At 69.0% G+C, this 57,224-nt stretch carries 48 protein-coding genes and 5 pseudogenes (1 of these 53 cut by a window edge); 30 read left to right on the top strand and 23 right to left on the bottom strand.

The window, feature by feature from the left end; genetic code table 11:
- Positions 1–92 precede the first annotated feature (92 nt).
- Positions 93–536, top strand: coding sequence for a hypothetical protein (locus tag OH809_RS37545; RefSeq protein ID WP_406416788.1), 444 nt, complete (start codon positions 93–95; stop codon positions 534–536).
- Between the two features lie 382 nt (positions 537–918).
- A complete protein-coding gene (locus tag OH809_RS37540; RefSeq protein ID WP_406516107.1) occupies positions 919–1,251 on the top strand; it encodes a hypothetical protein in 333 nt (110 codons plus the stop codon).
- A gap of 162 nt (positions 1,252–1,413) precedes the next feature.
- Here OH809_RS37540 and OH809_RS37535 read toward each other — a convergent pair whose 3' ends face one another.
- The 5 genes from OH809_RS37535 to OH809_RS37515 all read right to left on the bottom strand — a co-directional run bounded on the left by OH809_RS37535 (position 1,414) and on the right by OH809_RS37515 (position 5,843).
- Entirely contained in the window at positions 1,414–2,313 is a 900-nt protein-coding gene (locus OH809_RS37535; protein ID WP_406416789.1) for a serine/threonine-protein kinase, read from the bottom strand.
- Positions 2,310–4,172, bottom strand: a complete 1,863-nt coding sequence (locus OH809_RS37530; RefSeq protein WP_406416790.1) for an ABC transporter ATP-binding protein — start codon at positions 4,170–4,172, stop codon at positions 2,310–2,312. Before OH809_RS37530 ends, OH809_RS37535 begins: the two co-directional genes overlap by 4 nt.
- 68 nt (positions 4,173–4,240) lie before the next feature.
- On the bottom strand, positions 4,241–4,390 hold the full coding sequence (locus OH809_RS37525; protein ID WP_406416792.1) for a hypothetical protein: 150 nt from the start codon (positions 4,388–4,390) through the stop codon (positions 4,241–4,243).
- 972 nt (positions 4,391–5,362) lie between these two features.
- The gene (locus OH809_RS37520; RefSeq protein ID WP_406416794.1) at positions 5,363–5,608 is read right to left on the bottom strand and encodes a hypothetical protein; all 246 of its coding nucleotides are present in this window, start codon (positions 5,606–5,608) and stop codon (positions 5,363–5,365) included.
- Positions 5,592–5,843, bottom strand: a complete 252-nt coding sequence (locus OH809_RS37515; RefSeq protein ID WP_406416795.1) for a DUF6400 family protein — start codon at positions 5,841–5,843, stop codon at positions 5,592–5,594. Before OH809_RS37515 ends, OH809_RS37520 begins: the two co-directional genes overlap by 17 nt.
- A 246-nt stretch (positions 5,844–6,089) precedes the next feature.
- Here OH809_RS37515 and OH809_RS37510 point away from each other — a divergent pair.
- Positions 6,090–6,413 (top strand): annotated as a pseudogene (locus OH809_RS37510) (IS1380 family transposase); the annotation flags it as partial.
- A 48-nt stretch (positions 6,414–6,461) separates the two neighbouring features.
- Here OH809_RS37510 and OH809_RS37505 read toward each other — a convergent pair.
- The 7 genes from OH809_RS37505 to OH809_RS37475 form a co-directional block, all read right to left on the bottom strand.
- Entirely contained in the window at positions 6,462–9,095 is a 2,634-nt protein-coding gene (locus OH809_RS37505) for a SpoIIE family protein phosphatase (RefSeq protein ID WP_406424757.1), read from the bottom strand.
- A 313-nt stretch (positions 9,096–9,408) separates the two neighbouring features.
- Positions 9,409–9,852, bottom strand: a complete 444-nt coding sequence (locus tag OH809_RS37500) for a hypothetical protein (protein WP_406416797.1) — start codon at positions 9,850–9,852, stop codon at positions 9,409–9,411.
- 33 nt (positions 9,853–9,885) lie between these two features.
- Positions 9,886–12,288, bottom strand: a complete 2,403-nt coding sequence (locus tag OH809_RS37495) for an Ig domain-containing protein (protein WP_406416799.1) — start codon at positions 12,286–12,288, stop codon at positions 9,886–9,888.
- A 321-nt stretch (positions 12,289–12,609) separates the two neighbouring features.
- Positions 12,610–13,908 (bottom strand): Gfo/Idh/MocA family protein, encoded by a 1,299-nt coding sequence (locus OH809_RS37490; RefSeq protein WP_406416800.1) that lies wholly within the window; start codon positions 13,906–13,908, stop codon positions 12,610–12,612.
- 93 nt (positions 13,909–14,001) lie between these two features.
- On the bottom strand, positions 14,002–14,832 hold the full coding sequence (locus OH809_RS37485; protein WP_406416801.1) for a carbohydrate ABC transporter permease: 831 nt from the start codon (positions 14,830–14,832) through the stop codon (positions 14,002–14,004).
- Positions 14,829–15,782: a carbohydrate ABC transporter permease gene (locus OH809_RS37480; RefSeq protein WP_406416803.1), complete on the bottom strand. Its 954-nt coding sequence runs from the start codon at positions 15,780–15,782 to the stop codon at positions 14,829–14,831. Before OH809_RS37480 ends, OH809_RS37485 begins: the two co-directional genes overlap by 4 nt.
- 66 nt (positions 15,783–15,848) lie before the next feature.
- Positions 15,849–17,147 carry an ABC transporter substrate-binding protein gene (locus OH809_RS37475; protein WP_406416804.1) on the bottom strand — a complete coding sequence of 433 codons (1,299 nt, stop codon included), beginning with the start codon at positions 17,145–17,147 and terminating at the stop codon, positions 15,849–15,851.
- Between the two features lie 146 nt (positions 17,148–17,293).
- Between OH809_RS37475 and OH809_RS37470 the strand changes: the two genes are divergently transcribed.
- On the top strand, positions 17,294–18,457 hold the full coding sequence (locus tag OH809_RS37470; RefSeq protein ID WP_406416806.1) for an ROK family transcriptional regulator: 1,164 nt from the start codon (positions 17,294–17,296) through the stop codon (positions 18,455–18,457).
- 116 nt (positions 18,458–18,573) lie between these two features.
- Complete coding sequence (locus tag OH809_RS37465; protein WP_406416807.1) at positions 18,574–18,969, top strand: molybdopterin-binding protein; 396 nt, start codon at positions 18,574–18,576, stop codon at positions 18,967–18,969.
- 382 nt (positions 18,970–19,351) lie between these two features.
- Here the strand turns inward: OH809_RS37465 and OH809_RS37460 are convergent, their stop codons facing one another.
- Positions 19,352–19,822, bottom strand: coding sequence for a molybdopterin-dependent oxidoreductase (locus OH809_RS37460; RefSeq protein ID WP_406416808.1), 471 nt, complete (start codon positions 19,820–19,822; stop codon positions 19,352–19,354).
- Positions 19,823–20,073: 251 nt separating this feature from the next.
- On the opposite strand from OH809_RS37460, the gene OH809_RS37455 reads away from it, so the two are divergent.
- From OH809_RS37455 to sbnA, 9 genes are all read left to right on the top strand, one after another.
- Positions 20,074–20,343 (top strand): molybdopterin-binding protein, encoded by a 270-nt coding sequence (locus OH809_RS37455; protein ID WP_406416809.1) that lies wholly within the window; start codon positions 20,074–20,076, stop codon positions 20,341–20,343.
- A gap of 47 nt (positions 20,344–20,390) precedes the next feature.
- Complete coding sequence (modA, locus tag OH809_RS37450) at positions 20,391–21,218, top strand: molybdate ABC transporter substrate-binding protein (protein ID WP_406416811.1); 828 nt, start codon at positions 20,391–20,393, stop codon at positions 21,216–21,218.
- Positions 21,215–22,093 carry a molybdate ABC transporter permease subunit gene (gene modB, locus OH809_RS37445; RefSeq protein WP_406416813.1) on the top strand — a complete coding sequence of 293 codons (879 nt, stop codon included), beginning with the start codon at positions 21,215–21,217 and terminating at the stop codon, positions 22,091–22,093. Before modA ends, modB begins: the two co-directional genes overlap by 4 nt.
- Before the next feature lie 109 nt (positions 22,094–22,202).
- Positions 22,203–23,294, top strand: coding sequence for an ABC transporter ATP-binding protein (locus OH809_RS37440; protein ID WP_406416814.1), 1,092 nt, complete (start codon positions 22,203–22,205; stop codon positions 23,292–23,294).
- A gap of 410 nt (positions 23,295–23,704) precedes the next feature.
- Positions 23,705–26,239 carry a Pls/PosA family non-ribosomal peptide synthetase gene (locus tag OH809_RS37435; RefSeq protein WP_406416816.1) on the top strand — a complete coding sequence of 845 codons (2,535 nt, stop codon included), beginning with the start codon at positions 23,705–23,707 and terminating at the stop codon, positions 26,237–26,239.
- Positions 26,240–26,299: 60 nt separating this feature from the next.
- Positions 26,300–29,572 carry a non-ribosomal peptide synthetase gene (locus OH809_RS37430; protein WP_406516106.1) on the top strand — a complete coding sequence of 1,091 codons (3,273 nt, stop codon included), beginning with the start codon at positions 26,300–26,302 and terminating at the stop codon, positions 29,570–29,572.
- A gap of 23 nt (positions 29,573–29,595) precedes the next feature.
- Positions 29,596–30,600, top strand: a complete 1,005-nt coding sequence (locus tag OH809_RS37425) for a TauD/TfdA family dioxygenase (protein WP_406416818.1) — start codon at positions 29,596–29,598, stop codon at positions 30,598–30,600.
- Positions 30,597–31,667, top strand: a complete 1,071-nt coding sequence (sbnB, locus tag OH809_RS37420; protein WP_406516105.1) for a 2,3-diaminopropionate biosynthesis protein SbnB — start codon at positions 30,597–30,599, stop codon at positions 31,665–31,667. Before OH809_RS37425 ends, sbnB begins: the two co-directional genes overlap by 4 nt.
- Positions 31,668–31,880: 213 nt before the next feature.
- Positions 31,881–32,957 (top strand): 2,3-diaminopropionate biosynthesis protein SbnA, encoded by a 1,077-nt coding sequence (gene sbnA / locus OH809_RS37415; protein ID WP_406416821.1) that lies wholly within the window; start codon positions 31,881–31,883, stop codon positions 32,955–32,957.
- Between the two features lie 426 nt (positions 32,958–33,383).
- On the opposite strand, the pseudogene OH809_RS37410 reads toward sbnA, so the two are convergent.
- From OH809_RS37410 to OH809_RS37400, 3 genes and pseudogenes are all read right to left on the bottom strand, one after another.
- A pseudogene (locus tag OH809_RS37410) lies at positions 33,384–33,675 on the bottom strand (integrase core domain-containing protein); the annotation flags it as partial.
- A 24-nt stretch (positions 33,676–33,699) separates the two neighbouring features.
- A complete protein-coding gene (locus tag OH809_RS37405; protein ID WP_406416823.1) occupies positions 33,700–33,945 on the bottom strand; it encodes a DUF664 domain-containing protein in 246 nt (81 codons plus the stop codon).
- 12 nt (positions 33,946–33,957) lie between these two features.
- Positions 33,958–34,131, bottom strand: a pseudogene (locus OH809_RS37400) (TetR/AcrR family transcriptional regulator); the annotation flags it as partial.
- A gap of 122 nt (positions 34,132–34,253) precedes the next feature.
- Here OH809_RS37400 and OH809_RS37395 point away from each other — a divergent pair.
- From OH809_RS37395 to OH809_RS37380, 4 genes and pseudogenes are all read left to right on the top strand, one after another.
- Positions 34,254–34,799, top strand: coding sequence for a hypothetical protein (locus OH809_RS37395; protein ID WP_406416824.1), 546 nt, complete (start codon positions 34,254–34,256; stop codon positions 34,797–34,799).
- Positions 34,800–34,858: 59 nt separating this feature from the next.
- Positions 34,859–36,496, top strand: coding sequence for an amidohydrolase (locus OH809_RS37390; protein WP_406416826.1), 1,638 nt, complete (start codon positions 34,859–34,861; stop codon positions 36,494–36,496).
- Between the two features lie 140 nt (positions 36,497–36,636).
- Positions 36,637–38,064: an amidase gene (locus OH809_RS37385; RefSeq protein WP_406416828.1), complete on the top strand. Its 1,428-nt coding sequence runs from the start codon at positions 36,637–36,639 to the stop codon at positions 38,062–38,064.
- Positions 38,065–38,127: 63 nt separating this feature from the next.
- Positions 38,128–38,346, top strand: a pseudogene (locus OH809_RS37380) (RICIN domain-containing protein); the annotation flags it as partial.
- 176 nt (positions 38,347–38,522) lie between these two features.
- Here OH809_RS37380 and OH809_RS37375 read toward each other — a convergent pair.
- The gene (locus OH809_RS37375) at positions 38,523–39,281 is read right to left on the bottom strand and encodes a GntR family transcriptional regulator (RefSeq protein ID WP_406416830.1); all 759 of its coding nucleotides are present in this window, start codon (positions 39,279–39,281) and stop codon (positions 38,523–38,525) included.
- Positions 39,282–39,577: 296 nt separating this feature from the next.
- Here OH809_RS37375 and OH809_RS37370 point away from each other — a divergent pair, with 296 nt between their 5' ends.
- The 11 genes and pseudogenes from OH809_RS37370 (at position 39,578) to OH809_RS37320 (ending at position 49,787) form a co-directional block, all read left to right on the top strand.
- On the top strand, positions 39,578–40,666 hold the full coding sequence (locus tag OH809_RS37370; protein ID WP_406416832.1) for a sugar ABC transporter substrate-binding protein: 1,089 nt from the start codon (positions 39,578–39,580) through the stop codon (positions 40,664–40,666).
- Positions 40,667–40,704: 38 nt separating this feature from the next.
- On the top strand, positions 40,705–41,793 hold the full coding sequence (locus tag OH809_RS37365; RefSeq protein WP_406416834.1) for a mandelate racemase/muconate lactonizing enzyme family protein: 1,089 nt from the start codon (positions 40,705–40,707) through the stop codon (positions 41,791–41,793).
- Positions 41,790–42,866: an ABC transporter permease gene (locus OH809_RS37360; RefSeq protein ID WP_406416836.1), complete on the top strand. Its 1,077-nt coding sequence runs from the start codon at positions 41,790–41,792 to the stop codon at positions 42,864–42,866. The genes OH809_RS37365 and OH809_RS37360 overlap by 4 nt, the downstream gene beginning before the upstream one ends.
- Positions 42,863–43,915 (top strand): ABC transporter permease, encoded by a 1,053-nt coding sequence (locus OH809_RS37355; protein ID WP_406416838.1) that lies wholly within the window; start codon positions 42,863–42,865, stop codon positions 43,913–43,915. The genes OH809_RS37360 and OH809_RS37355 overlap by 4 nt, the downstream gene beginning before the upstream one ends.
- Positions 43,912–45,456, top strand: a complete 1,545-nt coding sequence (locus OH809_RS37350) for a sugar ABC transporter ATP-binding protein (protein ID WP_406516104.1) — start codon at positions 43,912–43,914, stop codon at positions 45,454–45,456. The genes OH809_RS37355 and OH809_RS37350 overlap by 4 nt, the downstream gene beginning before the upstream one ends.
- The gene (locus OH809_RS37345) at positions 45,453–45,776 is read left to right on the top strand and encodes an L-rhamnose mutarotase (RefSeq protein ID WP_406416841.1); all 324 of its coding nucleotides are present in this window, start codon (positions 45,453–45,455) and stop codon (positions 45,774–45,776) included. Before OH809_RS37350 ends, OH809_RS37345 begins: the two co-directional genes overlap by 4 nt.
- 82 nt (positions 45,777–45,858) lie before the next feature.
- Complete coding sequence (locus tag OH809_RS37340) at positions 45,859–46,710, top strand: fumarylacetoacetate hydrolase family protein (protein WP_406416842.1); 852 nt, start codon at positions 45,859–45,861, stop codon at positions 46,708–46,710.
- A gap of 2 nt (positions 46,711–46,712) precedes the next feature.
- Positions 46,713–47,042, top strand: a pseudogene (locus tag OH809_RS37335) (fuconate dehydratase); the annotation flags it as partial.
- Positions 47,043–47,149: 107 nt separating this feature from the next.
- Positions 47,150–47,905, top strand: coding sequence for an SDR family NAD(P)-dependent oxidoreductase (locus OH809_RS37330; protein WP_406416844.1), 756 nt, complete (start codon positions 47,150–47,152; stop codon positions 47,903–47,905).
- The gene (locus tag OH809_RS37325; protein ID WP_406416846.1) at positions 47,905–48,930 is read left to right on the top strand and encodes an aldo/keto reductase; all 1,026 of its coding nucleotides are present in this window, start codon (positions 47,905–47,907) and stop codon (positions 48,928–48,930) included. Before OH809_RS37330 ends, OH809_RS37325 begins: the two co-directional genes overlap by 1 nt.
- Positions 48,927–49,787 carry an amidohydrolase family protein gene (locus OH809_RS37320; RefSeq protein WP_406416848.1) on the top strand — a complete coding sequence of 287 codons (861 nt, stop codon included), beginning with the start codon at positions 48,927–48,929 and terminating at the stop codon, positions 49,785–49,787. The genes OH809_RS37325 and OH809_RS37320 overlap by 4 nt, the downstream gene beginning before the upstream one ends.
- Before the next feature lie 21 nt (positions 49,788–49,808).
- Here the strand turns inward: OH809_RS37320 and OH809_RS37315 are convergent, their stop codons facing one another.
- The 4 genes from OH809_RS37315 to OH809_RS37300 all read right to left on the bottom strand — a co-directional run bounded on the left by OH809_RS37315 (position 49,809) and on the right by OH809_RS37300 (position 53,364).
- Positions 49,809–50,525 (bottom strand): GntR family transcriptional regulator, encoded by a 717-nt coding sequence (locus OH809_RS37315; protein WP_406416849.1) that lies wholly within the window; start codon positions 50,523–50,525, stop codon positions 49,809–49,811.
- 338 nt (positions 50,526–50,863) lie between these two features.
- Positions 50,864–51,625, bottom strand: coding sequence for a DUF2690 domain-containing protein (locus OH809_RS37310; protein WP_406416850.1), 762 nt, complete (start codon positions 51,623–51,625; stop codon positions 50,864–50,866).
- Positions 51,626–51,814: 189 nt separating this feature from the next.
- A complete protein-coding gene (locus OH809_RS37305) occupies positions 51,815–52,843 on the bottom strand; it encodes a teichoic acid biosynthesis protein C (protein ID WP_406416852.1) in 1,029 nt (342 codons plus the stop codon).
- Between the two features lie 68 nt (positions 52,844–52,911).
- Positions 52,912–53,364 (bottom strand): SH3 domain-containing protein, encoded by a 453-nt coding sequence (locus OH809_RS37300; protein ID WP_406416854.1) that lies wholly within the window; start codon positions 53,362–53,364, stop codon positions 52,912–52,914.
- Positions 53,365–54,075: 711 nt separating this feature from the next.
- Between OH809_RS37300 and OH809_RS37295 the strand changes: the two genes are divergently transcribed.
- A complete protein-coding gene (locus OH809_RS37295; RefSeq protein WP_406416856.1) occupies positions 54,076–55,458 on the top strand; it encodes an MFS transporter in 1,383 nt (460 codons plus the stop codon).
- Positions 55,459–55,520: 62 nt separating this feature from the next.
- On the opposite strand, the gene OH809_RS37290 is transcribed toward OH809_RS37295, so the two are convergent.
- Both OH809_RS37290 and lnt read right to left on the bottom strand, forming a co-directional pair.
- The gene (locus OH809_RS37290; RefSeq protein ID WP_327247960.1) at positions 55,521–56,000 is read right to left on the bottom strand and encodes an NUDIX domain-containing protein; all 480 of its coding nucleotides are present in this window, start codon (positions 55,998–56,000) and stop codon (positions 55,521–55,523) included.
- Positions 56,001–56,030: 30 nt separating this feature from the next.
- A protein-coding gene (gene lnt / locus OH809_RS37285; RefSeq protein ID WP_406416858.1) for an apolipoprotein N-acyltransferase crosses the window boundary here: on the bottom strand, positions 56,031–57,224 show its 3' portion. 402 nt of this gene lie beyond the right edge of the window; 1,194 of the gene's 1,596 nt are visible here — the last part of the coding sequence; its start codon lies off the right edge, out of view; the stop codon is at positions 56,031–56,033.

The following is a 57,224-nucleotide window of genomic DNA, read 5'->3' as shown; positions in this document are numbered from 1 at the left end:
GGCGGGCACCGGAAACGCCCCGGCGTGGCCCCGGTCCGCAGCCCCTGCCAGAAGCACGGCGGCGTCGGCCGCCTCGAACCCCTGGAGTCGTGATGACGTCTCGCACGACCCACCTCGCGCTGCGCGGGACCGCAGCGTCCTGCGCCCTGGCCAACGCGGTGATCCATCTCTCGCTGGTCCCCTCCCACCTGACGGAGATGCCCTACATCGGCATCCTGTTCCTGGTCGGCAGCCTGGTGATGCTCGGCGTCGCCGCAGGGCTCGTCCTTCAGAGGCAACCGCTCGGCGTATGGCTGATCGGGGCAACTGCCAGCATCGGCATGATCATCGGATTCCTGCTGTCCCGCACCGTCGGGTTGCCGGACTATCGCGAAGCCGGCTGGGAGCCGCCGTACGGCGTCCTGTCCCTGGTGGTGGAAGGCATCTTCGTTCTCACCTTTCTGGCCTGGCTCAAGGAGGGCGGCGCCGGGCGGCTTGCGGATCTGCGGCCCCGCGAAGCTCCCCGCATGAAGGCTCCGTCGGCGCGGTTGCCGTAAACGGGGACACAGCCCCGTTTCGTCACCTCCGCCCCCTTCACAGACTCCGCTCGCGCACGTGAAGATGTGCACATTTCTTCCGCTTTGCGAAGTTGTTACCTGTGCGGGTGGTGCGTCCCTGAACGCGGTCGTAGCGTCGATACCGGAACAACCGCTGAGAAGGGGCCGGCAGCACCGTCCGGCGTCTGCTCCGGATTCGCAGTTCGCGCCCCGGGGCTGACCAGGCGTACAGGTAAGGCCAGATGGGCTCGGAGAGAGACGGCTGGGAGCGGACATGCAGAGACACAAGCTGAAGGCAGCGGTATTGATCTGTGCCGCGGCATCGCTCGCAACAGCGGTCGCGCCGGCATCCGCTTCCACAGGGACACGGTCACCCGCCGACGTGGTGATCGTCGACTGCTTCTCGCATCCTCAAGTACGCCCGAACGAGTTCTTGATCGCCTGCGGGGATGGCAACAGCATCCTCACCGCACTCCGGTGGTCGGATTGGAAACCGAATTTCGCCGCGGGCCGCGGGCTCAACGTAGTGAACGACTGCCGGCCGTTCTGCGCCGCCGGCACGTTCCACTCCTACCCCGTGACCGTCAGACTCGACCGCTCGGAGCCGCTGAAGAAGCATCCTCACCAACGGCACTACACCCAACTCCACCTCGTCTTCACCGACAGCAGGCCGTCGGAGATGCCGAGAGTGGTGACATACCGTCTCTGGACCTGACGGTTCTTCCATCCTTTGGCCGACCATTACTCGGCCGTGGACGTGGCGGCGGCCACTGCATGACCTGCCCGCTCATCCGCGAACCCGTCGACTTCTGACGTCCCGGTTTCCTGCCTCGCACATCGCCCGCCCGGCGATCGCCGTAAGGGGCTGTCTGCCGTGTCAGTCGCCCCCCGGCGGAGCAATGTGGCGTCGCTGCCGAGGCAGAGTCGCATCAAGGACGGCGGCGAGTTCGGGAATCGTGGGCCTGGCAGCAGGATCGTGCCGGAGGCAGCTGTCGATGGCCATGGCGAGGCCACGCGGGAGGCGTCGGCGGGACCGGATGGGCGGAACAGGTTCCTCGAGCTGCGGATACCAGTCGTCCTCGCCGCCCGTGTCGTCGCCGTCGTCGGTCCCGTCCGTGGTGACGCCGACATCGAACGGCACGTCGCCTACGGCGACTTCGTACAACGCTATGCCGATGCCCCAGACATCGGCCGCGGCCGACAGCGGCCCGCCACGCGCTTGTTCGGGAGCCATGTAGCAGAAGGTACCGACGCCCGGAGGGGCGCTCCCGGGCGGTCGTGCGACGCTCAGGTCGAGCACTTTGGCGTGCCCGCAGTCGACCACGACGTTGGACGGCTTGAGGTCCAGGTGCAGCAGGCCGTGACCGTGGAGGTAGTGCATCGCGGAACACAGGTGCACGCCGAGGAGGGCCACGTCCGCGGCGGCCGGCCGCCGGCGCAGGCGGGCGATGAGGTGGGCCAGCGTTTCGCCTGTCAGCGTTTCCAGCACGACGAGCGGCTGGGGCGACTCGAAGGTCTCGTAAGCGCGGACCAGGTGCGGATGGGTGAATGTCCGGAGCCAACGGCCCTCTCGCAGCAGCCGGTCACGCAGCTGCTCCTCGTGGCGGTGGTCGGGGCGCAAGACCTTCACGACGCATCGGCAGTCCCGCTCCTCGCTCCAGGCGTCGTAGAGGTCGAGCCAGCCGGTCCGGGCCAGGTGCGCCAGGACCTCGTACCCCGGCGCGGGGATCGTTCCGGGCGCGAGGGGCGGGCCCGGTCGGACTGTCGCACGTCTCATGAGAGAACCTTCCGAGCGGGTGGGGAGTCGGAGAGGGCCTGGCCGGTCACTCCGTTCAGCCGGTGAAGCCGGGCGTAGGCCCCTTCGCGCAGGAGCAGTTCTTCGTGCGTGCCGCGCTCGACGACCCGGCCATGGTCCAACACCACGGTGGAGGTGGCGTCGCGGGTGGTGATCAGATTGTGGGAGATGACGATGGTGGTCCGCCCGGCCATGAGCCGGCGCAGCGGTTCCATGATCCGGCGGCCCGACCGGGTGTCCAGGCCGGTGGTCGGTTCGTCCAGGATCAGTACGGGCGCGTCCCTGATCATCGCGCGGGCGATCGCGAGGCGCTGGGCCTGCCCGCCGGACAACGTGCGGCCGCGCTGGCCCACTACGGTGTCGTAGCCCTCGGGAAGCAGCTGGATGAAGTCATGGGCGTCGGCGGCGCGCGCCGCCGCGACAATGTCCGCCTCTGCCGCGTCCGGGCGGCCGTAGGCAATGTTCTCCCGTACGGTGCCGTGGAACACGAGCGTCTCCTGCAGTACCACCGCGACGTTCTCGCGCAACTCGGACAACTGCAGGTCCCTGAGGTCGGTGCCGTCGAGGAGGATCGACCCCTGATCCGGATCGTAGAAGCGCAGTTGCAGCTTCCCGACCGTGGATTTTCCCGCACCGCTCGCACCGACCAGCGCCAGCGTCGTGCCGGGCGTCACCTGGAACGACACGTCGGACAGCGCCCACCGGGACGTACCCGGATAGCGGAAGGAGACGCCACGGAATTCGACGTCGCCCCGGGCCCGCCCGATCCTCCGGGCGTCGGCGGCTTCGACGACCTGGGGGCACTGGTCGAGCAACTCGATGATCCGCTCGGCGGAGGCGGACGCCGCGTAGAACGTGTTGGTGAGGTGGGACAGGTCGCGGATCGGACTGTAGAGGCTGCTCAGCAGCGCGAGGAAGACCAGCAGCCCGCCCAGCGTGAACTGCCCCTGGGCCAGCTTCCACGTGCCCAGGCCCATGACGGCAAGCGCGCCGGCCAGTTCGATGACCTCGACGATCGGGCTGTAGACAGCACGGATGCGCGCCGAGGCCATCGCCGCGCGGAACTTGCCCACGCTCTCGCGTGCGAACCGGTGTTCCTCGGTCTCCTGCCGGTTGTACGCCTGCACCAGCGCGATGTTGCCGAGCGACTCCTCGGCGATCGCGCTGATCGAACCGCTGCGCCGCCGCCGCTCCCGCGATGCGGCCTTGATCAGCCGGGAGAAGCGGCGGGCCGCGCACCAGAAAAGCGGCACGATGACGAGCGCGAGAATGGTCAGATCCCACCGCAGGTAGAACAGCAGCCCCAGGAAGACACCCAGCCGGATCACGTAATAGAGGCCGTCCGCCACCCCCGAGAGGAGGAACGTCTCGACCGCGTCGACATCACCCGTGATACGCGACAGCACGTCCCCCAGCCGCCGCCGTTCGAAGAACCCGAGCGAGAGGCCCTGGACGTGCCGGAACACATCCGACCGGAGGGCCAGCAGGAAACGCTCGCTGACCCAGGTGGACGTCACATCGTCGGCGAACCCCAGAGCGCCGGAGCCGATGATGAGCCCTGTGTATGCCAGGGCGATCCAGAGGAAGGGACGCAGATCGCGCGGAACGAGAACGTCGTCCACCACGATCTTGAAGAGCCAGATCTCGGCCGCGTCGACGACGGGTCCGATCATGCTGAAGACGAGTATCGGAATGAGGAAGCGCCGGCCACCGCGTGTGTAGGGCCAGAAGCGCCGGAACGCGTCACGCGGGGCGACCGGCGGCGCGGCGGCGACGACCGCGTCGGGATCATCGGCCACCGACAGCAGCCGCCGCAGAACATGAAGCGAGACACGCCTCATAGACGCGTTCCTCAAGATCGTCGGCTGAGCGGTCCAGAAGCCCTGGCCCGCTCAGTCGTCCTGTGCAGTCACCAGTGGTGACCGTGCTGGGAGTGACGACGGTGGCGACGCTGACCCCTTCCGTGCTCGTCGAATCCGTGGTCGCCGAAGTGCCTCGACGTCATGTCCCTCTCGTCGTGACGGTGTTTCGCGGGGATGAGGAAACTGAAGATCGCCATGAGCTTTCCTCCTGAAGAGGCTTCCAGACGGGATACGCTCCAGAGCCCTCGCGGGATTGCCTTGGTTCGAGAAATTTTCCTGCCCGAATCCGCCTCGCCCGGGCACCGGCTGCCGTCGAGGGAGGGGGACTCCTCCCTCCCAATCTGCCGCACGCGGCTGAGATGCTGTCGGGGGCGCATCCGGTCCCGCGGCCGCGGCCATACGCGCGCAGGGAGAACTCACTACGGAGACCTCGACGGGCTCGTCCACAAGGCCTACCACCAAGCCATCGATCGCTACAGTCAGCAGCGCAAACAGGCTGCGGACCGCTTCTCCGACGCTCGCGACCGGCTACGGGCCTGCATCAACAACGGAGTCGCCAGCGGCCCCGACGAAGCGCCGGCCCGGCTGATGTTGCGTACGGGCCCCGCTGACTACGCGACGCGAAGGCAGCCGCGCTCCACAGCACACTGACGGAGCGCCAGATCGCTGTCTGCACCGCGATCCTGGCTCTGGGGCAGGTCCAGGGCCACTTCGCCCTCCCGGACCTGCCGCGCATGCTCGCTGCCGGTTTCGTCGCGAGGGAGCACGCCTCCCGGATGGAGGTGCTCGCCGGCCGCCGCACCCACGCCGAGGTGATCGCCGCCCTGCGTGCTACGCCCGCGCCATCACCGGCCACGACCTGGCAGACAGCCCCTGACGCGTCCGGGCCGGTGGTCGACCGCATCGAGGAGACCGACGAGGCCGTCCGCAACCGTCTCGGCGACGTTCCGGTCACCCTGCCCGGCCCCTCGCTGAACCGGCTCTGCCGCAGGTCGCCCGTTCGCCGCAGCGGGCGGCGATCGGGTGCTCTCCTCAGACGACCGGCTCGCCGATGCCCAGCATGTTCCCCTCGCTGTCACGGAACCGGAGCCAGGCACCGCGTCGCCCCGTGCGCCCTACGGCTCATCGTCGTGGGATGTGGACCGGGCGCCCTTGCCCTCCGTCGTCGGTCAGAAGCCGGGGGCGCTGTCGTCGCCGCAGGTGATGCCAAGCCGCGTGTTCACTGACCACATGTGCGTGCACTGCGGACACTGAAGGTGAACGACCGGCCCCTTGGTGGATATCAAATAGCGCCAGTGATCAGCGCAGTTACGGCGGTCGGCGCAGGTCCCACAATGGCGGGCGTCGTCACAGACGGGGCAGGCCATCCAGGCGCGGCGGGCGACGTCCGCCTGTGGGTCAATGGGCAGCTTCACGGCCCGGCCCCCTTCCTGGCAGGACACCGGCCGCCACCAGCAGGTCGTAGGTGCGCTGCTGCTCGGCGTCCAGGCCCGAGTAGAGGAGTGCGTACGCCTCGTCCTCGCCTTGGAGAACGGTGACCGGGTCCCAGTCGGGCCCGAGTGCGGCCACGACCTCGGCCCGTCGCCGGGCTTCCTCGAAGGTCAGATCGATCGTGAAGGGTATGAGATCGGCGGAATCTTCCTTGTTCATGGCGAAACTTCCGATGCGCTGGTGGAATCCCACATGTACCAGGCGACCACAGCAACGGGGAAGGGTGACCTAAGTTGCCCTGGGGTGACGCAGCGCCCGGCCCATCGGCGAGGAATCCTCGGATCAGCTGACAGGGGTGGGGCGTTGCCGGCGCCAGAGCCCCGACGGCAGACACGGTCCACGTACGGCACTGTGACGTACTTCACGGCCTGCCTCACGGAATGGCCGGGTCCGCCGGGGTGCTCCCTTCGCCAGGGGGCACAGGTCGCCGAACTGACCGGCCTGGTCGATCTTCCCGGCTACCCGGACGGCACCCGCTTGATCGTGCGCCGCGAACGCCCTCATCCCGGCGCCCAGCTCTCCCTCTTCGACCAGGACGAAGGCATGCGCCACCAGATGTTCCTCACCGACACCGGCTACGAGGGCGGCGGACCCATCCAGTATCCGGAGGTCCGGCACCGCGGACACGCCACCGTCGAGGACCACATCCACTGCGGCAAGGACACCGGCCTCGGCCGCTTCCCCTCCCGCCACTTCCCGGTGAACGCGGCCTGGCTGGAGCTGTCCCTCCCCCGGACCCGGGCGCTGCCCCCGATCGACGGAGGTGACCGCCCGCGGTCACAGTGTTGGCTCGCCCCACTGATCCAGCAGGATGTCGCCCATGGCGTCACCGGGCCCGGCTGCGGCGTCGTCCAGGGACTGTTCGGTCCAGATGACCTTGCCGCGGGCGGTGTACCGGGTGCCCCAGCGCCGTGCGAAATGGGCGACAAGGAACAGTCCTCGGCCGCCCTCGTCGGTGGTGGCCGCGCGGCGCAGGTGCGGGGAGGTGCTGCTGCCGTCGGAGACTTCGCAGATCAGGCTGTCACGGTCGTACAGCAGGCGGAGCCGGATGGGTTCGGTGCCGTAGCGGATGGCGTTGGTGACCAGTTCGCTGAGTATGAGCTCGGCGGTGAAGGCGACCTGATCCAGCCCCCAGGACTCCAGCTGGCGGGCGCAGGCAGCGCGGAGAGGGGCGACGGCAGCGGGTTCGGAGGGCACGTCCCAGTCGGCGACCCGGTCCGGGTCCAGCAGCCGGGTGCGGGCCACCAGCAGGGCGATGTCGTCGCTGGGGCGGGCGGGCAGCAGGGCGTCAAGTACCGCCTGACAGGCCTGCTCCGGGGTCTGGTCGGGGTGAGCCAGAGCCTGTCTCAGGAGTTCGAGGCCGGTGTCGATGTCGCGGTCGCGGTTTCCGATGAGCCCGTCGGTGTACAGGGCCAGCCGGGAGCCCTCGGGCAGGTTCAGTTCGGCGGTCTCGATCGGCAGGCCGGCGCCCAGGCCAAGGGGCGGGGAGACGGGCACGTCGGGGAAGGTGACGGTGCCGTCGGGGTGCACAAGGGCAGGTCCGGGATGGCCGGCCCGGGCGATGCTGCAACGGCCGGAGACCGGGTCGTAGATCGCAAACAGGCAGGTGGCACCGGTGATGCCTTCGCTCTCACTCTCGGCGGCCTCGTTCTGGTCGATGTGGGCGACCAACTCGTCCAGGTGGCCCAGGAGTTCGTCAGGGGACAGATCAAGGGCACAGAAATTGTGGACGACGGTGCGCAGGCGGCCCATGGTGACAGCCGCATGCAGGCCGTGCCCGACGACATCGCCGACGACCAGGCCGACGCGGGCGCCGGGCAGCGGGATGACGTCGAACCAGTCCCCGCCCACCCCGGCCTGAGCGGGCAGGTAGCGGTGAGCCACGTCCAGGGCCGACTGCTCGGGCAGGCTGTGGGGCAGCAGGCTGCGCTGCAGGGTGACCGCCATGGAGTGCTCGCGGGTGTAGCGGCGGGCGTTGTCGATCGCGACCGCCGCACGGGCGGCCAACTCCTCGGCGAAGGACAGATCCTCCTCCGCGAAGGGCTCCTTCTCCGAGCGCCAGAAGTCGACCATCCCCAGCACCACGTCGCGGGCCTGCAACGGTACGGTGATCAGCGAGTGGATACCGAAGTCCAGGACGCGCTGCTGCCGCTCGGGGTCCAGCGCCTGCCAGTCCGGCGCCATGCTCAGATCGGGCTCCAATACGGCATGACCGCTCTGCAGCCCCTGCGCCTGCGGCATCGTCGGCAGGAACGTGATCATCTCACCCGCCGGGTACAGCGGGTGGTCGTCCCGGACGCCGCGCACGGCGGTACGGTGCATGGTCAGGCTTGCGCCGTCCGGTTCTTCACCCCGTCGAACCGCATCCAGCAACTCGACGGTGACGAAGTCGGCGAACCCGGGAACCGCGACCTCAGCCAGCTCCTCGGCGGTACGCACCACATCCAGCGTGGTACCGATCCGCACCCCGGCGTCGTAGAGCAGTTGCAGGCGTTCCCGCGCCACCTCGGCCCGGCCCGCCACCGCGCGTAGCTCAGTGGTGTCCCGCAGTGTCGCCACGCCACCGGTCGGCCCCCCGTGCGGGGCGGTCGGCCGCAGGTTGACCGCCAGCAGCCTCTCACCCGCCAGGATCACCTCGTCGGTGACCGCTCGGCCCGAAGCCAGCAGTGTGGCAGTATGCGGGGCCAGGCCGAGGTCGGTGACCCGCCGGCCACGCACGTCCTCGGGTAGATCCAGCAGTCGGCACGCCTCGTCGTTGGCCAGCAGCAACCGCCCCTCGCCACTGATGACGAGCACCCCTTCCCGAACCGAGTGCAGGACCGCGTCGTGGTGCTCGTACATCCGCGTCATCTCGGCCGGATCCAGACCGTGCGTCTGTCGCCGCAGTCGCCGGCTCACCAACGCTGACCCGCCCATGACCAGTACCAGCCCGCCGGCGGCGGAACCGAACAGCAGGGGCAGCTGTTCCGCCACGTGCTCGTTCACGCTCTTGACCGCGATACCGACGGACACCAGCCCGACGACCTTACCGTCGGTGTCGAAGACGGGGACCATCGTGTACACCGCGCGGCCGATCCCGGGCGTGTTGTAGGTACCCTGGTGCACCTTGCCGTGGAGCGCTTCGGCGTAGGAGCCGACGACGCGCTTGCCGATCAGGTTCGGGTCGGGGTGGGTCCAACGGACGCCCGCCGGACTGAAGGCGATGATGTAGTTGAGTTTGGCCAGCTTCCGGACTTCCTCGGCGCGCGGCTGAAGTAGGGCACTGGGGTCGGCGGATTTCATGGCTTTCAGCGTCCCCGGGGCGTGCGCGAAGGCTTCGGCGCCGACGAGCGAGCGTTCACGGGCCGTCTGCAGGCTCGCACTCCGGGCCTGTAGTACGAGGGCCGCCACAGCAGCGACGACGAGCAGCATGACGACCGTTACCTGCAGGATGAAGACTTGGCCCGCGACGCTGTGCACGCTCAGCACAGAGGGTAGGCGTGCCGACGGCCGATGCGGGGCCTCGTGGCCGTCCTTGGGCCGGGCCGGCTGCCCGATTCCTGGACGCCGGGCCTCACGCCGACTCCGCGTACGCCACCTGGTGAAAAGACGGGAAGACGGTACGGAGGATCGCCAAACCTTCGACATATCCATACTTTCTAGTATGGGTGCGATTTTTCTGAGGTGAATCTCGGATCAGGCGGTCAGTCTGAATTCGGCCTGGTCGGGGCTGGTGTAGAGCCGTTCATGCTCGCGTGCGGTGTGGTAGGCGCAGTAGGTGTCGCCGTCCGCGGCGGCCCTGGGCTGCGGTTTTCTCGGCCTTGCGGCGGGTGGCTTCGCGCAGGGCCTCGGGCCGCATGACGATGCCCTTGCCGTCGGCCTGGATGACCAACGGCATGTCGCGGGTGCAGGGAACGAGGATGCGGGAGCGGTAGAACGCGTCGATGTCGGTGGCAGCCGTGACGAAAAGCCGGGCGAGCTGTCGTTTGCCCAGCACGTCGCCGCAGCGGCGGCGGATTGCCCCAAGGGCCTGGCCGTAGGAGCCGCGGACGGCCTCGGCGACCGCCAGGCGCCGCAGACCCAGCGAGTGACGCCCGGCCGCACGTCCGATGGACGGCTGATTCCGCGGGTGGCGGTGCAGAACATCGCGAGGGCGTCCAACTCCGGTCTTGGCGACCGGCCCGGACACCCTCGCGATGTCATCTGCGTGTGAAGGACGGTGTCAGGGGCGTACGGTGATCTTGTACTGTGCCTTGGCGGCGGGGAGACCGTCCGTGCTGTAGGCCGTGATGGTGAAGTCGGCCTTCGTGGCGTGAGCCGGTGTCCCGACGATGCCCCCTGTGTCCGGGTTCAGCCGGAGGCCGTCGGGCAGGGCTCCGGCGGTCACCTTGTACCGGATGGTGGCCGGAGTGTTGGTGGTCACCTTCCCTTCGTAGAGGCGGTTTACGGTTGCCGACGGCAGCGTGTCGGTGCTGAGCCGGGGTGTCGGTGCCGCGACCTTCTCGGGCTCGCCAGTCGGGTTCCCGCTGGAGTCGAGTTCCTGCAGCGACCACTCCTGGCCGGGCTCGACAACGGTGAGGTGCCAGTTGGTGGACTGGTCACGGAAACGGGCCTTCTGTGCCTCGCTGAAGGCTCCGATGTTGCGCGCCGTCTCCCACTGCTTGATGGTGTCGAGCAGCAGTTTGGCGTGGTCGCCACCGGCGGTGAGGCTGGCCGTCGATGACTGGAATCCGGCGCCGGCGTTCAGGCCCGCGCCCCGCGCCAGCTTGTTCTCGAGGCTCAGCTGGGTGTCCGAGCCGTGCAGGCTGATCCAGCCCAGCATGCCCGGGAGGAAGTTGGCCCGGTAGTAGGCGTTGTTGACGAAGACCTGGTTCATGCTGGTGAAACCCACTTCGCCCCAACTCGACCTGGTGAGCGCGTCCCAGGTGTTGGAGGTCATCCGGCTGGTCTCGGTGATGAAGCCGTCCTTCGCCTCGGTCTTCTTGTAGGTGTCATTCACCAACTTGGCCATGCCGTACGCGCCCCAGCCGGAGTCCGAAGCCGACTCCAGGCCGTCGTAGGAGTTGGACATGATCCCCGTGGTGTTCCAGATGGTGGAAAAGCGGTCGGAGATCTCGTTGATGATGCCGAGTCCGCCGAGCGCACCACCGTATTGGTTCTGCGGCACGCGGGCGACGGTGTCGCCGCTCGCGTGGGCGGCCGCGACAGTTCCCCAGCCGCCCCGATCCACGCCGGTGACCTGGCATTCGTTCCCGACCTGGCTCGACGCCGCGTAGATCACGATCTCGCTGCCGATCAGCAGGGATCTGCCATGCAGCCCCGAGGCCAGCGGCGCGCAGCTGGACAGATAGAGGGTGGTGTCACCCGCGGCCATAGGCCGGGTCAACGTCGCGCTCTGGCCGAGCGCGAGATCCGGGCTCCACTTCGGCTTGACGTAGGCGTCGTTCAGGCTGATGAAGTCCGAGATGGTGTGCACTCCGAGCCGGACGCCGTTGGCCTTGGCGATGTCCACCGCTGTCGCGGCACCGGCGTCGCTGCCGCCCAGGCTGGAGTCGAACTGGTAGTGCCCTGTCGTCTGCCAGGGCCCGACCGCATTGGGCAGGGAGTAGATGTAGCCGATCCCTGCCCCCTTCGCGAAGCCGGCCGCCGCCGGGATGTTGCTGGTCTTGAGGTCTCCGAGGACGAGGAAGGACTGCGAGCTCGCCTGGGCCGTCTTCTGCCATTGCCCGTTCTGTGTCGGGTACGGCAGGTGCTCTCCGGTCGCGATGTTCGACAGCACGGTCGGAGCCATCTCGGGTGAGGCGCCGAACAGCGCGATCTTGGATCCGGTGATCTGTCCACTGCGGCCGGACAGCGGGCCGACCGGGAACCGGTAGCCGTCGATGTGCTGCCGCGCTCGTTCCTTCGTGTAGTCGAAGGTGAAGGCCCGCAGCACCGAACCCCATGGCGTCTTGCCCGCGGCGCTCCACTCCTCGATCCCGTGGGGGAGGGCCACCTGCAGATCATCGGGATTGTCCGCGACATCCTTCTCCCAGCCGAAGTCCTGGTACTCCTGCGGCCAGGCGCCTTCGGTCCGATCGGTCAGCGGCCTCAGCCCGATGGCGAACTGGTTGTCGCGGACCACGCCGACCGCTTGACCGATGGTCTGGTTGATGGATGTGGGCAGCGGGCCCCACAGCAGCGTCTGCACATCCGCTCCGGCGGGGCCTTCGACCTCCACCGCTTCGAGTGTGCTGTAGCCGGCCCGGTTCTCCGCTTTCACTACGACACTGAATCCGGCCTCCTTGTTGGTGAAGGTCAGGAGACTGCCGGAGCGGGTGACCTTGGTCGGGCGTTCCTGCCGGCCGTTGATGACAAGACTGACCAGTGAGGCGGACTTCCCCGGTGCCAGGTAGTCGGTTCCGGTCCGGGAGTCCTTGAGGCTGATCACGGTGCCGGTGGAGTCCAGGCCGATGACCAGGTACCCGGCCGAGAGCTGTATCGCGGCCTTGGTGTGGGCCGCCGTCCCGTGGAACGTCGTTTCAGCACCGTTCGCGGCGTCCGCCGGCGCGGTCGTCGCCATGCCGATGCTCAGCGTCAGAGCGCCGGCCCCGACGGCCACGCTCCATGTGTGTGCGTGTCTCATGATCTGCTCCTGATTCGCCATTCGCCTGTGCGTGTCCGGGACATTCGTCCGCCGAGGACGTGGGATGCGAAAGTCTCTTGGCGGAAAACGTGCGTTGACTCGGTTGCGTAGTGTGCGAGTTCGTCGATGACGCGGTGCAGCATGGGGACGAGGGCCGAAGGCATGGGCGTTGCCCGGGACACCATGGCCGCCTCGTTACCTGGTGGCTGGGGGGGACCACGCGCGCGTGTGAATGTCGTGGTGCTCACGGCGTAGTGCTCGCCGCCCGCGGCTGACCGTCGGGTCGCCATACGTTTTCTCCTGGCGATGCAGTGGTGCGGATCAGAGCTGTACAACCCGTCCGGTGCGCCGCGCGCGTTCGGCGGCGAAGACGATGCGGTGGCTGTCCAGGCTGGCTTCGATCCCGGAGACGATGAGTTCTGGCCGGCCGCCGTGCAATGCGTCGATGAAGTCGTTGAACAGGGCTTCGTCGCCGCCGGCGTGGCCTTCGGCGGCCGAGGAACCGTCTCGGGAGGTGTCGATGACGGTGGTGCGTTCGGTGAGGAAGTCATAGACCTCGATATGGCGGCCGTCGCCGGTCAGCTGGCCGCGAGTGCCGAAGATCTTGGTGCGGCGGTTCTCCAGCGGCGTGAACGCGGTCAGGGTGAAGGAGGCGGTGGTGCCGCCGTCGAACTCCAGGGACACCACCTGGTGGTCGACGACGTCGTTGTCGCTGCGGTACACGCAGCGCCCGTAGGGGCCCTCGGCCAGCGCGGCGGCCACCTTCTCTTCGGTCAGCTCACCCTCGCTCATGATCTTCGTGAAGTACTGCTTGGTTCCCCCGTTGCGCAGTCCGTCCAGATAAAGGCGCTTGGCCGAGTAGGCGCACGTGGGTTCCACCGGGCAGGTGAGGCAGCGGTCGGTGGAGCCTTCGGGTGCCGATTCGGGGCGGAAGTGGGACAGGGAGCCGAAGGAGGAGACCTGCTTCACCGGTCGGCCGACGATGTACGTCATCCAGTCGATGTCGTGGCAGGACTTGGACATCAGCAGGAACGTCGATGTGTCCTCGCGCCGCCAGCTGCCGCGGACGAAGGAGTGCGCGAAGTGGTAGTAACCGACGGGCTCCAGATGCTCCATCGAGACGATGTCCCCGAGCACGCCCTCGGAGAGCAGCTTCTTGAGGGCGACGGTATAGGGGGTGTAGCGCATGACATGGGAGACGGCCAGTGCCGTGCCGTTGCGGCGTGCGGCCTCGGCGATCTGCTCGCAGTCGTCCTCGGTGGTGGCCATGGGCTTTTCCAGCAGTAGCTGGTAGCCGAGGTCGGCCAGCGCTACGGCGGCGTCCTTGTGCTCGGCATCCTGGAACGCGACGATCGCGACATCGGCCAGGCGCGGCCGGTGCAGCAGGGCGCGCCAGTCGTCGAAGCACAGATCAGCCTCGATGCCGTGCCTGGCGGCGATGGCGGCGCGGATGTGCTCCGCGGGCTCGGCGACCGCGACGATCTTCGCCTCGCCCGGGCGCCTGGCCGCTAGTTCGGCGTAAGCGGCGCCACGTGCGCCGGCGCCGAGCACGGCGATGGTCAGCGGCCGGCCGAGTGGCGCGGCCAGGTCACCGCTGACGAAGTCAGTGAGCTCGATCATGAGTGGATACTCCAAAGCGGTGGGGGGCACGGCAGAAGTGGGCCCCCGCGGCACTGATGTGGGAGAGGACGGTCGGCGGCGGGCGAATCGGACTCAGCCCTTGATGGCGCCACCGGTCAGGCCCTTGACGAAGTGGCGCTGGAACGCCAGGTAGAAGATCAGGACGGGCAGGCTGGCCAGGAACATCAGGGCGAAGACGGCGCCGAAGTCGGACTGGTGCTCGCCGATGGCCCGGTAGATGCCGACGGTGACGGTGGTGCCGTTGGCCGGCCCCAGGATGATCAGCGGATTAAGAAAGTCGTTCCAGATCCATACGCCCAGGAAGATCAGCACGGAGGCCGAAGCGGGGCGCAGCAGTGGGAAGACGACTTGCCAGAAGATGCGGAAGCGTCCAGCGCCATCCAGGGCCGCGGCCTCCTCCAGCTCCAGGGGGATGGTCTTGACGAAGCCCATGAAGACGAAGACGCCGAACGGCACGTAGTAACCGACGTTGACCAGGACCATGCCGGGCACGGTGGTCATCAGACCGAGCGAGTGCAGTACCTCAGTGACCGGTTCCAGGATGACCGCCGGTGGGATCATCAGCCCGCACAGCAGGACTGCGAGTGCGGCCTTGGCCCATCCGCTGGTGGAACGCGCCAGGTAGTGGCCGAGCATCGCCGAGACGATGGTGAGGATGGTGATGGAAATCGCGGTGACTTCCACGCTGTTGATCAGTCCGTACCAGAACAGGTGGTCGGGGCGGGAGAGTACCTGGCGTATGGAGTGCAGGGTCGGGGGGATGGGCAGGCTCGCCGGATGCGGGGTGATGTCGGCGCCGGGTTTGAAGGCATTGGTCAGTACCAGGTAGAGCGGCAGGGCGAAGGTGGCCGTGACCAGCAGCGCGGCCAGCGGCCGGAACGAGGAGCTCCTGTCGGTGTTCACAGCGACACCTCCCGCCGCTGCAGGACGCGCAGCACGATGGTGGACAGGACGGCGATGATCAGCAGCATCAGGGCGGCCATCGCGGCGCCGTAGCCGATGTGGTTCCCGGTGAACGTGGTCTGCACGACCTCGAAGGCAACTGTCGAGGTGGTGCCGTTGCCAGGCCCGCCGTTGGTGAGCACCTGGATCTGGTCGTAGGCCTTGAAGCCGGTGATCAGCAGCATGACGGTGTTGATCGTCAGCGCCGGGGCGAGCATCGGCCAGGTGACGTTTCGGAAGCGGGCCAGGCGGCCGGCGCCGTCGATGGCGGCGGCTTCGTGCAGTTCTGCCGGTACACCCTGCAAGCCGGCGAGATAGACCACCACGCAGAACCCGAGCATCTGCCAGGTCATGATGAACGCCACGGAGTACAGGGCGATCTCGGGATCCGACAGCCAGCCCGGCGGGTGGTGCACGCCGGCGGAGCGCAGCATGGAGTTCAGCAGTCCGTCATCGGTGAGGATCGCCTGCCAGATGACCGACACGACCACCGACGACAGGACGACCGGGGTGAAGAAGACCGAGCGCAGCGCGTTGTACAGTCGGCCGCGCTTGTCCAGGAGCAGGGCGATGAGCAGTCCGCCGGCGTTCGCGGCGATGGTGACGATAGCGGTGATGACGAGGGTGTTCTTCAGCGCTCCGGTGAAGTCGGCGTCGCTGAACAGCCGCGTGTAGTTCTGCAGTCCGACCCACTTGGTCGGCGGGTTCGCCGGGTTGCGGTTGGTCAGGCTGGTTCCGATCGTCATCCCGATGGGCACCAGCACGAAGGCCAGGTAGACGGCCAGGCCCGGGGCGCCGAACGTCAGAAAGTGCAGGGACTTGGGCAGCCGTGAGGCGCGGCGGCGGTGACCCGGCGCCGCTCCCCGGCCCGCGGCCCCGCGGACCGGGGAGCGTGCAAGTGTCGTAGACATGGTTTTCGTCTCTTCCGTGGGCTGGCCGATGGCGGGTGTTCTGCCAGGGCTCGTGGACGGCGAAAGCTACTGGGTGGCCTTGGCCCACTGGTCGTCGAGGAACTTGCCGAGGCCGGCGGCGGACTTCTTGCCGTTGATCAGATCGGCGACACCGGCAGCGGCCTTGTTCGGCAGTCCGGCCGGCATGGAACCGTCGCCGGTCTCGATCGAGAAGGCGTCGACGATCGCCTTCTGCTGGACCGCTTCCCGGTACAGCTTCTCCGTCGCCGTGTAGACCGGGCCCATGTCAGCCGGCGGGGTGTAGTCCTTCAGTGCGATGATCGAGCCGTCGGTTTTCGCCGAGGTGTCAAGGGACTGCTTGTCCAGCATGAAGGCCAACGCCCACTTCTTGGCCAGCTCCACGTTTGCAGCATGCGAGGACACGCTCATGCCACCGCCGGTGTAGGCCGGCACAACCAGCGACCCGTCGTCGGAGGGCCAGGGGAACACACCGACGGGGAAGGACGTCGGCTTGGCGTCCGCCGAGGCGGCGAACCACGAGCCCATCGGGTACATCGCGCCCTTGTTGTCGCGGAACGCCTGCTCGCTGTCGGCGTAGGAGCGGGACAGGCCGGCGGTGTCGATGTAGCCGTCCTTTGCCAGTCGGGACACCTTCTGCGCCGCCTTGGCGAACACCGGGTCGGTGAACTTGACCTTGGCCGCTGCCTTCTGCGCCAGCCAGTCCGGCGTCTGCCGGTAGACGTCGGTGCCCACCGTGGCGATCAGCGGATACATGTCCGCCCAGGTGTCCTGCCCACCGCCGCCGACGATCAGCGGATTGATGTGTTTGGCCTTGAGTTTCGCGCAGTCGTCGAGCAGCTCCTGGTAGGTCTTCGGCGGCGCGGCGATCCCGGCGTCGGCGAAGTCCTTCTTGTTGTAGTACACGAACGGCGTGGGCTGCGTGTTGTACGGCAGCTGGTAGATCTTGCCGTTGATCGGGTTCGAGTGCGGTGAGACGAAGTCGGAGAGCTCCTGATCCGTCCACGGCGCCAGCTGCCCGGCCTGGGCGAAGCCGTTGGGCGACACTCCGATCATGATGTCCGGCAGCTGGCCGGACGCGGCGAGCTGCTTGGCGTAGGCGACCCGGTCCACGGTGGGGGCCACCAGTTTCTTGATCTTGACGCCCGGGACCTTCGCCGAGGCGCGGGCGATCGCGTCGTCCCAGTACTTCGCGGTCAGGTTCGGCGTCTCGAACGTCAGGAACGTCAGCGTCGCGCTCCCACCGCCGGAGTCCTTGGCCGATCCTCCGCTCGCGCCCGCAGCACAGCCCGTCAGTGTCAGCATCGCCGCCGCGCCTATGCCCGCGAGGGTCATCAGCTTGCGCATCTTGCCGCTCCTTTCCCCATGACAGTCGATTTGAATAGATAGCAAGATTTGTTTAATATTTGCGACGGGAGGATTCAAAGCCGCCCACGACGGGGTTGTCAAGGGTTCCGGACGGTAGTCTTCCGGTGGACATGGGAGGAGCCAGGATGCGCATACGGGGCGGTGACCCGTCCACGCTGCGGCGGATCAACCTGGCGGCGATGCTGCGCGCGCTCTACGAGGACGGCTCCCAGACGGTCACCGAGATCGCCACCGCCACCAGACTGTCCCGGCCGACCTGCGAGGAAGGCGTCAACGACCTTCTGGTGCAGGGCAGGATCGCCGAAGCCCCGCCGTCGGACCCGGCCAACCGCGCACCCGGCCGTCCCGCCAAACGCTATGCGTTCAACGCCGCCGCCGGCCGCGTACTGGGCGTGGACATCGGTGCCCACAAGGCCCTGGCGATGACGGCGGACCTGGCGGGACATGTCACCTCGGAACATCGCGTCCAGCTCGACCCCGATCTGGCCCCGCCGGATCGCCTGGCAGCCATCCGCCAGGCAGTCCTGGCGTGTCTGGCCGCCGACCCAACACCCGGGGAACCGGGTCTGCTCGCAGTCGTCGCGGGCTCCCCCGGCGTCATCGACGCCGAGGGAAGGGTCCTGCTGTGCAACGTCATGCCCGGCTGGACAGGCGTCCACCTGTCTGCCGAGCTCGCCCGCATGCTGGAAGACGTCGGAGTGAAGACCGACGGCCCGGTACGCGTCGAGAACGACATGAGCATGGCTGCCCTCGCCGAGCAGTGGCAGGGCGTCGCCAAAGGCATCGCGGCGGTCGTCTACATCCACGCCGGCCACCGGCTCGGCGCCGGTGTGCTCATCGACGGCAAGCCCTACCGGGGCCATCACGGCGCCGCCGGCGAGATCGGTACGCTCAAGCTCCTGGACTGGGAGAGCTCCTACCGCCGCCTGATGGACTACTCCCCCACCAGCACCGCGGGCGACGTCACCATGCGCATCTTCACCGACGCCGGCGACGGCATTCACGCCGCGGCCGAACTCGTCGACCGCTTCGCCTTCGACCTGGCGACCGGCGTAGCGGCCATGTCCATGACCATCGACCCTGCCCTGGTCGTCGTCGGCGGCGGTATCTCCCGCGCCGACGAGGCCATCACCGCCCCCGTACGGCGCCACCTGGCAGACCTGTGCCTGTTCCCGCCTCGCGTCGAAGCCTCGGCGCTCGGCGAGGAGTCCGTCGCCCTCGGCGCCGTACGCGCCGCACTCCTCCACGTCGAACAGCGGCTGTTCAACCCCTCGTCCACGGCCCGCTGAGCCGACGGCCCCGCCGGGGCCGGACACCGCAGCCCACTCAAGCGGTGCGGCGTATGCCAACGCCATCACGGGCAAGAGCTTGCATATGCTAGGAATATGTATCTATCTTGGCGTGTATGCAATCCTACACAATCGGGCAGGCGGCCCGTCTGTTGGGCGTGAGCCCGGATACCGCGCGGCGTTGGGCGGATGCCGGCCGGGTGGCCACGCATCGCGACAAGAGCGGACGCCGGCTCATCGACGGCAGGGATCTGGCCGCCTTCTCGATCGAGGTCGCCAGGACGGGTGGTGGCGAGGAGGACGTCTCATACACCTCTGTCCGCAACTCGTTTCCGGGCATCGTCACCGCCGTCAAGCTCGGCGACGTCGCGGCCCAGGTGGAGATCCAGGCCGGGCCGCACCGGCTGGTCTCGCTGCTGACCCGGGAGGCCGTGGAGGAGCTGGGCCTGGAGGTCGGCGTGGAAGCCACCGCCCGCGTGAAGTCGACCAGCGTGCACATCGACCGCACCTGAGCGGACACGCACGGGCGGCGGCCGTGGGTCGCGCCTTCACCGAGGAGTGCGCCCCCACACCGGTCGATGCCCCGCCGTCGTCGTACGGCACGGAGAGCACAATGGCCATGTCGCGTCTCCTCAACTCCGTTGCAGGGCACGGTGGTCCGGACCGACGCCAGGGCGTAACGGGCCTCGGCCAACGCTCCGTTCAGATCCGGCGCACGGCCTTCGCGAACGCCCTGCGGGACGCCACCGGCGTGCGCTTCACGGAGCTTGGGCCGACCCGCGACCGGGCGTGGCCGGCCCTGGATGCGGCGGGCGCGGCGGCTGTGCATCAGCCGAGGACGAGCAGCCCCTCATAGAACTGCCGGAGCCCCCCACCGGGTTCGTCTCGCCGGTGTCACGTCCACGCCGTGTACCCGCCGTCCACGCGTATCGCGCTGATGCCGCTGATGTGCCGGGCGCCGCAGCGGTCCTGCGGCAGCACGAGCTGGGGGCCGGCCCCGTCGAGCGGGGTGTCGTCGATGGCGGCCGCAAGCAGGACGGACGCACGGCCGAAGTCGGGGTCGATCTCCGCCCAGGACAGGACGGCGTGGTGGCCGTCCGCGCCCATCACGGCGATCAGGAAGCGCAGGCGGTCCTTGCGCCGGGTGGGGTCGAAGGCGGGGCCGGCGTCGGACAGGACATCGTGCAGCAGCGGTCCTGCGAAGCGATGGTGCTGGATTCCGCTGGTGGCGCACTCAAAGCTCACCTGCACCCGGTGCTGGGGCCAGGCGAGCAGGTCGGGCACCCTCAGCCGGGCAGGCCGCGCGAGGTCGCCGGTCAGGGCGACCTCGGCCACCGGATCGGCGGCCGGAAGGGAATGACTCACGGTTACCACCTCCCGGATGTCGATACCCGGGCAGCAGTCCCGTATAAACGCACATGCCCACTATCACCGATAGACAGTCCAGCTCATGCGATGCCACAGAAGACTTCCACCTCGTATCTGCGGCAGTATGATCTGCACATGCACACCTACCGGATCGGGGAAGCAGCCGCCTTGATGTCAGCGCCGACACGCTGCGGCGCAGGGTCGATGGCGGGACACTGCAGGCCGAGCGTGACCAGCTGGGCCGGCGGATGATCCCCGGGCCGGAACCGGCTTCCTTCGCCCGGGAGTTGCATTGCGCCGAGCGGACGAACAACGGATCCTCGGCGCGCAACCACCTCGCCGGGTTCGTCACCGACGTGATCCTCGGAGATGTGTCGGCGCGGGTGGAGATCCAGGCCGGGCCGTTCCGGGCGGTGTCCATCATCAGCCGGGACTCGGCTGATGAACTGACGCCGGAACCCGGTGTTCCGGCGCTTGCCGTGATCAAGTCGACCAAATTGGTCGTCGAGAGACCGTAGAAGAGTCCGACGGACTCTTCAGGAAGAAACCAGAGGGAGCAGACCCCGTGACGACCCGTTCCGTACGCCGGACCCGCCGGACCCTGCAGGTGGCCGGCGCAGGCGCCGCTGCGCTGCTGGCACTGAGCGCCTGCTCCTCGTCCGACAACTCCTCGGCCAAGCCGGACTCCTCGGCGTCCACGGGCTCGTCGAAGAAGCTCTCCGGCACGCTGACCGTCTTCGCCGCCGCCTCGCTCAAGGAGAGCTTCACGACCCTGGGCAAGGGGTTCGAGAAGGCCCACCCGGGCACGAAGGTCACCTTCAACTTCGGTGGCAGCGACACCCTCGCCGCCAGCATCACCGGTGGCGCCCCGGCCGACGTCTTCGCCGCCGCCAGCCCGAAGACGATGGCGATCGTCACCGACGCGAAGGACGCGGTCGGCACGCCGTCCACCTTCGTGCGCAACCAGCTGGAGATCGCAACCCTGCCGGGCAACCCCGACAAGGTCTCCTCCCTCAAGGACCTCACCAAGTCCGGCCTGAAGGTCGTGCTGTGCGACAAGACGGTGCCGTGCGGGGCGGCCGCACAGAAGGCGTTGGAGGCCGGCAAGCTCAAGCTCACCCCGGTCTCGTACGAGCAGGACGTCAAAAGCGCCCTGACCAAGGTGGGGCTGAAGGAGGCCGACGCCGCCGTGGTCTACAAGACCGATGTGAAGGCAGCGGGTGACAGGGTGGAAGGCGTGGAGTTCCCCGAGTCCGCCGAGGCCATCAACGACTACCCGATCACGCTGCTCAAGGAAGCGCCCAACGCCGACGCGGCGAAGGCGTTCATCGCGCTGGTGCAGTCCGCCGAGGGCCAGAAGGTCCTGACGGCGGCCGGGTTCCTCAAGCCGTGACCGAGCTGGACAAGTCCGGCGCCGCGGACGAGCTCCTCACGGGTGGCGACGCCCGCGGGGGCCGGCCGCGGCGCCGGCGCGTCCGCGCGGACGCCCGGGGCAGGGTGCCTCTGCCTCTTCTGCTGCCCGCCCTCGTCGGCCTGGCGTTTCTGTTGCTGCCACTGATCGCCCTTCTCGTACGGGCTCCCTGGCGCAGCCTGCCGGACCAGCTGGCCAGCACGGAGGTGTGGCAAGCTCTTCAGCTGTCCCTGGTGTGCGCGACCGCGGCAACCGCGGTGAGCCTGGTGCTGGGCGTGCCGCTGGCCTGGCTTCTCGCGCGCACGGACTTCCCGGGGCGGGGTTTCGTACGGGCCCTGGTGACGCTGCCGCTCGTCCTGCCGCCGGTGGTGGGTGGTGTGGCACTGCTGCTGGCGCTGGGGCGCAACGGTGTCGTGGGGCAGTGGCTGGACTCGGCCTTCGGGATCACGCTGCCGTTCACGACGGCGGGGGTGGTGGTCGCGGAGGCATTCGTGGCGATGCCGTTTCTCGTCATCAGCGTGGAGGGCACGCTACGGGCGGCCGATCCCCGGTACGAGGAGGCTGCCACCACGCTGGGCGCCTCCCGCTTCACCGCGTTCCGCCGGGTCACCCTGCCGCTGATCGCGCCGGGCATCGCAGCGGGTTCCGTGCTGGCGTGGGCCCGCGCGCTCGGCGAGTTCGGCGCGACAATCACCTTCGCGGGCAACTTTCCCGGCCGTACGCAGACCATGCCGCTGGCCGTCTACCTCGCCCTCCAGAACGACCCGGCCGCCGCCATCGCGCTGAGCCTGGCCCTGCTCGCCGTGTCGATCGCGGTCCTGGCCGGACTGCGTGACCGTTGGATGACGGCCTCATGACCCGAACCGCCCGGGAGCCACTCGCAGTCCGCCCCGGATCGCCGAGGCGCCGGACCGCCGGCGCTTCCGTTCCTGTTCCCCCACCGCGCAACCGCTGGACGAACCCCTCATGACGGACATCGACGACGCCACGGGCAGCCTCCCCACCACGGCCGCATCCGCCGCGGGTCTGGACGCCCATCTGGTCGTCAACCGCGGCCCTTTCCACCTCGACGTGGCGCTGACGGCCGCGCCCGGCGACGTCGTGGCGCTCCTCGGGCCCAACGGCGCGGGCAAGACCACCGCCCTGCGCGCGCTCGCAGGTCTCACCCCGCTCACCGGCGGTCATCTGCGCCTCGACGGCGTCGCGCTGGACCGTACGCCGCCCGAGTCCCGTCCGGTCGGCGTCGTCTTCCAGGACTACCTGCTCTTCCCGCACCTCTCCGCCCTCGACAACATCGCGTTCGGACCCCGCTGCCAGGGCGCGTCCAAGGCCGAGGCTCGCGCGCAGGCCGCCGAGTGGCTGGACCGCATGGGCCTCGCCGACCACGCCGGCGCCAAACCTCGCCGACTCTCCGGCGGGCAGGCCCAGCGCGTCGCCCTCGCCCGCGCCCTGGCCACCCACCCCCGGCTGCTGCTGCTCGACGAACCGCTGGCCGCGCTCGACGCCCGCACCCGCCTTGATGTACGCGCCCAACTCCGCCGCCACCTCGCCGACTTCGAGGCGGCCGCCGTGCTGGTCACGCACGATCCGCTGGACGCCATGGTGCTGGCCGACCGGCTGGTCGTCATCGAGCACGGCCGGGTCGTCCAGGAGGGCACCCCTTCCGACATCGCCCGCCATCCGCGTACCGACTACATCGCCCAACTGGTCGGCCTGAACCTCTACAAGGGGCTGGCCGAGGGGCACACCGTACGGCTCGAATCCGGCCCGGCGATCACCACCACCGAGGATCTCACCGGCCCCGCCTTCGTCGCGTTCCCGCCCGGCGCGGTCACCCTCCACCGCGACCGGCCCACCGGCTCCAGCGCCCGCAACCTGTGGCACTGCGAGGTCACCGGACTCGAAACGCACGGCGACCAGATCCGCGCGGACCTCACCGGCGAGCTCCCCCTCGCCGCCGACCTGACCACGGTCGCCGCAGCCGAACTCGACCTCCATCCGGGAGCCCCGGTCTGGGCCACGGTCAAGGCCGCACAGACGCACGCATACCCAGCCTGACGCAGCGCTCGCGGATCTCGACACGCGCCACCGGCGCAGCCCCCCTCCTGGATCAGACCCACGCCACTCGTATGCAGTAGGGCGAGACCCGTGTGCAGCTCATCGCCGTCCCATGGGCGGGATCGCGGATGAGGAATGAATTCGGGCAGCGAGTGCGCCGCTCCCCCGACGCCAGGCCTCCGGTAGCGAGCACCCCTCGGGCGCCGCCGAGAGCCACAGCCGCGCCAACGTGATCGAGTCCGAGTGGCAGCCCGACGGTGAACAGCAGAGACTGGGCAACGGTTTAGGAACTGGACAACAGATCCCGACCTCAGAATTCCGGATTACTCGCTCCGGCCATCGAAAAGCGCGAGTATCAGGGCGCCGACCATCATGGCCGATGGCGCTCGACTGTTCCTCAAGGAGCTCGTATGGAGGAGAAATCCATCGACGTCTTGGCGCCCGGGCCGGATGAATCTGCGATCGACAAGCGCAGGTACACCGGCCCGAGGACCGGCATCGAAAGAGACCTCGCAGAGGTGCTGGCTGACGTCATGGGCGTCGAGCGGGTGCCGGTCGACAGCCACTTCTTCGATGACCTCGGCGCCAACTCGTTGGTGATGGCCCAATTCTGCGCACGGGTCAGGAAGCGGACGGACCTCCCCTCAGCATCGATGAAGGATATCTACCGGCACCCCACGATCGGAAGTCTGGCGACGGGGCTTGCGGACGCCGCGCCCACCCCTGTCGAGTCGTCGGTCCCGGTGTCGACCGAGGTGGTGCCGCCGGCCGGCACGGTGCGGTACGCCCTCTGCGGAACGCTGCAGTTCCTGCTTTTCCTGGGATATTCCTTCCTCGCCGGACTCGTTGCCGACCGAGGCTATGCATGGGTCTCCGCCGGCTCGGATGCGATCGGCATCTATCTGCGATCGTTCGTCTTCGGCGGCATCGGATTCGTTGCTCTGTGCACCTTCCCGATCGTGGCCAAATGGCTCCTCATCGGCCGGTGGAAATCGCGCGAGTTCCCGGTCTGGGGTCTGACGTATCTGCGCTTCTGGACCATCAAGGTGCTGATACACGCCAACCCGATGATTTTCTTCGTCGGCAATCCGCTGTACGTGCTTTACCTGCGAGCCCTGGGCGCACGGATCGGCAAGGGGGTCACGATTCTCTCCCGCAACGTTCCGGTCTGCACCGACCTGCTCACGATCGGCGCCGGCACCGTGGTCCGCAAAGACTCGTTCCTCCTCTGCTACCGGGCACATGCCGGCCGTATCCAGACCGGCCCGGTCACCCTTGGCCGGGCCGTGTTCATCGGCGAGAAGACCGTGCTCGACATCGACACGTCGATGGGCGACGGAGCGCAACTCGGCCACACGTCCACGCTGTACAGCGGCCAGGTGGTCCCTGACGGCCAGCGCTGGCACGGATCACCGGCACAGCCCACCGAGCATGACTACCTGAGGATCGGGCCGGCCAAGTGCGGCACGCTGCGTCGGGCCGGCTTCGGTCTCATCACCGTGCTTCAGCTGTTCTTCCTCTACGTGCCGCTGACTGTCGGGGGCGCGTACATGCTGGTGACGCTGGTTCCGGCGCTGCACAACCGGCTGGGCCCGGGTGCTGTGGGATTCACCTCGCCGGATCTCTACATCGACGCGCTGATCCTTTCCTTCGTGCTGTTCTTCGGCTTCGTCGTCGTGGGCCTGGCTGTCCTGTTCACCGTTCCGCACCTGCTGAACCTGGCAGTCAAGCCGGACAAGGTCTATCCGCTGTACGGGTTTCATTACTCGATGCACCGGGCGATCGGGCGCATGACCAACATCAAGTTCTTCGCATGGCTGTTCGGTGACAGCTCCTACATCGTCCACTATCTGCGGGGCCTCGGATACGACTTGTCCCGGGTCGAGCAGACCGGGTCGAACTTCGGCACGGAGGTGCAACACGAGTCCCCGTTTCTGTGCTCTGTCGGCAGCGGAACGATGGTCGCTGACGGGCTCTCCATCATCAATGCCGACTTCTCGAGCACGTCCTTCCGGGTGTCCCGGGCCTCGATCGGTCCACGCAACTTCCTCGGGAACAACATCGCCTATCCCTCAGGGGCCAGGACGGGCGAGAACTGTCTCCTCGCGACGAAGGTGATGATTCCGCTCGACGGCGAGGTACGCGAGGGGGTGGGCCTGCTCGGCTCACCATGCTTCGAGATTCCCCGGTCGGTCGAGCGCGACTCCCGGTTCGACCATCTCCGGACCGGCGACGAGTTGCGCCGCAGCCTCGCCGCAAAGAACCGCTACAACATCCGCTCGATGGTCTTCTTCCTGCTCGTGCGGTGGCTGCACTTCTTCGTGCTCACGATGCTCGCCCTGGCGAACGTCGATCTGTACGACTCCTACGGGCATGTGCTGCTCGCTGCGTTCCTGGTGTTCAGCCTTGGGTTCACCGCTGTCTACTTCGTACTGGTGGAGCGCGGCATCGCGGCATTCCGCGCGCTCCGACCGCAGTTGTGTTCCATCTACGACCCGTACTTCTGGTGGCACGAGCGCCTCTGGAAGGTGCCTGACGCGTACCTCAACGTCTTCAACGGCACCCCTTTCAAGAACGTGATCTGGCGGATGCTGGGGGTTCGGCTCGGCAGCAGGGTCTTCGATGACGGCTGCTATTTGACGGAGCGGACGCTCACCACCATCGGAAGCGACTGCACGCTCAATGCGGGAAGCAAGATCCAGTGCCACTCTCAGGAGGACGGCACCTTCAAGTCCGATCGCAGCACCATCGGCGCCGGCTGCACCATCGGTGTGGGAGCACACGTCCACTACGGCGTGACAATGGGCGACGGCGCTGTGCTCGCCCCGGATTCCTTTCTCATGAAAGGCGAGGAAGTCCCGCAGCACGCACGCTGGGGAGGAAATCCCGCCACGGAGACGCGAGATGCCCCTGATCAGCCCGAGGCACTGGCGCGGAAGGCGTAGTGCCGCCCTTGTCGGCACCGAACAGCATGGTGGCGACGGTGAATGGAGAGGGACGACCAGATGGGAATGCAAGTGCAGGCCGACCGGGAATTCTGGCGCGCGGTGCTCGTCGCCGGTGGATTCACCGCAATACCGCGGTGGACGCTCAATCCGGTGACGGGCGTCGGCGAACACGAGGCGACGATCCCGGACGACGTCGTGGCAGCGTTGGGCCGGTTGGCCAAGGACCTGGCGGTGCCGCTCGACTCGGTGCTGCTGGCCGCGCACGCCAAGGTGCTCGACGCGCTGTCCGGCGAGCACGAGGTCGCGACCGGCTACGTCACGGTGGAGGGCGGCCGTCCGCTGCCCTGCCGGCTCACGACCGAACCCGACTCGTGGCGGACGCTGCTGCTGGACGCCCATCGAGTCGCGTCGGATTTGCTGGTGCACAAGAACTTTCCGGTCGATGAGCTCAGGAGCGAACTGGGCCTGGCCGAGCCGTCGATCGAGACCGTGTTCGATCCGCACGGCTCGGGCGGCGAACTCGCCGGTGACACCCTGCTGTGGGTGGGATTTTCGCAACGCGATGGTCGGCTCGTGCTGCGGCTGCGGTACCGGACCGACGCGGTCGACGCGGACTACGCCGTCAGGATCGCCGGATACCACCTCACCGCCCTCGCGCTGATCGCTGCCGATCCGGATGCCGAGCACGGGCGGCAGAGCCTGCTCTCCACCGAGGAACTCCGCTTCCAGCTCGAGGGGCTCGCCGGTCCGCGCCGGAAGCTCCCGGACCGCCGGTTCCACGAGTTGTTCGAGCAGCGGGTGGCGGCACACCCGGACGCCGTCGCGGCGGTGCACGGTGAGCGGCAGCTGACGTATCGGGAACTCAACGCGCGTGCCAACCGGTTGGGACGGGCCCTGCTGGCGCGGGGGCTTCGCCCCGAGGGCGTCGTCGCGGTGGTGACCGAGCGCAACCTGGACTGGATGGCCGCCGTGCTCGCGGTCTTCAAGTCCGGCGGCGTGTATCTGCCCATCGAGCCGCATTTCCCGGCCGATCGCCTCGCAACCATGCTCTCCCGTGCGGCATGCGGGCTCGTGCTGACCGAACCCGGCAGCACTTCCACGCTCGACCAGGCCCTCGACTCGCTGTCCGGGGTCCAGAAGCTCTTCGTCGGCGCAGCCTACGAGGAGGACCATGCCGACGACGATCTGGGCCTCCGCGTCGCACCGGACCAGCTCGCCTACATCTACTTCACCTCGGGGTCCACCGGGGAGCCCAAGGGCGCGATGTGCGAGCACGCGGGCATGCTCAACCACCTCTACGCCAAGATCGACGACCTGGAGATCGGCGAGGGACAGGTGGTCGCCCAGACCGCACCCCAGTGCTTCGACATCTCGCTGTGGCAACTGGTGTCCGGGCTCCTGGTCGGGGGGCGGACCCTGCTGGTGGAGCAGGAGGTGATCCTGGACGTCCGGCGGTTCGTCGACAAGATCATTGACGGCCGGGTCGCCGTCCTCCAGGTCGTACCCTCCTACCTGGACGTCGTCGTGTCGTGTCTGAAGCAGCACCCCCGCGAGCTGCCGGACCTGCGGTGCGTGTCGGTCACCGGCGAGGCGCTGAAGAAGGAGCTCACGCAGCGCTGGTTCGCCGCCCAGCCCGGGATCAGGCTGGTCAACGCCTACGGGCTGACCGAGACCTCGGACGACACCAACCACGAGGTCATGGACCGCGTGCCCGACGGGGACCGGGTCCTGCTGGGTCCCGCGGTCAACAACGTGCACGTCTATGTCGTCGACGAGCACCTGACCCCGGTGCCGCTCGGCGCCCCCGGTCTGATCGTCTTCTCCGGCGTCTGCGTCGGCCGCGGATACGTCAACGACCCCGAGCGCACCCGGCAGGCCTACCTCGCCGATCCGCACCGTGAGGGCGCCCGGCTCTACCGGGGCGGCGACTACGGCCGCTGGCAGCCCGAGGGCAAGCTGGAGTTCCTCGGCCGCCGGGACAACCAGGTAAAGATTCGTGGCTTCCGGATCGAGATCGGCGAGATCGAGAACACCTTGTTGCGGGTGCCCGGTGTGCGCGACGGTGCGGTCGTGGTCACCGAGCGGGCCGACCAGAGCAAGCACCTGGTGGCCTTCTACTCCGGCCGGCGGGCACTCGAGGAAGACGTCCTGCTGGACCGGCTCGGTGAGTCATTGCCCGAATACATGGTCCCGTCGGCCTTCCACTGGCGAGAGAGTCTGCCGCTGACGGCCAACAGCAAGATCGACAGGAAGACTTTGGAGACGCTCGCCGGAGAACTCGGCCTCGTCCAGGACGACTACCGCGCGCCGAATACGCCGACCGAACGGCAGCTGGCGGCCGCATGGGCGAAGGTGCTCGGCATCCCGCAGAACCGGATCGGACGGCGGGACCACTTCTTCGACCGGGGCGGCACGTCGCTGTCGGCAGTGAAGCTGGCGATCACCCTGGACCGTGCGGTGTCCCTCAAGGACGTCACCCGTCACCCGATCCTTGCCGATCTGGCCGGGCTGGTCGATGGCAGGTCCGAGCTGCGCTCCGGGCGCTCCGGGCGCTCCGGGCTGCTTCAGTCACTGTCGGAATCGGACGGTACGCAGGGCGCTGCCCTGGTGTGCTTCCCCTACGCCGGCGGCAACGCGGTGAACTTCCAGCCGATGGCCGGGGCGCTGCCGGGCGGCGGGCCGGCGGTCTACGCCGTCGAGCTGCCCGGTCACGACGTGGCCGCCGGGAGCGGGCCGTTCGCCCCGATGGCACAGGTGGTCGAGCAGGTCGTCGTCGAGATCATCCGGCGTGGCCTGACCAGGGTCCTGCTCTGGGGCCACTCCTCGGGCGCCGCGTTGGCCGTGGAGACGGCCAGAAAGCTGCAGGAGCGCGGGGTGGACGTCCAGCGGGTGTTCCTCGGCGCGCAGCTGCTCGGCAACGCCGCCCACCGGCGCGCCGGCATCACCGAGCTGACCGGGCGCAGCGACGCCGAGATCACCGGCATGCTGAGCGCGGACGGCGGGTACCCCGAACTCGGTGAGCTGGATGCGCAGTACGCCGAGCACATCGGTGCCGCCTACCGGCACGACTGTGTGTCCGCACACCGCTATTTCGCCGACGCCCTGGACAGCCCGCCGGCGCTGAAGCTGTCCGCGCCGGTCACCGTGGTCGTTGCCGCCGACGACCCGAGCACGGCGGAGTATCCGCGCCGGTACCCCGACTGGCAGCTCCTGGCCGAGCAGGTCGACCTGCACGAACTCGCCGACGGCGGCCACTACTTCCTGCGTACCCGTCCTACCGAGGCGGCACAGGCCGTGCTGCGCGCCGCCGAACTGTTCGCTTCTTCCTGACCGGCAACTGAAAGGAAACCGAGATGTCTTCCATATCCACGGCGTCGCCGGTCGACGTCGAACTCGAACCCGGCAAACCTCCTCTCCTCCGGGCCGAGGCCACCGGCTCCGCGCCGAGCTGGGCGGCCGAGCACCGGGACGCGCTGCGCGCTGTCGTCGCCGAGCACGGTTCGGTCCTGGTCCGCGGCCTCGGGCTGCGCGACGCGGACGGTACCGGCGCCGTCTTCTCGAGACTGGCCACCGGTCTGATGACCGAGAAGGAGGTCTTCGCACCCCGACGGACCTACTCCGACGGCGTGTACTCCTCATCGAAGTGGCCGCCGAACCAGCCGATGTGCATGCACCACGAACTGAGCTACACGCTTGAGTTCCCCGGCCTGATGATGTTCGCCTGTATCAGCGCGCCCACCGACGGCGGGGCAACCGCGGTGGCCGACTCACCGACCGTGCTCGACGCGCTGCCCGCCGAATTGACCGAGCGGTTCGAGCGGGAGGGCTGGCTGCTCACCCGCAGCTACAACGACGAGATCGGGGCGTCCGTCGCCGAGGCGTTCGGCACCGCGGACCGTGGCGCCGTCGAGAGCTACTGCCGTGCCAACGCGATCATGTTCGAGTGGCAGCCCGACGGCGGACTGCGCACCAGACAGCGCCGCAGCGCCGTGGTGCGTCACCCGGTCACCGGCCGACGCTGCTGGTTCAACCAGATCGCGTTCCTCAACGAGTGGACGATGGCCCCCGAGGTGCGCGAGTACCTGGTGGACGTCTACGGCGCCGACGGGCTGCCGTTCAATACCCGCTTCGGCAACGGCGACCCGATCGGCGAGGACGTCGTTCAGTTGCTCAACAGCGTCTACGAGGCCAACACGGCACGCGAGCCGTGGCAGGCCGGCGACCTGATGCTCGTCGACAACGTCCGCACCGCGCACAGCAGGGAGCCCTTCGAAGGACCGCGCGAAGTGCTCGTCGCCATGGCCGACCCGGTGCGTCTGGCCGACTGCTCGCCGACCGTCGAGGTGACCGCAGGATGACCACCATCGGTTCCACCGCCAAGAAGTCCGCAATGTCCGCTCCGGTCACCGTGCCACCGTTCGCCGTGATCTCCGGTGCCCAGGTCCAGCGCGCACTGCACGGGCGCGAGAAGCAGATCGTGGAGTTGGTCGAGGCCACCTACCGGGTGCACGGCGCCGGTGATTCGGTGAACCCGCCGTCGTACTTCCTGCGCTTCCCCGACCGCCCGTCCTCCCGGATCATCGCGCTGCCCGCCTCGATCGGCGGCGAGGTGCGGGTGGACGGCCTGAAGTGGATCTCCAGCTTTCCGGAGAACGTGACGGCCGGCATCCCGAGGGCCTCGGCCGTGCTGATCCTCAACGACCATGACACCGGCTACCCGTTCGCGTGTCTGGAAAGCTCGATCATCAGCGCCACCAGGACGGCCGCCTCGGCGGCGTCGGCGGCCGACTGGCTCAGCCGCGACCGGCCGCGACCGACGCGTGTCGGGTTCTTCGGGGTGGGCCTGATCGCCCGTTACATCCACACCTTCCTGGCCGGCACCGGCTGGTCGTTCGACGAGATCGGTGTGCACGACCTGTCCGCCGACAGCGCGGCAGGCTTCCGGTGCTACCTGGAGCAGTCGGGGACCACCGGCCGGATCACCGTGCACGACAGCGCCGAGCAGTTGATCCGACACAGCGACCTGGTGGTCTTCGCCACCGTCGCCGGCCAGCCGCATGTCAGCGATCTGTCATGTTTCGCACACAATCCGCTGGTGCTGCACGTGTCGCTGCGCGACCTCGCGCCGGAAATCCTGCTCGCCTCGGCCAACATCGTCGATGACATCGAGCACTGCCTGAAGGCCGACACCTCGCCGCATCTGGCCGAGCAGCTCACGGGCAACCGGGAGTTCCTGCACGGCACGTTGGACGACGTGATGGCCGGGCGCGTGGCGGTGCCGACGGACCGACCGGTGGTGTTCTCGCCCTTCGGCCTCGGGGTGCTCGACCTCGCGGTGGGCAAGGACGTCTACGACGAAGTGGTCCGCCGCGGAGAGTTGCGCGTCGTCGATGACTTCTTCCACGAACTGAGCCGGTACGGATGAGCCGGCCCAGATCCCAGGCAGCTTGTCCAGGAATCATCCCAGGAGAGATCGCCGGTCAAGTCGCCGCAGGTCAGGGCGTACGAGACAGCGACCGCTGACGCAGGGCCCCGTCCGGCCCGGTTGGACACTGGCTCCCGCCCGCAAGGGCGAGAAGCCCGCCCACGGCCGGATGGACGTTCCGAGAGTGCTCTGCTCCAGACAGAGGAGATCATCGTGCCCGTCGTATCCGTTCCCTACGCCTACAACGAAGAGGAGCTCTATGTCGACCTTCGGTCGATCTTCGGGCACTCGCTCTTCCTGAAGTGTGAGGGCTTCAACTTCGCCGGCTCGATCAAGTTGAAGGCCGCGACCGAGATGGTGGAGTCCGCTGAGCGGGACGGAATCCTGACGCCTGAATCGATCCTGGTCGAGTCCTCGTCCGGGAACCTCGGCGTGGCGCTGAGCATGATCGCGGCGAGCAAGGGCTACCGGTTCCTGTGTGTGACGGACTCCCGCGGCAACCTGACGACCAGGATGATGATGGAGGCGTTGGGCAGCCAGGTGCACATGATCGCCGGACAGGAGGCCAACGGCGGCTTTCTCGGCGCGCGGCTCGAGTACGTCCGTGCGCTGTGCGCCTCCGACGACCGGTACGTGTGGCTCAGTCAGTACACCAATCCGAGCAACTGGAAGGCGCACTACCGCAGGACAGCACCGGAGATCGCCCGCCAGTTCCCGCAGCTGGACGTGCTGTTCGTCGGGGCCGGCACCACCGGGACCCTCATGGGCTGCGCGCGCTACTTCCGGGAGTGGCACCGGCCGGTGCGGATCATCGCAGTGGACAGCGTCGGCTCGGTGTCCTTCGGCGGTTCGCCGGGCCGCCGGATGATTCCCGGCCTCGGGATGAGCATGCGCCCGCCGCTGCTCGACGAGTCCTATGTGGATGAGGTGATACGTGTCGAGGAGGCGGACACCGTCCGTACCTGCCATCGTCTGGCCAGGCGCGGATTCCTGTTCGGCGGCTCCACCGGCACGGTGGTCGGCGGAGCAACGGACTGGCTGGCCCGCCATGACGCGCGCGATCTCACCGCGGTGGCCGTCGGCCCGGACCTCGGCGAGCGGTACCTCGACACCATTTACCAGACCAACTGGCTGCAGGATCTGTACGGCGAGGACGTGCTCGACTCCGACAAGGTGGCCGCCGGTGCCTGGGCAGCCTCCCCCGCGCGACCGACACGGTGGAGCCCGGCGTCTGGACCTGCAGACCCGCGACCTCAAGGGCAACCAGCACCATCAGCTCCAGGATCATGAGGCCCAGGTGAACTTGGTCATGACGTTGGTGACAGTCGGCTGATCGGGGGCCGGCCGCCGAACGAATGGACGACTGAGAAGACAAAACAGCAGGTCCGGAGGGGTCGGCCCGGCACCCGCGGGGATGGTCTCAACAGGAGGAGGGCCTGAGCTCCCTCGCCGTCCGGGTCAGGGACGACCGGGGGCGGGTGGTCGCCGCGGTCGATGTGGCGCTCCACGCGGGCGAGCATCCCGGCGAGGATCGCAGGCGACCTGACGCTCGTGGACCGGTGACTTCTCCCCACCCCTTCCCTTCCCGCAGTGACATTGTGCGGCTCCGCCGTGCAGGGGGCTCCGCCCCACCCATCGGACCGCCCTGCCGGTGGTGTCCTCAAGCGCCGGACGGGCTGTCGGCTGAGGTGACCCCCGGAACGTGGACATAGGGGTTTACGCCGCCAGTGAGTGTTTAGCCTTTGCGTGCTGCTGTTCGAACTCCATCAGGGACAAATAGGCCAGTGCACGGTGACGTCGTCGCGCGTTGTAGTACGTGAGCCATCGGAAGATCTCCAGACGGGCCTGAGCCATCGTGGAGATAAGTCTTCTTGTGCACAGCTTCTCGTTTCAGCCCCTGCCACAGGCTCTCAGCCAAGGCGTTGGCGTAACTGGAGCCGACCCGGCCCATGCTCCGCCGGATCCCGTGCTTGCCGCAGACCTGCGCGAAAGCCGCCGAGGTGTACTGCTCAACCTGCGGTGCGTCGGGCGATCAGCCCTGCGGGTGGTCGCCGGTCCGCCCGTCCACGAGTTCGCGCACGATGTCCATGTGCCCGACGTGGCGCGCGGTTTCCTCGATCATGTGAATGAGCGTCCAGCGCAGCGAGAGGGATTCGCCGTGCCACGCGGTGCCGACGCTGTCGATCTCCAACTCGTCGATCACCTTGTCGGAGGCGGCACGGGCCCGGCCGTAGAACGCGACGATGTCCTCGGTCGTCTCCGCGGGCGTCGGGCGCAAGGTACCCCGCTACAGCGCGCTCGGATCGGAGCCCAGCGCGGCGCCGAGCCGCCGGACGGTGAGCGCCTCCGCCCCGTGCCGGCCGATCAGCCGCAGGACGGTCTCCACGATGATCTGCTCGGACAGCACGATGCCCTGCTCGGTGGGCCGTCTCCGCCACCGTGGCGGCTCCGGCACCACTCTCAGCCATGCCACGGGATCTTACGACAACATCATTGACCTATAAACGGCTCGCGGGTTTCATGACCTGCCACCGGCCCCGGCGGGCCGCGTCCTTCCTCGAGCAAGGCGGTGATCCGTTGGCAGCAATGACCAGGGACTCGGGCAGAAGATCCCAAGCCCCCGTCCAGGCCTCTCCGGCCACGATGCAGAAGTCGCTCGGCGTCCGGGGCGGTGTGGCGATCGCCGCCTCGAGCACCGCGGCCACCTCAAGCATCGGCATCGGGCTCGGCCTGATGGCCGGCATGGTCGGTCTGCATCTGCCCGCACTCATGCTGCTGGCCTTCCTGCCCATCCTGGGCATCGCGGGCGGGTACGGGCGGCTCAGCCGCGTCGAGCCCAACGCCGCCGTGCGCTTCCGGCATCTCCTGCGCAGCTCGCCGCTGGAGGCCCTGCGGGCGGTCGTCGGCCCGCTGCTGGGCGCAGTCACCCTGCTTGCCGTGGGCGGCTATCTGGCCTGGGTGTTCTACGACTCCGCCGACCACTTCGAGCTCTCCGCGGACAACGGCTGGTTCACCCTGCTCATCCCGGCCCTGATGCTCGCCTCCGGGCTGGCGGTGGCGGCCTGGGCCCGCTGGGTCCGCAAAGCCCCGTACTTCTCCCGCCGATTCGGCACCAGCCCGTACTCCGACTGACCTCCTGTCCCTTGTACCCAGCGGGCCCCCGGCCCGCCGACCCACTGGAGCATCTCCCCATGCGCAAGGCCGACCTGGTCTTCACTCACGGCCCCGTCCACACCGGCGACCCCGCCCGCACCCGGGCGACCAGCCTCGCCGTCACCGCGGACCGGATCACGGCCGTCGGTCACGACGAGGTGCGGGAGCTGATCGGCCCCGGCACCGAAGTCGTCGACCTCCGCGGCAAGTTGCTCATACCCGGCTTCCAGGACGCACACATCCATGCCGTCTTCGGCGGCGTGGAACTCGCCGAGTGCGACCTCAGCGGCACTGTGGGAGTCGACGACTACCTGGCGCGTGTCCGCACCTTCGCCGATGCCCACCCCGAGCGGACCTGGATCACCGGCAGCGGCTGGTCCATGGAGAGTTTCGAAGGGGGGCTGCCCACCCGGCAGCTGCTGGACTCGGTGGTCCCCGACCGCCCGGTGTATCTGGTCAACCGTGACCACCACGGGGCCTGGGTCAACACCCGCGCGCTCGAACTGGCCGGGCTCACCAAGGAGTCCGCGGACCCGGCCGACGGCCGGATCGAGCGGGAGGCGGACGGCACGCCGAGCGGCGTGCTCCAGGAGGGGGCGACCAAACCGGTCGCGCGCCTGCTTCCCCCGAGCACCGCCGCCGACCGGCTCGCCGGCCTGCTGCGGGCGCAGAGCCTCCTGCACTCGCTGGGCATCACCGGCTGGCAGGACGCCCTGCTCGGCGTCTTCAACGGCCAGCCCGATCCCGCCGACGCATATCAGACCGCGGCCCGCGAGGGCACGCTGACGGCCAGGGTCACCGGCGCGCTGTGGTGGGAACGCGACCGCGGCGCCGAGCAGATCCCCGAGCTGGCCGCCCGCCGCAAGGAGCTGACCCACGGCAGGTTCCGGGCCGACCGGGTCAAGATCATGCAGGACGGCATCGCGGAGAACTTCACCGCCGCGATGACCAGCCCCTATCTGGACTCCTGCGGCTGCGCAACCGCCAACGCCGGCCTGAGCTTCGTCGACCCGGTGGCGCTGCGCTCCCACGTCACGGAACTGGATGCCCTCGGCTTCCATGTGCACTTCCACGCCCTCGGCGACCGTGCGGTGCGCGAGGCGCTGGACGCCGTCGGGGCCGCCCGTACCGCCAACGGCCGCCGGGCCACCCGGCACCACCTCGCCCACCTCCAGGTCGTCCACCCCGACGACCTGACGCGGTTCGCCGAGGTCGGCGCGATCGCCAACATCCAGCCACTGTGGGCCGCGCACGAACCGCAGATGGACGAGCTGACCATCCCCTTCCTGGGGCCGGAACGCGCCGCCTGGCAGTATCCGTTCGGCGCCCTGCTGCGGGCCGGCGCCACGCTCGCGGCGGGCAGCGACTGGCCCGTCAGCAGCCCCGACCCGATCGCCGGAATCCATGTCGCCGTCAACCGCATGGAGCCCGACGCCACCGACGGCCGGGTCTTCCTGCCGGAGCAGCGCCTCGACCTCGCCACCGCCCTCGCCGCCTACACGGCTGGTTCGGCCCACGTCAACGGCGTGGACGAGGCCGGCAGCCTGCAGGCCGGACTCCTCGCCGACCTGGTCGTGCTGGACCGCGACATCTTCACGGCCCCGCCGGAGGAGATCGCCGAGGCCAAGGTCGTACGGACGTACGTCGCAGGAGCGCTGGTCCACTCCGCGGAGTGAGAGCACAAGGCCCAGGCGCTGCCGCTGCCCGCTGCCCGTTCGGGGCGGGCAGCGGCAGCGCCCGGCCGTCACAGGCCCTGACAGGCGGGCCCGCCGTGCTCGCCCGACCTTCCGGATCACCACGAACGAAGGAGTCCCTCATGACCGACCTCACCGACCTCGCCTATCTGCCGGCCACCGAAGCACTGCGCCGGTTCCGCGACCGCTCGCTGTCCCCCGTCGAGCTGATGACCGCGGTCATCGCGCGCGCCGAGGCCGTCGAGCCGAAGGTCAACGCCCTGGCCGAGCACACCTTCGACGAGGCACTCGCCGCCGCCCGCGAGGCCGAGGCACGCTACGCGGGCAAGGGTGAGCCGCCCCGCCCGCTGGAGGGGCTGGCCGTCGCGACGAAGGAGGAGCAGCCCATCGCCGGCCGCCGCGCCACGGACGGCTCCCTGGCATACGAGAACGAGATCGCCGACGAGACCCACCCGGTCGTCGAGCGCATCCTCGCGGCAGGCGGCATCGTGCACGCACGGACCACGACGCCCGAGTTCAGCTGTGCGGCGGTCACCCAGTCGCGACTGTGGGGCGTCACCCGCAACCCGTGGAACCTTCAGTTCTCGCCCGGCGGCTCCTCGGGCGGCGCCGGCGCCGCGCTCGCGGCGGGCGAGACCACCCTCGCGACCGGCTCCGACATCGGCGGCTCGATCCGCATACCCGCCTCGTCCACGGGTACGGTCGGCTTCAAGCCGCCGTACGGGCGCGTACCGGCGATGGCGCCGTTCAACCTCGACACGTACTGCCACGACGGCCCGTTGGCCCGCACCGTCGCCGACTGCGCCCTGCTGGAGAACGTCATCGCCGGGCCGCACCCGCTCGACAGCGTCTCCGTGAAGCCCAAGCTGGTCCTGCCGGACCGCTTCGAGGGCGCCGAGGGCCTTCGCGTCGCCCTGTCGTTCACCCTCGGGGACTGGCAGGTCGACCCCGAGGTCGAGGCCAATACGCGCGCGGTCGCCGAGGCACTGCGCGCCGCCGGAGCGATCGTCGAGGAGGTCGAGGTCACGATCACGCGTGCGGACGTCATGAAGGCCGCGATGATCCACTTCGGCACGATCTTCGGCCCGTACATCGCGTCGGTCGCCGCCGAGCACGGCGACAAGCTGACGCGGTACGCGCTGGCCTTCGCCGAGCGGGCCGGCCGCGCCGCCCGCGAGCCGGGCAGCTTCCTTCAGGGCCTGACCATCGAGGGTGCGGTGCAGGCGGAGATCGGCGCGCTCCTCGAACGGTACGACGTGCTGCTCTGCCCCACCCTCGGCATCCCGGCCTACGCGGCGGACGACGACTACACGTCGACGAAGGTCGTCATCAACGGCGTCGAGCTGGACGACTATCTGGAGGCCTCGCTCACCACGGTGTTCAATATCGCCAGCCGCTGCCCCGTGCTGAGCGTGCCGTCCGGATTCGCCTCGACCGGCGTCCCGACGGGAGTGCAGATCGTCGGGCGTACGTACGACGACACCACGGTCTTCCGCGCCGCGTCGGCGATCGAGGCCGTCCGTCCCTGGAACCGCATTCCGGCCCTGTGACCCCGGCGCGGGTGCGCGTGCGCCCAGAAGTTGCCGCAGTTGACCTGCCAGGTGGGCAGGCCCATGCGGCGCCGGACGGCCGCGAAACGATCACGGTCGTCCGGGGAGACGCGCACCGCGAAGGGGTCTGTCGGAGTGCTTCGACGCCTTCACCGACCACTGCATCGCGCAGCTGACGACGGCGCCAAGCTGATCCAGTGGCCCCCCACCCACGCCGCCAACCAGCGGTGGCGCGTGACGGACGCAGGTGACGGCCACATCACCATCACCTGCATCCGCAGCGCCAAGGTGCTGGGCTCCACCGCCGACGCGACGGCGGTCGAGCAGCAGACGCCCAACGGCGGCGACGCGCAGCAGTGGCGCCTCATCGGTGAAGGCGGCCGGCGGACCGCCGGCCCGCGCCCCGCGCACGTGAGCATCCACGTGGCGGCCCTGCCCTCCCACCCGTCGCGACCTCTCTACCCGGTCGCGGCGGGTGGGAGGGCATCTGCTCCGGCCGTGTCGTCGTACCGGCCGAGATGGCGCCGCAGGCTGAGTGTCAGATGCTCGCTCATGGCCTGCGACGCGCGTTCGGGGCTGCCGCGGAGCACGGCCCGCAGAATGCGGCCGTGCTCCAGAACCGTCGCCGGGCTCCCGCCCGTGACGGCGCTCAGCCGGAACAGATGCAGGTGCGAGTGCAGCCGCTCCACGGCGGCGGCGAGCAAGGGCCGTCCCGAGGCCTGGGCAAGCACGTCGTGGAACTGCTGGTCCAGCACCACGAAGCGGCCGTAGACCGCGTAGCTGTCGCCCTGGTCGGGCAGGCCCTGCATCTCATCCACCAGCGCCTCGAGCCGGTCCAGTTCGGCTTCCCCCAGGTTCTCCGCGGCCAGCGCGGCAGCCCTCGGCTCCAGGAGCAGCCGCATCTCGAACAGCTCCTCCACTCCCTGGGGCGTCAGCAGGTCGGTGGTCCGATAGCCCGAGAGCGACCGCTTGACCACCAGGCCGTCCGACTCCAGCCGGGCCAGCGCCTCGCGCACCGGAGTCGGCGACACGCCGAGGGTGCGTGACAGAGCCTCGATGCCCAACCGGGCGCCGGGCTCGATCAGATGGTCCATGACCATCGCCTTGACTGCCTCATAGACGCTGTCCGTCAGCGCCTCTCTCCGTTCGGATGTGCGCGCAGCACCAGATGGTGCGCCGGTGCGCTCGGCTTCTCCCGGTTCACGCGTGATCGACATGGGCCGGCCTCCTCTCCGCTCACGCAAATCCTATGCGATTCCGGCGAGAGCTTGTGCCGTACACCCACTCCGAAACCCATCCCCGAACTCAAGGGCCATAATGGTCGGCCGCTCGGCCGGCACCTGCTCGCTGTTGTCACAGCACGCCGGATGGCACCTGTCGGAGACAGGGAGACAGCAAACCAAGGACGTGCGCGAATCTGCGCGAGGTGATTACCGCACGGGTCTTGACACGACATCCGCTTTCCACGGAGCATCGCGGCAAGCAAATCCTATTTGATTCACCTAGGGCAACCATGACCCGTAACAGATCGGCGCTGTCCGCCGCCCTCACGCTCGTTCTCCTCGCCACCGCCACGGCGGCCTGCACCGTGAAGAACTCGGACGAACCCGGGCCTGCCGCCGCCGCGTCCGCGAAGACCGGGGGCGGGACGGCGGACCTCGCCGACGGCTCCGGCGTCAAGCTCGGGCTGGTTCCCGGCGGTGCCCACCCCTACTTCCAGCCGTGGAAGCAGGCCGGCGCGGAGGCCAAGAAGACCCTGGGGCTGGGCGACGTCACCTTCGACGAAACCGCCGAGTGGGACCAGCAGAAGCAGAACAACCTGCTGTCCACCCTCGCCGCCCGCGGCTACAACGCGTTCGGCGTCTTCGGTGTGTCCCCCACCGACATCAACACCACGTTCTCCGACCTCAAGTCCCAGGGCTTCGCGGTGGCATCGCTCGGCTCCTGCCCCGCCGGCGGCAGTAACGACGCCGACTTCTGCTTGTCCACGGACGTCGAACTCGCCGCCTACAAGGCCGCGAAGGCCGCCATCGAGGCGATGGGCGGCAAGGGCGCCCTCGTCCACCTGACCGGCAACAACGTCGACGCCAACACCCAGCTGCGCGTCAAGGGCGTCAGGAAGGCGGTGGCCGAGACCGGCGGCAAGGTAACCCTGCTGCAGACGATCACCGACATCGACAAGGACCTGCAGACCGCACAGAAGGCCGTCTCCGACCTGCTAGCTGCCAAGGGCGCCCAGATCCAGGGCATCGTGTCGACCGCGTACAACCCGGCCGTCGCCGCCGCCGAAGCCGTGCGCGACTCCGGCTCCAAGGCGAAGGTGGTCGCCATCGACGACGACGCCAAGATCCTCGCCTCGGTCAAGAACGGCTCCGTCAGTGCCACCGTCGTACAGAATCCGGTCGGCCAGGCGGAGATCGGCGCCTGGGCGCTGGCCCTGCTGCAGTCCAAGCAGTGCCGGATGAAGAAGCCCGGCCAGATCGTCGACTCAGGCTCCTTCGTCGTGACGGAGCAGAACGTCACCGACTACGACAGCGAGCGCAAGGCCAAGACGGCCGAGCTGAGGAAGCAGTTCGCCAACGAGTTCCTCGCCTGTGGCTGAGCCGCCCGGCCATCGGATCACAGAAAGCCGCACATGACATGAGCATCATCACGAAGGCGACCGCCCTGCTGGCGGACATCGCCGTGGAGACGGACCGCACCGACGCGGTGCAGTCGTTCGTCAAGCAGGAGACGATACTGGTCCGTCTCACCACCGACGACGGCATCGAGGGCACCGGCTACACGTACACCATAGGCACCGGCGGAAGCTCCGTCCTGGCCCTGCTGCGCGACCACCTGCTGCCGCTGCTGCCCGGACAGGACGCGCGCAACGTCGAAGGGCTGTGGCAGCAGCTGTTCGCCCTCACGCGCGCGACGACCACCGGCGCCATCACCTCGCTCGCACTCGCCGCGGTCGACACCGCCCTGTGGGATCTGCGCTGCAAGCGGGCCGGTGAGGCGTTGTGGCGCCTGGCCGGCGGTCACCGCCGCCAGGTCCCGGTGTACGACACCGAGGGAGGCTGGCTGCACCTCGGCACCGAGGACCTGGTCAAGTCGGCGCTCGCTGCCCAGGCGGCGGGGTGGTCCGGCATCAAGATCAAGGTGGGCAAGCCCCATGCGGCAGAGGACGCCGAGCGTCTGCGAGCGGTTCGTGAGGCTGTCGGACCGTCCCTGCACATCATGACCGACGCCAACCAGTCCCAGTCGCTGTCCTCCGCCGTGCAGCTGGCCGCAGCGCTCGAACCGTATGACCCGTACTGGCTCGAGGAGCCGATGCCGGCGGACGACATCAGTGGCCACGCACGGCTCGCCCGCGCCACCCGGATCCCCGTCGCGGTCGGCGAGTCGATGTACGCGCCGATGCAGTTCCGCAGCTACCTCGAGGCCGGCGCAGCCTCCGTGGTGCAGGTCGACGTCGCCCGGGTCGGCGGCATCACGCCCTGGCTGAAGGTCGCCCACCTGGCGGAGACCTTCAACGTCAAGGTCTGCCCGCACTTCCTGATGGAGCTGCACGTCAGCCTGGTCGCGGCGGTGAGCAACGGCGCGTACGTCGAGTACATCCCGCAGTTGCGGGCCGTGACCCGCACCGAGATGACGCTGCGGGACGGGCAGGCCGTCGCCCCGGACGAGCCGGGCCTCGGCATCGACTGGGACATGGACGCCATCGACGACCGGAGGGTGTCATGAAGACAGCCGTCACCGCGCCCGAGAGCGACACGGACCACCCCGCCGAGGCAACACGCCCCGCTCACCGACTGCCGTTCTGGGTCAACCAGCGGCTCGGCCTGCTCGTTCTGATCGCCGCGCTCGGCACGCTCTTCGGCGTCCTGCGGCCGGCCTTCCTCGACGAACAGCTGGTGCTGTTCCCTCTGCTGAGGGACGTCTCCACGCTGACCGTGGTGGCCCTCGCGCAGATGGTCGTGCTTTCCGTCGGCCACATGAACCTCGCCGTCGGACGCATGGCCACCTTCGGTGCCTTCTTCGCGGGACTCGGGTACGACCGGCTCGACCTGCCCCTTCCGCTGGGCCTGCTGTTGTGCCTGGTCGCCGGCTGCGCCATCGGGGCACTGACCGGCTGGATCATCGCGCGTACCGGCGTGAGCTCCTTCGTCGTGACCCTCGCGATGGACTTCGCCCTGCTCGGTCTGGTCTCGCTGCTGTACTCGGCGCTCACCGAGAACGCGGCGTTCACCTCCCGGCCCGCCGGTCTCGCCGAACTGCGGTCCTACTCCCTGGCCGACATCTGCGTGGGGCCCGTCTGCGGCTCACCCGCCATTCCGCAGATGGCCCAGTTCACCGTCCTGGCCCTCGTCGGTCTCGGCTTCCTGTACGCCCGCACCCGCATGGGCCGGGAGCTGCTGCTGACCGGGGCGAATCCCGCCGCCGCGGAACTCTCCGGCATCCCCACCGGTCGCCGGATCGTCCTGGCGCACGCGCTGTCCGGACTGCTCGCCGCGCTCGCCGGCTTCATGGCGGCTGTGGGCACGGGAACCTTCCGCGCCTCCATCGGTGAGGACTTCATGCTCCCCTCATTCCTGGGCGCGGTCCTCGGCGGCACCCTGCTCACAGGCGGCGTCGTCTCGGTCATCGGCGCCCTGCTCGGCACCGCCCTGGTCAGCGTCATCCGCAAGGGCCTCGACCTGCTGGGCGTCGGCCTGGAAAGCCTCAACATCTACCTCGGCTGCGTGCTCCTGCTGGCTCTGTCCGCGGACCGGGTGCGCACCGTGCTCTCCTACCGCAAGGTGGTGCGCTCCACATGACGACGCTCCGTGAACGGGGAGCCGAGGCGCTCCCAGCGCTGCGGCGCTTCACCCGCTCCACCACGATGACCCTGCTGTGCGTGGTCGTCGCGGGCTACGTTGCCCTGGGGATCGCGTCCTCGGGCTCCTTCTTCGAAGGCCCCTCCGTCCGTACGTTCCTCCAGTACCTCGCCACGCCGATCCTGATCGGCATGGCCCAGATGGTCGCCCTGTGCGTCGGGCAGCTCAACCTCGCGGTCGGCGCGCTGGGTGGATTCAGTGCCTGCCTGATGGGCGTGCTGATGGCGGACAACGGCGTGCCGGCGGTCGTCGCCGTACCTGTCGGAGTGCTGACCGCGACCCTGATCGGCCTGGTGACCGGCGTGTTCATCGTCGCCACACGCATCAACGGCTTCATCGTCACGCTCGGCACCATGACCATCCTGCTCGGCGCGCAGTTCCGGTTGTCCGGAACCCGCACCATCGACGGGTACTCCGCCGCGCTGCGCGACTTCGGCCATGCCGCACCGCTGAACATCCCCCTCGTCTTCGTCACGGCGCTCGCCGGGGCGGTCCTGCTCGCCGCGTTCATGTACCGCACGGTGGCCGGACGCCGGCTGCTGGCGGCCGGCGGCAACCCGCTGGCGGCGCGCCTGTCCGGAATCTCCACCGACCGGCAGATCGTGCTGGCCCACACCCTGTCCGGACTCCTCGTCGGCATCGCCGCGATGACCGCCACGGCCTCGTTGCCCGGCGTGAACCGCAGTGTGGGGGGCGACTGGCTGCTGCCGAGCTTCGCGGCTCCCATCATCGGCGGGGTCGCGCTGACCGGCGGTTCCGTGGCTGTCTTCGGCACCGTGCTCGCCGCCTTCGTCATGCGCCTCATCGACACGGCGCGGGCCCAGTTCTCGCTCGACCCGAGCTGGGTCAACTTCCTCATCGGCCTGGTCGTTCTCGGCACCGTCGTCGGCGGCCGCTTCCACGCCGGCCGCATGGAGAAGAAGGGCGCGCCGCCCGGCGGCGACACCCGGCCGGCCACCACCCTGCCGAGCACCGGAGGTGCCCGATGAGCGAAGTCCTGCTGGAATGCGACGGCATCGTCAAGGTCTTCCCGGGCGTACGCGCCCTGGACAGCGTCGGGCTGCGCCTGACTGCCGGATCCGTGCACGCGCTGCTGGGTGAGAACGGCGCGGGCAAGTCCACGCTGATCAAGGTGCTCACGGGCGTGCACACGCCCGACGGCGGACGGCTCCTCAGGAACGGCGAGGAGATTCACCTGCGGTCGCCGCTGGAGGCCACCCGGGCCGGCATCGGCGTCGTCCACCAGGAACGCAATCTGATCCCCGGCTTCTCCGTGGCGGAGAACATCACGCTGCAGAACCCGCCGTCCCGGAGCGGAATGGTCGACCGGGAGGCGATGACGGCCCCCGCCCGACACTGTCTGGCAGAACTCGGCCTGGACCTCGATCCGCGCCTGCCGGTGCAGGAACTGTCGGTGGCCCAGCAGCAGTTGGTGGAGATCGCCAAGGCGCTGTACACCGAGAGCCGGGTGCTGCTTCTCGACGAGCCGACGGCCTCACTGTCCCCGCAGGAGGCCGAGCGCCTCTTCGACGTCGTGGGGCGGCTGACCGCGCGCGGCACCTGTGTCGTGTTCGTCAGCCACAAGCTGGAGGAGGTGTTCGCGATCTGCGACACCGTCACGGTCCTGCGCGACGGCCGGTCCGTGCTGGAGTCCGCACCGCTCGCCGAGCACACCCAGGACGATGTGGTCACCCTCATGGTCGGCCGTGCGCACGCCGTGACGGACATGAGCCCACGCACCGTCGACACCTCCGCCGCCCCGGCACTCTCCCTGGTGGACGTCTCGACTGCGGCAGGCCACCGGAACGTCTCACTCGACGTAGGTCCAGGGGAGATCGTCGGCCTCTACGGTCTGGTCGGGGCGGGGCGCAGCGAACTGGTCAAGGCCGTGCTCGGACTGGAGCGGGTCACCGGCGGCGAGATCCGCGTCCACGGCAGCGCGGCGCGGATCAGCTCCCCCCGCCAGGCCCTGCACCAGTACGGCATCGGATACCTGACCGAGAACCGCAAGGAGGAGGGTGTCTTCCTCGAGCAGCCCATCGACCGGAACATCACCGTGACGGTGTGGAGGAAGCTCGCCCGGGCGCTCGGCTACGTCTCCTCCCGTCAGGAACGCGACACCGCACAGGATCTCGTCCACCGCCTCGGCATCCGGATCTCCGGGCTGCAGCAGAACGCGGGGGAACTGTCCGGCGGCAACCAGCAGAAGGTGAGCCTGGCCAAGTGGCTCGCGGCCGACACCCGGCTGCTGATCGTCGACGAACCGACCGTCGGCGTGGACGTGCGCACCAAGCACGCCTTCCACGAGCTGATCTGGGAACTGGCCCGGGACGGCCTGCCGATCCTGCTGATCAGCAGCGACCTGGCCGAGATGATCACCCTGGCGGACCGGATCGCCGTGATGGCCGGCCACCGCATCCGTGGCGAGGTCGACAACGACCACGACTACGAACGCATGAGCGGCCGCATCATCCGCACGATCCACGACCGGACCGTCCCGGCCGTGGCCGCGAAGGGCGGCACCGTATGAGGCGGTTCGCCCAGGTCATCCGCGTACGCCCCGAGAAGGCCGACGAGTACCGGGACCTGCACCGCAACGTGCCCGAGCCGGTACTGGAACGCCTGCGGCGCTGTCACATCGCCAACTACTCCATCCATCTGCTCGGCGACCGGTTGTTCGCCTACTTCGAGTACCACGGCGACGACCTGCCGGCCGACCTCGCCCGAATGGCCGCCGACCCCGCCACCCAGGCGTGGTGGCGGCTCACCGAGCCGTGCCAGCAGCCCGTCGACGAAGCCGGGCCCGGCGAGTGGTGGGCCTCCATGGAACAGGTCTTCCTCATGGAATAGGCCGCAGGCCCGACCGAGCACACGCACACCCAGCCCGAACCGCCCCGCAGTGCCTGAGCACCGGGATCGCAAGGAGAACCACGTGAAACTGCTGCGCCTCGGCGCCGTCGGCGCAGAGCGCCCGTCCGTCCTCGCCGACGACGGACGCACCTACGACCTCAGCCGACTCACCCCCGACATCGACGGACCGTTCCTCGCCGACGACGGCGTCGAGCGCGTCCGCTCCGCGCTGCGCGCCGGCACACTGCCGCTCCTCGACCCCGCAGGAATGCGCACCGGCGCACCCGTGGCCCGCCCCGGCAAGGTGGTGTGCATCGGCCTCAACTACCGTGACCACGCCGAGGAGACGGGAGCCCCGGTGCCCGAGCGGCCAGTAGTGTTCCTGAAGGACCCCTCGACCGTTGTCGGTCCGTACGACACCGTGCTGGTTCCCCGCGGCTCCGAGAAGACCGACTGGGAAGTGGAACTGGCGGTGGTCATCGGCAGCCGGGCCCGCTACCTGGACGGCCCCGACGACGCCGCCTCCGTGATCGCCGGCTACGCGGTCAGCCACGACGTTTCGGAGCGCGCCTTCCAGCTGGAGTTGTCCCCCCAGTGGGATCTGGGCAAGTCGTGCGAGACTTTCAACCCGCTGGGGCCCTGGCTGGTCACGGCCGACGAGGTGGCGGACCCTCAGGCACTCGGGCTGCGACTGAGCGTCAACGGCGTGCGCCGCCAGGACGGCACCACCAAGGACATGATCTTCCCCGTCGCGCACCTCGTCTGGTACCTGAGCCAGTACATGGTTCTGGAGCCCGGTGACATCATCAACACCGGAACGCCCGCCGGTGTGGCACTCGGCCTTCCGAGTACCCCCTACCTCCGCCCCGGTCACACGACCGAGCTCGAGATCGACGGGCTCGGCGGCCAGCGGCAGACCTTCGAGGCGGCGTGACCGTGTCCGACACCAACGGCGCGCCCGGCGTGTGCATCACCGGCCTCGACGTCGTCGACATCCGCTTCCCCACCTCCCGCGAGCTCGACGGCTCCGACGCGATGAACCCCGACCCCGACTACTCCGCCGCCTACGTGGTGCTGCGCACAGACGCCGGTGACGGACTGGAGGGCCACGCCTTCGCTTTCACCATCGGACGCGGCAACGACGTGCAGACGGCCGCCATCGGCGCGCTGCGCGACCACGTCGTCGGGCTGCCCATGGACGCTGTGTGCGCCGATCCCGCGACGGTCGGCCGCTCCCTGAACGACGACAGCCAACTGCGCCGGCTCCCCGGCTTCTCCTCGGAGATGCGCCCGGAGTCGATCGCGGCCCACCGTTACCCGGACGGCTCCCGCTGGGCCGCCGACCTCACCGAACCGGAGAAGGAGACGACCCGATGAGCGATGTGTCCGGCCTCAGGGCCGTAGTCACTGGCGGCGCGTCCGGCATCGGCAGGGCCACCGCGGACCTGCTGGCTGCTCGGGGCGCCGACGTCGCCGTACTCGACCTGGACGTGTCGACAGTGGACAAGCCGCTGCACGGGTACACCGCCGACGTGTCCGACGACGCCGTGCTGCGCGCGGCGGTCGCCGCCGCGGCCGACGACCTCGGCGGCATCGACATCCTGGTCAACAACGCCGGCATCGGCGCCGTGGGCACGGTCGAGGACAACACCGACGACGAGTGGCACCGGGTCTACGACGTGAACGTCCTCGGCATGGTCCGCACGACCCGCGCGGCCCTCCCTCACCTGCGTGCCTCCGCGCACGCGGCCGTGGTCAACATCTGCTCGATCGCGGCCACGGCGGGGCTACCGCAACGCGCCCTGTACAGCGCCACCAAGGGGGCCGTGCTGTCACTCACCCTCGCCATGGCCGCCGACCACGTCCGCGAGGGCATCCGCGTCAACTGCGTCAACCCGGGCACGGCGAACACGCCCTGGGTGGGCCGGCTCCTCGACCAGGCGGCCGACCCCGCCGCCGAGCGGGCGGCACTCGACGCCCGCCAGCCGATGGGCCGGCTGGTCACCGCCGACGAGGTCGCCGCCGCGGCGGTGTACCTGGCGAGTCCCGCCGCCGCGTGCGTCACGGGTACCGCGCTCGCCGTCGACGGTGGGATGCAGGGCCTGCGGCTCCGGCCGAAGGGGCAGTGATGGGGGCGTACGCGACGGGTGCGGGGCAGGTCCTGCCGACGCGCACCCTCGGCCGCAGTGGGGTCGCCGTCAGCGCTCTCGGATTCGGCGCCGCCGCCATCGCGGGCCTCTTCGAGGCCGTGCCCGAGGAGGAGGCGGCCGCCGCAGTCGAGGCCGCCTGGGAGGCGGGCGTGCGCTACTTCGACACCGCCCCGCACTACGGTCTGGGCCTGTCGGAGCGCCGGCTCGGCGAGGTCCTGCGCGGCAAGCCACGCGACAGCTTCACGCTGTCCACCAAGGTGGGCCGTCTGCTGGTGCCGCACAACGCCGGAGGCGACGACCTGGCCCACGGCTTCGCCGTACCGGCAACGCACCAGCGGCAGTGGGACTTCAGCGCCGACGGCGTGCGCCGCTCACTGGAGGAGAGCCTGACCCGCCTGGGACTCGACCGCGTCGACCTGGTCCTGCTGCACGATCCCGACGACCACGAGGAGCAGGCGCTCCGCGAGGCGTACCCGGCGCTGGAGGACCTGCGGTCGCAGGGAGTCGTCCGTGCGATCGGCGCGGGCATGAACCAGAACCGGATGCTGGCACGGTTCGTGACGGACACCGACGTCGACGCCGTCCTGTGCGCCGGGCGCTACACGCTGCTCGACCAGGGCGCCCTGGACGCCCTGCTGCCCGCGGCGGCGGCCGCCGGCAAGAGCGTGATCGTCGGAGGCGTGTTCAACTCCGGGCTGCTCGCCGCCCCCAAGCCGGACGCCACCTATGATTACGCGACCGCCCCCGAGGACCTGCTGCACCGCGCCCTTCGGATGCGGGACGTCGTCGAGACCCACGTGCTGCCGCTGCGGGCCGCCGCCCTGCACTTCCCCTTCGGGCATCCGGCGGTCGCCTCCGTCCTCATCGGGGCGCGTTCGGCGGCCCAGGTCCGTGATTCTGCCGAGCAGTTCCACCGGCCGGTACCGGCCGGCGTGTGGCACGATCTCCGGGCCCAGGACCTGCTGCCCGGCCACGTGCCGGTGCCCGGAAGGAGCCAGCCATGACCATCGTCGACGCCCACCACCACCTGTGGGACCTCCGGGTACGCGACCAGGAATGGATCAGCGGAGACGAACTCGCCCCGCTGAGGCGGTCGTTCCTGCTGCCGGAGTTCGAGAGGGAGGCGCTGGCGGCGGGGGTGACGGCGACCGTCCTCGTACAGACGGTCACCGTCGCCGAGGAGACTCCGGAGTTCCTGGCCCTGGCCGCGGACAGCCGGGTGATCGGCGCCGTCGTCGGCTGGACCGACCTGACGTCGCCCGGTGTCGGTGACGAACTGGCCCGGCTGCGCTCGCTGCCCGGCGGTGGGTTCCTGCGCGGCATCCGCCACCAGGTCCAGTCGGAGGACGATCCCGAGTGGCTGACCCGGCCGGAGGTGCTGCGCGGCCTGCGCGCCGTCGCGGCGGCCGGTCTCGTGTACGACCTCGTCATCCTGCCGCAGCAGCTGCCTGCGGCGACCCGGGCCGCCGCCGCCGTCCCGCATCTGACGTTCGTCCTCGACCACCTGGGCAAGCCCGCGATCGCCGCCGGGCAGCGGGAACCGTGGGCGGAGTACGTCCGTGAGCTGGCCGCCCTGCCGAACACAGTGTGCAAGCTCTCGGGCATGCTCACCGAGGCCGACTGGGCGGCGTGGACGGTCGAAGGGCTGCAGCCCTACGCCGACACGGTGCTCGACGCGTTCGGGCCGCGGCGGCTGATGTTCGGCTCCGACTGGCCGGTGAGCACTCTGGCCGCGAGCTACGGCGAGGTGGTGGCGGCCTCCCGGGAGCTCACGGCCGCTCTGAGCGCCGCCGAGCAGCAGGAGGTGTGGGCCGGCACGGCCCGGCACATCTATCGCATCGAGGCCGACGGGTCGCGGTGAGCGATGGCGCCGGCCGGCCGGTCACGCTTCGTCGAATTGGCCGCGCTGGCGCTCCAGGCTGCGGGTGAGGTGGTCGGACATGGCCTCGGCGGCGCGATCGGCCCGGCGGCGCAGTATCGCCCGTACCACTCGCTCGTGCTCTGCGAGCGTCGGCTCGCGCGCACCTTGGAGGCCGCTCAGCCGGAAGATGTGCAGATGCGAGTGGAGCCGCTCCACGGCCTCCGCAAGCAGCGGCCGGTGGGCGGCCTCGGCGACGGCGTCGTGGAGGCGCTGGTCGAGGGCTGCGAAGTCGCGGTAGGCCGCGTAGGGCCCGGCAGGGCCGGGGTGGGACTGCATGTCCTCCAGGATTGACTCGATCGCGTCGAGTTGCGCCTCCTCGGCGTGCAGGGCGGCGAGCGCCGCGGCGCGCGGCTCCAGCAGCAGCCGCATCTCGAACAGCTCCTCCACCCCCTGTCGAGTCAGCAACTCGGTTGCCCGGTAGCCGGACAGGGAGCGCTTGACGACCAGGCCGTCGGCCTCCAGACGAGCCAGCGCCTCACGGACGGGGGTGGGCGAGACGTTGAGCATGCGGGCCAGGGCCTCGATGCCGACGCGGGCACCCGGGGCAATCTGGTGGTCCATCACCATGGCCTTGGTGTCCTCGTAGACGCTGTCGGACAGCACCTGGCGGATCGGCAGCGAACCCGTCCCGGTCTCGCCGGGCAGGGCTTCGGAGACGGAAGGGTCGGGTGCCGGCATCCCAGGTCTCCACTCTGCTCGACGGCGTCACGGCCAGGGCAGTTTACCGATGTGAAACCGGCGAGCAGGACTCGAGGGACACGCTTCTCGGAGTCGGCACCGCCATGCGCCCCGGCTCCCATTCCAAGATACGCCAGCCGGGGCGCTGCAGAGCGTCACCGGGCGCGGGCCTCCGGGCAGGGCGTCGGGAGCCCACTCCCTGTCGCGCGGGAGGCCGTAAGTGTGCAGGACGCTCAGGCCACCGTGCGGGTGCGCTGGAGGGAGCGGTGGACGCCGGCAGTGCCACTGTCGAGGTCGTGCTTTCCCAGCGCAATCCACCGAGGTTGGAAAAGGCTCACTCACAACAGCCCGGCGCACGCCATCCTGCCCGCCACTTCCGCGCACGCCTCCGCGGGGCGCGGGTGCGGTGCGGCCAGCATGGGACTGCTTCCGCCGGTGTTCGCTTTTCCGGAGTAGGCGGCGAGCAATTCGTTCGGTCCTGTTTTGATCGAGACCTTGCGAGCACCCTCGTCCTGCGTGCGCACCTCTGCCCATACTGCGGCACAGGAGGCGCTGTAGCGCAGCCTTACGGCAAAGGCGGCATGGGTGACGGTGCTCTCGGTCCGCGCGTCCTGTTCACAGCCGGAGCGGCTGGCGTAGTGCCCCTGGCAGGTCTCACCCCGGCACGACGCGAGCGACTCCTGCAGAGGGCGGCCGGTCGCCGGAGTGGGGATGTCCACAGCACAGGCAGCGGGTACCAGTACGGCGACTGTGGCAGCCAGCACGATGACGACCTGCTCCAGCCGCCGGTTGTGGCCGGCCGGGGCCTTCACCTGGGGCGCGGGGGATGGCGTCGGCTCGGTTGATCGCAGTTCAGCATCGGCCCGGAACGCCGCTTCCCACAAGGTGAGGAGACGGGGCACGTCCACCCCCGCGAACGGCCCGAGTGCCTCGATCGCCGTACGGGGCGGGAATTGATCACCATTGAGGTAGCGATGCCAGGCAGATTTGCTGTGGGCCGTGCGTGCAGCCAATCCTGCCAGACTCAGCCCACTCCGCTGTTTAATGATGCGCAAATTCTCCACCAGAAGGCGGGAATCGGGGCTGAGCGAGTCGGGCAAGGACTGCCAACGAGCCATCCTATTTCCTCCATGCCGTGTATGGGACCTCGTCGTCGCGAGACTCCCGCACTGGTCGGGACCGTCAACTCATCCCGGACGCCGCAATGCATACCCTCAGAAAGCATCCGCCAATACACATAGGATCCGAGACCGGGCTATGGATTTATCAGCACAGGTTCATAAAATTCGTCAGACAATCGCCTTGTAATAGATAGAGAACTCGCGGTCTCCAGATCGCCCCTGAGTGAAACCCAAGCACAGCCGAGGCCCGCCTTCGTGAAGTACAGCCAATCCCTCGGGCTCACGCGGGTACAGCTGGGGAGCCGTACGGTCCAGCGACTGCACGACTCGGCCGGTTCGCCAATCGACACGGAACAGACGAGTGTTTCCGGCAGAGGACCGAGGATTCGCCGGGCCATACGCGGTACCGAGCATCTGGTACATGTAGTCGCCGTGCAAGGTCATGCCCTGGAAGGGCAGGCCCATGCGGGCGCCGGGCTGAGAAAAGCCGGCGAGAGGGCGGAAGTCCCGGGCGGCGAACCGGTCGAAGTCGTGCACCGCAAGGCGTGGCACGCCACGTAGCCTGTACCGCAGCAGCAGTCTCCGGTTGACCTGATCCAAGGCCACGTAGTTGCTTGTCGAGCCGGGAACGGGCCGGTAAGTGGCAAGCCCTCCGCTGTTGCGGGTCAGTACGCGGCCGTCCGCGAAGCGGAAACGACAGATGCCGCGGCCGTAGCCGGAGGCGGGATTGGCGTCCCACTCCGTCCACAGCTCGCCGGAGCCGCGCCGTGCGCCTTCGACGCCGAGTGCGACGCCGTGGCCGAAGCCCTTGAGATACATGTAACCGGTGAGAACACCGGCCATCGTGAGCCGGTTGACGCAGAGATCACCACGCGCCGCTCGCTCCGCATGACGGTATGCGCGCTTCTCGCCCGGAAGTTGGATGCCGCTCGGTACGACCTGGAGCGCGTAGACGTGCCCCTGCTGCTCGTCGAACGCGAAGGACTGCAGTGCAGTGGCGTGGCGCAGTCGACCGTTGCGGATCCAGGGTTTGCCGGCTGCAGCCAGTGAGGTCTGCTCCGACGAGGACGGACCGGACGATCTCTCGCCCTGTTGCGCCCAGGCCGACGAGACCGGGCTCGCGACCGCCAGGACGGCGCCGGTGCCGAGCCCGAGCAGGGTCCTGCGACTCGGATTGCCTTGGAGGGGAAGAGACATGGAGATTCCTTACTCGCGGCCCGAGGGCCCGCCCCGCGGGGTCTGCGGAGCGGGCCGGTCCTACCTGCTCAGCACCAGGGAACGGTGCCGTGGTTGCGGACGTAGTGGGCGGAGACGTAGCCCTTGTGGTCGGCGAGCTTGTACCAGCGGTTGTTGCCCAGGATGTTGATCCCGCGCTTCTTGCAGGCGAGAGTTACCGTGCTGCCGTGACGCGCCCTGCCGATGACCCGGTAGTTGGTGCCCGGGCCTGAGCGGACATTGAGGGGCAGGCGGTGAGTCACCAGGCGGCCCTTGACGCGAGCGGTGCGGCTCGAGGGCCTGTTCGGGTTCGCCGTGTGCCGGTGGCCGGAGGTCGAGGGCTGCGGCGGCACGGAGTACCGGGCAGGCGCTGAAACCCGCGGGGACGGCGCGGACTGTCCGGGGGGCTGGGGGATGCCGTCGGCCGCCACGGCCGCCGCAGGAAACAGGACGAGCGTTGCCACGGCAGCCAGCAGGCCACGCTGTACGGTGCGTCGAATCATGGGAACCTCCTACGGGTTGAACTACGGGTTACGCCGGACTGCCCTGCCGGAGCGTGACCATCCGCACTCGGAACGTTTCCGGCGCGGGGCGCAATGATGCTGTCCCCATGAGTTCCGGGAGGAACTGGGACGTCCCACTGACCCGCTGGGACGGCGCACCTCGCCCCCCGTTATGGCCCGAGGGGTGCCGTAGGAGACGCTGATAAGGGGTCCGACTGCCGCCCGGCCCGGCGCAACTCCCGGCCGTTGCTGGCGGCAGGTCTGCATGGCGTGGATGCGCGCGTACGGCGCCGATGCCAGTAGCGAGGCCGTGGCGCACTCAACAGCCCAGTCGATCCAGGAGACCGTTGCATGGGCACGAAGGGCGCCGAGCCCCGATCCATGACGAATGTCAGGGTTCAACACCGGGTAGTCAGCACCAAGTCAGCACGGGACGGGTGATCAGGGGTGCTGACATGCGGTTTCAGGTCAGCACCAAACCAGCACGGGAATCAGCACCGGGCCAACAATTCATGCCGAACGATGCAACTCCGGCAGGCATCCATAGCCTGCTCAGCGATCGTCAACGGAGTCCGAACCAGTGCCTCATGGTGCTCGCGCGCACAGCGGTCTCCCGAACTATGGTCCCCCACCACATACGCCCCTGACCTGCCCCTTCCTACGGTGTGGCGACACGGAATCGTCCCCGCCAACCGTCCGGAAGTGGTATCCATGGCTGCCTCGGCATCCGCCCCGCCGACCACCCGCTCGCTCAAGCGCATCGTCGCAGCGAGCCTCATCGGGACCACCATCGAGTGGTACGACTTCTTTCTCTACGGGTCAGCAGCCGCGCTGGTCTTCAACAAGCTGTTCTTCCCCGACTCCGACCCGCTCGTCGGAACGCTCCTCTCCTTCCTCACCTATGCGGTCGGCTTCGCCGCCCGGCCGCTCGGTGCCCTGGTCTTCGGGCACTACGGCGACCGGCTCGGCCGCAAGAAGCTGCTGGTGCTGAGCCTGCTGCTGATGGGAGGTGCGACCTTCGCCATCGGGCTGCTGCCCACGCATGCCACTGTCGGCGCCGCCGCTCCCGTACTGCTCACAGTGCTGCGCCTGGTGCAGGGCTTCGCCCTCGGTGGTGAGTGGGGCGGGGCTGTGCTGCTGGTGTCGGAGCACGGGGATGCGAAACGGCGCGGATTCTGGGCCTCCTGGCCGCAGACCGGGGCGCCGGCCGGGCAGTTGCTCGCCACCGGGGTCCTCTCCGCGCTCACCGCGCTGATGTCGGACTCGGCCTTCGGGGCGTGGGGCTGGCGTATCCCGTTCCTGCTCTCCGGTGTGCTGGTGGCCGTCGGTTTGTGGATTCGTCTCTCTGTCGATGAATCGCCGGTGTTCAAGGCAGCGTTGGCGCAGGCCGAGGAGCGCAAGGCGGCCGCGGCGGCTACCGAGAAGATGCCGCTCGTCGCCGTGCTGCGGCACCACTGGCGGGATGTGCTCATCGCCATGGGCGCCAGGATGGCGGAGAACATCAGCTACTACGTGATCACCGCGTTCATCCTCGTCTACGCGACAACGGCCGCCGACCTGAGCAAGCAGACGGCGCTGAACGCCGTACTCATCGCCTCCGCGATCCACTTCGCGGTCATCCCGATGTGGGGTGCGCTGTCGGACCGGATCGGCCGCAAGCCCGTCTATCTGGTCGGGGCGGTCGGCGTGGGGCTGTGGATGTTCCCGTTCTTCGCGCTGATCGACAGCCGCAGCTTCGGCAGTCTGCTGCTCGCCGTCACTGTCGGGCTCATCTTCCACGGGGCGATGTACGCACCGCAGGCGGCCTTCTTCTCGGAGATGTTCGCGACCCGGATGCGGTACTCGGGTGCGTCGATCGGTGCGCAGTTCTCGTCGGTCGCGGCCGGTGCTCCGGCGCCGCTCATCGCCACCGCGCTGCTCGCGGACTACCACAGCTCGACACCGATCTCGCTGTACGTGATCGCCGCGGCGCTCATTACGGTGCTGGCGGTCGTGTGCGCCAAGGAGACCCGCCACCGGGATCTCACGGACATCGAGGCGACGGCGGAGCCGGACGCGCCCGCGGTGCTGCCCGCCGATGCCCGTACCGCCTGAGTTCCGGTGGCCGGACGGGCCGGGGAACCGGCCCGTCCGGCCACGGTACGTGTACTACCGCGTCACGGCTGGACCGTCGGCTCGAACCAGGTCGGTTCGTCGGTCAGGGACTGCTTGATCCGGAAGAGACCGAACTCGTTCAACGGCGGCAGGGCGTCGAGCGGGAACCAGTCCACCTCCAGGGACTCGTCGTCATTGACGCGCGCCTGACCGCCGGTCGCCCTGCAGCGGAAGGTGATGTCCAGGAACTGGCACCGGTCGCCATTGGCGTACTGCACGGGGTTGAGCGCCTGGGTGAGCACCACCCGCTCCGCCACACAGTGCACGGCGGTCTCCTCGTACACCTCGCGCACCGCCGTCGTCGCGGGCTGCTCCCCCGGTTCGCAGATGCCGCCGATGAGCGCCCACTTGCCGGTGTCGGAGCGTCTGCCGAGCAGAACCCTGCCCTCGTCGTCGAAGACCACGGCGCTGACGCCCGGTAGCAGGAGTAGCTGTGTGCCCGCCGTGGCACGGATTTCACGGATGAAGTCAGGAATGGCCATGCGCCGACCCTACGTGGCCCGCGCCACCGTTCAGCGTTCTCGGCGCGCCCGTGCCGATCTGACGGTCACCCAGCCCAGTCCCACTGCGGCGATCAGCACGAGCAGCCCTTCGGGGAGCGTGCCGAGCCGGGTCGCGGGGGTCAGCGAGGAGCGCAGCGGCACCTTGTCCACCAGCGCGTCCGGGGTGAACATCTTCGTCTTCTGGGCAATCGTCCCGTCCGGGCGGATGATCGCGCTGACGCCGCTGGTGACGGGGACGACGACGGACCGGCTGTGTTCCACGGCCCGCACCCGGCTCATGGCCAGCTGCTGGTACGTCATCTCGCTGCGCCCGAAGGTGGCGTTGTTGCTGGGGACGGCGATCAGCTGGCTGCCGTGTTCGACCGTGTCCCGTACGGCGTCGTCGAACGCGGCCTCGTAGCAGGTGACGAGCCCCACCTCGGTGCCCGCGAGGTCGAACACGCCGACCTTCTTGCCCGGCCCGAAGTCGCGCTGCACCCGGTCGACGTCGGAGCTGAAGATGCGTGCGACGGAACGCATCGGCATGTACTCGCCGAAGGGCTGGATATGGCGCTTGTCGTACGTGGCGACGGGGCCGCCCGACGGGTCCCACTGGATGAGGGTGTTGCGCAGCTTGCCGGTGTCGGGCTCGATGACCGCACCGACCACGGTGGGGGCGTTGATCGCCTTCACCGCTTCGTCGATGACGATCCGCGCGTCGGCGTTGCGGTAGGGGTCGAGGTCGGAGGAATTCTCGGGCCACAGGACGAAGTCGGGTTGCGATACCTTGCCCGCCTTCACCTCGCGGGCGAGCTGTTCCGTGCGGCGTGCGTGGTTGTCAAGAACGGCGCGGCGCTGGGCGTTGAAGTCGAGTCCGAGGCGCGGCACATTGCCCTGGATCGCGGCGACGGTCGCGGTCCCGTCCTCCGCCGAATCGTCGACGAGCGGGCGCGCGGCCAACGCCCCGGCCAGGGGTACGAGGACGGTCGCGGCCGCGGCGGCGACCGCGGCGCGGGGGATCCGGCCGGTGCTGCGGTATGTACGGAAGGAACGCACCGCTTCGAACAACCCGAAGCCGCACAGCACCACCGCGAACGAGAGCAGCGGCGTGCCGCCCACCGCCGCGAGCGGCAGGAACACGCTGTCGGCCTGCCCGAAGGCGATCTTGCCCCAGGGGAACCCGCCGAACGGCACCCGGGCTCGGACCGCCTCGTCCAGGGCCCA

Origin of the sequence: Streptomyces sp. NBC_00873, assembly GCF_045207415.1 — a bacterium.
Classification (GTDB): Bacteria; Actinomycetota; Actinomycetes; order Streptomycetales; family Streptomycetaceae; genus Streptomyces.
The sequence above is the reverse complement of the archived record's forward strand: the minus strand, read 5'-3'. Positions and strand labels throughout refer to the sequence as shown.

Excerpts from the sequence above, each read along its gene's own strand:
- OH809_RS37545 (WP_406416788.1), top strand. The coding sequence starts at position 93 with ATGACGTCTCGCACGACCCACCTCGCGCTGCGCGGGACCGCAGCGTCC.
- OH809_RS37535 (WP_406416789.1), bottom strand. The coding sequence starts at position 2,313 with ATGAGACGTGCGACAGTCCGACCGGGCCCGCCCCTCGCGCCCGGAACG.
- OH809_RS37530 (WP_406416790.1), bottom strand. The coding sequence starts at position 4,172 with ATGAGGCGTGTCTCGCTTCATGTTCTGCGGCGGCTGCTGTCGGTGGCC.
- OH809_RS37525 (WP_406416792.1), bottom strand. The coding sequence starts at position 4,390 with ATGGCGATCTTCAGTTTCCTCATCCCCGCGAAACACCGTCACGACGAG.
- OH809_RS37515 (WP_406416795.1), bottom strand. The coding sequence starts at position 5,843 with ATGAACAAGGAAGATTCCGCCGATCTCATACCCTTCACGATCGATCTG.
- OH809_RS37505 (WP_406424757.1), bottom strand. The coding sequence starts at position 9,095 with ATGCTGCTCGTCGTCGCTGCTGTGGCGGCCCTCGTACTACAGGCCCGG.
- OH809_RS37495 (WP_406416799.1), bottom strand. The coding sequence starts at position 12,288 with ATGAGACACGCACACACATGGAGCGTGGCCGTCGGGGCCGGCGCTCTG.
- OH809_RS37490 (WP_406416800.1), bottom strand. The coding sequence starts at position 13,908 with ATGATCGAGCTCACTGACTTCGTCAGCGGTGACCTGGCCGCGCCACTC.
- OH809_RS37480 (WP_406416803.1), bottom strand. The coding sequence starts at position 15,782 with ATGTCTACGACACTTGCACGCTCCCCGGTCCGCGGGGCCGCGGGCCGG.
- OH809_RS37475 (WP_406416804.1), bottom strand. The coding sequence starts at position 17,147 with ATGCGCAAGCTGATGACCCTCGCGGGCATAGGCGCGGCGGCGATGCTG.
- OH809_RS37470 (WP_406416806.1), top strand. The coding sequence starts at position 17,294 with ATGCGCATACGGGGCGGTGACCCGTCCACGCTGCGGCGGATCAACCTG.
- OH809_RS37465 (WP_406416807.1), top strand. The coding sequence starts at position 18,574 with ATGCAATCCTACACAATCGGGCAGGCGGCCCGTCTGTTGGGCGTGAGC.
- OH809_RS37455 (WP_406416809.1), top strand. The coding sequence starts at position 20,074 with ATGATCCCCGGGCCGGAACCGGCTTCCTTCGCCCGGGAGTTGCATTGC.
- OH809_RS37440 (WP_406416814.1), top strand. The coding sequence starts at position 22,203 with ATGACGGACATCGACGACGCCACGGGCAGCCTCCCCACCACGGCCGCA.
- OH809_RS37435 (WP_406416816.1), top strand. The coding sequence starts at position 23,705 with ATGGAGGAGAAATCCATCGACGTCTTGGCGCCCGGGCCGGATGAATCT.
- OH809_RS37430 (WP_406516106.1), top strand. The coding sequence starts at position 26,300 with ATGGGAATGCAAGTGCAGGCCGACCGGGAATTCTGGCGCGCGGTGCTC.
- OH809_RS37425 (WP_406416818.1), top strand. The coding sequence starts at position 29,596 with ATGTCTTCCATATCCACGGCGTCGCCGGTCGACGTCGAACTCGAACCC.
- sbnB (WP_406516105.1), top strand. The coding sequence starts at position 30,597 with ATGACCACCATCGGTTCCACCGCCAAGAAGTCCGCAATGTCCGCTCCG.
- OH809_RS37395 (WP_406416824.1), top strand. The coding sequence starts at position 34,254 with ATGACCAGGGACTCGGGCAGAAGATCCCAAGCCCCCGTCCAGGCCTCT.
- OH809_RS37390 (WP_406416826.1), top strand. The coding sequence starts at position 34,859 with ATGCGCAAGGCCGACCTGGTCTTCACTCACGGCCCCGTCCACACCGGC.
- OH809_RS37385 (WP_406416828.1), top strand. The coding sequence starts at position 36,637 with ATGACCGACCTCACCGACCTCGCCTATCTGCCGGCCACCGAAGCACTG.
- OH809_RS37375 (WP_406416830.1), bottom strand. The coding sequence starts at position 39,281 with ATGTCGATCACGCGTGAACCGGGAGAAGCCGAGCGCACCGGCGCACCA.
- OH809_RS37370 (WP_406416832.1), top strand. The coding sequence starts at position 39,578 with ATGACCCGTAACAGATCGGCGCTGTCCGCCGCCCTCACGCTCGTTCTC.
- OH809_RS37365 (WP_406416834.1), top strand. The coding sequence starts at position 40,705 with ATGAGCATCATCACGAAGGCGACCGCCCTGCTGGCGGACATCGCCGTG.
- OH809_RS37360 (WP_406416836.1), top strand. The coding sequence starts at position 41,790 with ATGAAGACAGCCGTCACCGCGCCCGAGAGCGACACGGACCACCCCGCC.
- OH809_RS37355 (WP_406416838.1), top strand. The coding sequence starts at position 42,863 with ATGACGACGCTCCGTGAACGGGGAGCCGAGGCGCTCCCAGCGCTGCGG.
- OH809_RS37350 (WP_406516104.1), top strand. The coding sequence starts at position 43,912 with ATGAGCGAAGTCCTGCTGGAATGCGACGGCATCGTCAAGGTCTTCCCG.
- OH809_RS37345 (WP_406416841.1), top strand. The coding sequence starts at position 45,453 with ATGAGGCGGTTCGCCCAGGTCATCCGCGTACGCCCCGAGAAGGCCGAC.
- OH809_RS37330 (WP_406416844.1), top strand. The coding sequence starts at position 47,150 with ATGAGCGATGTGTCCGGCCTCAGGGCCGTAGTCACTGGCGGCGCGTCC.
- OH809_RS37325 (WP_406416846.1), top strand. The coding sequence starts at position 47,905 with ATGGGGGCGTACGCGACGGGTGCGGGGCAGGTCCTGCCGACGCGCACC.
- OH809_RS37320 (WP_406416848.1), top strand. The coding sequence starts at position 48,927 with ATGACCATCGTCGACGCCCACCACCACCTGTGGGACCTCCGGGTACGC.
- OH809_RS37315 (WP_406416849.1), bottom strand. The coding sequence starts at position 50,525 with ATGCCGGCACCCGACCCTTCCGTCTCCGAAGCCCTGCCCGGCGAGACC.
- OH809_RS37305 (WP_406416852.1), bottom strand. The coding sequence starts at position 52,843 with ATGTCTCTTCCCCTCCAAGGCAATCCGAGTCGCAGGACCCTGCTCGGG.
- OH809_RS37300 (WP_406416854.1), bottom strand. The coding sequence starts at position 53,364 with ATGATTCGACGCACCGTACAGCGTGGCCTGCTGGCTGCCGTGGCAACG.
- OH809_RS37295 (WP_406416856.1), top strand. The coding sequence starts at position 54,076 with ATGGCTGCCTCGGCATCCGCCCCGCCGACCACCCGCTCGCTCAAGCGC.
- OH809_RS37290 (WP_327247960.1), bottom strand. The coding sequence starts at position 56,000 with ATGGCCATTCCTGACTTCATCCGTGAAATCCGTGCCACGGCGGGCACA.